Here is a 55,166-nt window from a genome sequence, read left to right on the forward strand (position 1 = left end):
GCGGGACGGGGCGGGCTCGGCGGCAGGAGTCGGGGAGGCGGTCGCCTCGATCCCTCTCGACGCCGGTGCGCCGACGGGATCGTGGGACGGCTTTTGTTGCGGCGGGCGTCCCGTCCTCCCGGGGGTCGCGCGCGTCGCTCCGGCATCGTCCGACGCAGCCCGTCCGGCCACGGCCGGCACCGTGCTCCTCGGAGCGGCGCCGGAACCGCTGGACCGCCCCGCCGGATCGCCGTCCGCTGCACTCGTCCGGTCCGCGGCCTCCGGGTCCGTCTCCGGCCGGTCGGCGCTCGCCGCCGCTCCTCCGCTCGATGTGGGCGCAGCCGCCTCGGCCGTTGCACGCTCGTCCACCCGCGCGGAGGCGTCCTCCGCCGCCACGAGCGCGCCGCCCCCGTTCCCGGACAGCAGAACCGCCGCCCCGACGACTCCCGCGATCGCGAGTGCCGCCGCAGCGGACGCGGCGACGACCACTCCTGTTCCGCTGCCCGCTCTCGACGCTCGGACCGCTCTCGACGCTCGGACCGCTCTCGACGCTCGAACCGCGCTCGACGCCCGGACCGCGCTCGGCAGCGGACCGGAGGCCGCGCCGGAGCCCCCGCCCGCCGCCCAGGCTGCCGCACCGCTCACGCCGGCCGAGAGCGGCAGCAGCACCGACGCGAGGCGGCGCGCAGTGCTCTCGGCCTCCGCCAGCGCCTCCCGGCAGGAGAGGCACCCGTCCAGGTGCCGATCGATGCGGTGCCTGTCCCGGACGGGGGCTCGTCCTCGCGCGTACGTCCCCGCCCGCTCGAGCACCCACTCGCACTCGCCCGTCGCCGAGGCGTCCGCCACGTGCTCCCGGATCCACGCGGAGCGCAGCCCCTCCCGCGCCCGCACCCCGAGCGCTGCGACCGCGTTGGGCCGCAGGCCCATCAGCGGTGCGGCGGCGGCGGGGGACAGGCCCTCCACCTCCGTGTACCAGAGCACCTCCTGCCAGCGCGGCGGCAGCGCCCGGAACGCGCGCGCGCCCAGGTCGCGCTCGAGGGCGGCGAGGGCGTGCGCCTCGGGATCGGGGCCGGCAGAGGGGAGGGCGCGGTCGGCCTCGTCGAACGGCCGCTCGTGCCGGTCCCGCCGGGCCCAGGATCCCGCGACGTTGCGGACGGTGGTGAAGAAGTAGGGGCGGAAGGCGCCCTCGGGTCCGCCGCCGCGCTCGATCGCCCGCAGGACGCGGAGGAACGCCTCCGAGACCAGGTCGTCGGGGTCGGAGCTGCTCGCCCACGCCCGGGCCACGGTGCGCCCGGCCGAGGAGTGGCGGCGCCAGAGCTCGGAGACCGCGTCGGTGCGGCCCTCCCGGACCAGCGCGACGAGCTCCTCGTCGCTGCGGCCGTCGATGCGCTCGGAGCGGCGTCGAGGACTCACGGCGACGCCCTCCCTCCCGGTCCCGCGCCGGGACCGCCCGAGGGATCGTCGCACGATCGCGCGTGCCCGTCCCCGACTGGCGCGACTCCCGCGCCACCCGGCCCGCTTGCTAGAGTGAGCCCGCCGCGACTGGCGTTCGGATGGGTGACCATCAGGGAGCGGCACCTCCTCCGGGGCAGCGCCCCGGACACTTTTCCCGCCGCACGCCTGGGCTGGAACGGATACCGTAGATCGGGTCGCCCGAACGAGCCGTGTCGCGCCGCAGCGACCTGCCGGGCCCCTTCCGTTTCCCAGCCAAGGAGCGTCCGTGTCCTCTTCCCCCGCCAGCCCCGGCGTCGCCGCCTCGTTCGACCAGCCCGTGTCGGTGGTCGACCCCGAGATCGCCGCCGTGCTCCAGCAGGAGCTCGACCGCCAGCGCGGCTACCTCGAGATGATCGCGAGCGAGAACTTCGTGCCGCGCGCGATCCTCGAGTCGCAGGGCTCCGTCCTGACCAACAAGTACGCCGAGGGCTACCCCGGACGCCGCTACTACGGCGGCTGCGAGTACGTCGACATCGCCGAGCAGCTCGCGATCGACCGCGCCAAGGCCCTCTTCGGCGCCGAGTTCGCCAACGTCCAGCCGCACTCCGGAGCCTCCGCCAACGCCGCGGCGCTCGCCGCGCTCGTGCAGCCCGGAGACACCATCCTCGGCCTCGAGCTCGCGCACGGCGGCCACCTGACCCACGGCATGAAGCTGAACTTCTCGGGCAAGCTCTACAACGCGACCGCGTACGGCGTCGACCCGCAGACCTTCCGCATCGACATGGACGCGGTCCGCGAGAAGGCCCTCGAGGTCCGCCCGCAGGTGCTCATCGCCGGCTGGTCCGCCTACCCCCGTCAGCTCGACTTCGAGGCGTTCCGCGCCATCGCCGACGAGGTCGGCGCGAAGCTCTGGGTCGACATGGCCCACTTCGCCGGCCTCGTGGCGGCGGGGCTGCACCCGTCGCCGGTGCCCTACGCCGACGTCGTGACCACCACCGTCCACAAGACGCTGGCCGGCCCGCGCTCGGGGCTCATCCTCGCGAAGCAGGAGTACGCCAAGAAGCTGAACTCGGCCGTCTTCCCCGGCCAGCAGGGCGGCCCGCTCATGCACGTGATCGCCGCGAAGGCGACCGCGTTCAAGCTCGCCGGCGAGCCCGAGTTCGCCGATCGCCAGGCACGCACCATCCGCGGCGCGCAGATCCTCGCCGAGCGCCTCACGGCGGCCGACTCGAAGGCCGAGGGCATCGACGTCCTGACCGGCGGCACGGACGTCCACCTCGTCCTCGCCGACCTGCGCGACTCGCCGTTGGACGGCAAGCAGGCCGAGGACCGCCTCCACGAGGTCGGCATCACGGTCAACCGCAACGCCGTGCCGTTCGACCCCCGCCCGCCGATGGTCACCTCGGGCCTGCGCATCGGCACGCCGGCGCTCGCGACGCGCGGCTTCGGCGACGCGGAGTTCACCGAGGTCGCCGACGTCATCGCCGAGGCGCTCAAGCCCTCGGCCGACCTCGAGGCGCTGCGCGGCCGTGTCGCCCGTCTCACCGACGACTTCCCGCTCTACCCCGGGCTGTAGTCGATCCGCTGCACCACCCGCGCGGCGGAGGACGGGGCACCGCCCACCTCCGCCGCGCCACGACCGAGGAGCCCGAGATGACGGCACAGGTACTCGACGGCGTCGCGACGGCGACGGCGGTCAAGACGGAGATCGCGGAGCGGGTCGCCGCTCTACGCGAGCGGGGCGTCGTGCCCGGGCTCGGCACGCTGCTGGTGGGGGACGATCCCGCCTCCCGCTCGTACGTCGCGGGCAAGCACCGCGACTGCGCGGAGGTCGGGATCGAGTCGATCCGCGTGGACCTCCCCGCGACCGCGTCGGCGGACGACATCCGCGCCGCCATCCGGCAGCTCAACGACTCGGAGGCCGTGACCGGGTACATCATCCAGCTCCCGCTGCCGGAGGGCATCGACGAGAACGCGATGCTCGAGCTCATGGATCCGGACAAGGACGCCGACGGCCTGCACCCCACCAACCTCGGCCGCCTGGTGCTCGGCGTCGAGGGTGAGCTGGACAGCCCGCTGCCCTGCACGCCGAACGGGATCGTCGAGATGCTGCAGCGCCACGGCATCCCGACCTCGGGCCGGCATGTCGTCGTCGTGGGCCGCGGGCTCACCGTCGGCCGTCCGCTCGGGCTCCTGCTCACGCGGAAGGGCCTCGACGCCACCGTGACCCTCACCCACTCCCGCACGGCCGATCTCGCCGCGGAGGTGCGCCGCGCCGACATCGTGGTGGCCGCCGTGGGCGTGCCCGGGCTCATCCGCGCCGACTGGGTGAAGCCCGGCGCCGCCGTGCTCGACGTGGGCATCACGCGGGTCGAGAACCCGGAGACGGGCCGCGCGAAGCTGACGGGCGACGTCGCACCGGAGGTGGCGGAGGTCGCGGGCTGGCTCTCGCCCGTGCCCGGCGGCGTCGGCCCGATGACGCGCGCGATGCTCATCCACAACGTGGTGACGGCGGCCGAGCGCGCCCTGCGCTGACCGGTCCCGCGCCACAGGACCCGCGCCGGACCGCGCTCGGGGGCGACGTCCAGTCGCCTGCCGGTAGCGTGGCCCGGCGCTCTCGCGTCCCCCACCCCGTCGGACACGTCCTCGGAGCGCGCCCCGCCCCACGAGGAGAACCCATGCTCACCGTCACCGCCTACGCCGCCCCCTCCGCGACCGAGCCGCTCGTCCCCACCACCATCGAGCGCCGCGACGTCGGACCGCACGACGTGCTCATCGAGATCGCCTACTCCGGCATCTGCCACTCCGACATCCACACCGTCCGCGGAGACTGGGGTCCGGTGGCGTACCCGCTGACCGTCGGCCACGAGATCGTCGGCGTCGTCGCCGAGGTCGGCTCCGAGGTCACCAAGCACTCCGTCGGCGACCGCGTCGGCGTCGGCTGCATGGTGAACTCCTGCCGCGAGTGCGAGAACTGCCTCGCGGGCGAGGAGCAGTACTGCCTGAAGGGCAACACCGGCACCTACGCCTCCGTCGACCGCGACGGCACCATCACCCAGGGGGGCTACTCCACGCACGTCGTCGTCGTCGAGGACTTCGTGCTCCGCGTCCCGGAGTCGATCCCCTACGAGGCCGCCGCTCCGCTGCTGTGCGCGGGCATCACGACCTACTCGCCGCTCTCGCACTGGGAGGCGGGGCCCGGCAAGCGCGTGGCCGTCGTCGGCCTCGGCGGGCTCGGCCACATGGCCGTCAAGTTCGCGCACGCGATGGGCGCCGAGGTCACCGTGCTCTCGCAGACCCTCAGCAAGAAGGAGGACGGCCTCCGCCTGGGCGCCGACCACTACTACGCGACGCGCGACGAGGCGACCTTCACCGATCTCGCGAACACCTTCGACCTGATCGTCAACACGGTCAGCGCGCCCCTCGACCTCGACGCCTACCTGGGGCTCCTGCGCCGCAACGGCACGATGGTGAACGTGGGCGCTCCGGCCGAGGCGCTGCCGTTGCACGTCTTCACGCTCTTCGGCGCCCGTCGCTCCTTCGCGGGCTCGGGCATCGGCGGCATCCGCGAGACCCAGGAGATGCTCGACTTCTGTGCCGAGAAGGGCATCGCGAGCGAGGTCGAGGTCGTCTCGGCCTCGCAGATCAACGAGGCCTACGAGCGCGTCCTCGCCTCGGACGTCCGCTACCGCTTCGTGATCGACGCCTCCACGTTCGAGAAGTGAGCGCGGCCGGGGCGCTAGCCTCGGCGGCATGAGCGAACGGAGCCACCCGGCCGTCGACCGCGTCCTCGACGACCTCGACCGGGACGGCGTGCACCCGACCGTGCGCTGGCTCGACTCGGCCGCGTCGACGGCCGCACTGGCGGCCGAGGCGCTGGGCGTCGACGTCGGCCAGATCGCCAACTCGCTCGTGTTCCTGCTCGACGGTGCGCCGCTGCTGGTCCTGACCAGCGGCGGCCACCGCGTCGACACCGCCTGGCTGGGCGTGCAGCTGGGCGGATCGATCACCCGGGCGCCGGCCGCGGAGGTGAAGTCCGCGACGGGCCAGACGATCGGCGGGATCGCGCCGGTGGGCCATCCCGCGCCGCTGCGCACCGTGGTCGACACGGCCCTCGCCGCCTACGACGTGGTCTGGGCTGCGGCCGGGCACGCTCACACCGTCTACCCGACGAGCTTCGCCGAGCTGGTCCGGGTCACCGGGGGAGAATCGCGCGCCGTCGTTCCGCCGGATCCGGCGCCGTAGCGGCTGGACGAGGAACGCCCCCTGCGACGCGAGGTCGCAGGGGGGCGTCGACGGGAGCAGAGGTCAGAGCACGCGACCCGCGCCGTCGGCGGCCGTGACCAGGAAGAGCTCCGGAGTCGCGAAGCCCTTCTCGGCGAAGGCGGCGAGGACCGCGGCGCGGACCTCCTCCTCCTTCTCCACCGGCGTGAGGGCGATCGCGGAGCCGCCGAAGCCGCCGCCGGTCATCCGGGCGCCGATCGCTCCGGCGCCGCGCGCCGCCTCGACGGCGGTGTCGAGCTCGGGCACCGAGATCTCGAAGTCGTCGCGGAGTGAGACGTGGCCGGCGTCGAGCAGATCGCCGATCGCCCGGGGACCGTGCTCGCGCAGGGTGCGGACGGTCTCGAGCACGCGGGCGTCCTCGGTCACGACGTGCTTCACGCGCCGGTAGGTGACGTCGTCGAGGAGCTCCTGGGCGCGCGGCAGGTCGTCGACCGTCAGCTCGCGGAGCGACGGCACGCCGAGGGTCGCGGCGCCGAGCTCGCAGGAGGCGCGCCGCTCGGCGTAGCCGCCGGTGGCGTGCGCGTGCTCGACGCGGGTGTCGACGACGAGCAGGACGAGCCCGGCCTCCTCGAACCCGAGGGGGACGACCTCGGTGTCGAGGCTGCGGCAGTCCAGGAACACCGCGGCGTCGCGCTTCCCGAAGAGGGAGGCGGACTCGTCCATGATCCCGGTGGGGGCGCCGACCGCGACGTTCTCGGCGCGACGACCGACGCGGGCCATCGTCGCGCGGTCGAAGCCGAGGTGCCAGAGCTCGTCGAGGGCGACGGCCATCGCGCACATCAGCGCCGCCGAGCTCGAGAGCCCCGCGCCGACCGGCACGTCGGAGTCGACGTACGCGTCGAAGCCCGAGCGGGAGCCCAGGTCGACGCCGTACTCGGTGAGCGCCCAGACCACGCCGAGCGGGTAGGCCGACCAGCCGGTCACGGCACCGGGGCCGAGCTCGTCGAGAGCGACCTCGACCACCTCGGGGGAGAAGGCGCTGCTGATCCGGATCAGGCGGTCCTCCCTCGGAGCGACGGCCATCGCCGTGGCGCGGTCGATCGCGAAGGGGAAGACGAAGCCGTCGTTGTAGTCGGTGTGCTCGCCGATCAGGTTCACGCGGCCGGGGCCGGCCCAGACGCCCGCGGCAGGGCGGCCGAAGGTGCGCTCGAAGGCGGCGGCCGCGCTCTCGGCGACGGCGGTCAGGGAGGCGGGAGCGGCGGTCATCGGTTCTCCTCGGCGATGTCGGCGGCGGTGGTGGCGGGAGTGGCGGCGCCGCCGGGAAGCGAGTCGTCGCTGTGCGCGGCGACCGGCAGCGCCGCGTCGGGGCGCTGTGCGATCCCGGCCTCGAGCACGGCCGCGTCGGCCCGCTCGATCGCCGCGCGCAGGGCCGCGGCGCTCGTCTCGGGGGCGATGTCGCCGATCCAGGCGCCCATCGCGGCCTCGCTCCCCGCGAGGTACTTGAGCTTCGTCTCGGCGCGGCGGGGCGAGGTGATCTGGAGCATCAGGCGCACCTCGTCGCGGCGCTCGTGCACCGGGGCCTGGTGCCAGGCGGCGATGTAGGGCGTCGGGGTGTCGTAGAGGGCGTCGATGCCGCGGAGCAGGCGCTGGTACATCGCAGCCAGCTCGTCGCGCTCCTCCGGGGTGGTCGCCGCCAGGTCCGGGACGTGGCGGTGCGGCAGGAGGTGCACCTCGACCGGCCAGCGCGCGGCGAACGGCACGAACGCGGTGAAGTGCTCGCCGCGGAGGAGGACGCGCTCGCCGGCCTGCTCGAAGGCGAGGACGTCGGCGAACATCGACGGCCCGTAGCTGTCGAGCGAGGCGAGCAGGCGGGTCGTGCGCGGTGTGACGTAGGGGTAGGAGTAGATCTGCCCGTGGGGATGGTGCAGCGTGACGCCGATCGCCTCGCCGCGGTTCTCGAACGGGAAGACCTGCTGCACGCCGGGAAGGGCCGAGAGGGCGCCCACGCGGTCGGCCCAGGCCTCGACCACGGTCCGGGCGCGGGAGGCGCTGAGCGTGGCGAACGAGCCCTCGTGCTCGGGGCTGAAGCAGACGACCTCGCAGCGGCCGACACTGGTCAGCGTCCGGCCGAGCCCGAGAGTGCGCAGGTCCTCCAGGGAGGCGGGCGCGTCCGCGTCCTCGAGGAGCGGGCCGAAGGAGGGGGAGCGGTTCTCGAAGACGGCGACGTCGTAGCGGCTGGGCACCTCCGACGGGTTCGTCGGCGACGCCGGGGCGAGCGGATCGAGCTCGGCCGGCGGCAGGAACACGCGGTTCTGGCGCGACGCGGCGATGGAGACCCACTCGCCGGTCAGCACGTCCTGGCGCATCCGCGCGGTGGCGGGGCGGGGGTCGAGGTGGCGTGCGTCGGCGGCGCGCTCCGGGGGGAGGGTCGTGTCGGCGTCGTCGAAGTAGAGGAGCTCGCGGCCGTCGGCCAGCGTGTGCGGGCGCTTGACGACGCCGGCGGAGAGTGTGATCGCTTCGTTCATGGCAGGAGTCAGACTAGGGCCGCACCTTCGAAAAGGAAAGCTCGTTTTCCCTTTGACAAGTCCACCGGCCCGCGGGCACGATGGGCGGATGAGGACGGACGGCGAGCAGGAGTCCACGTCGGCGATCGAGCGCCGGCTGCGGCTGCGTCTGGCCGCCGAGAGCTCGGGCTTCGTCGGGGTCGCCCCGATGGCCGACATGCTCGGGGTCTCGGTCGTCACGGTCCGCTCCGATCTCGCCCTGCTCGCGAGCGAGGGCGTCCTCCAGCGGGTGCGCGGAGGGGCGATCCCGGCGCCGAGGCCCACCGGCGAGCGCTCGCTCGAGGAGGGCCTGAGCGCCGCCTCCGACGAGAAGGCCGCGATCGGCGAGGAGGCCGCCGCCTCCGTCTCCTCCGGGCAGAGCATCGTGCTCGACGTGGGCACCACACCGCTCGCCATCGCGCACGCGCTCGTGGCGCGGGAGGAGCTGCGCGACGTCACGGTGATCACGAACGGCCTCTCCACGGCGCTGGCGCTCGAGCCGGCCATCCCGCGCTTCACGGTCGTCGTCACCGGAGGCACTCTGCGGCCGCTGCAGCACTCGCTGGTCGAGCCGCTCGCGTCCGAGCTGCTCGAGCGGATCCGCGCCGACATCGCCTTCATCGGCTGCACCGGCGTGCACCCCGAGGCCGGCGTCACCAACGTCAACCTCCCCGAGGCGACCCTGAAGCGCCGGATGCTGCAGGCGGCGACCCGCCGGGTCGTGGTCGCGGACTCCTCGAAGCTCGGAGTGGTCGACCTCGGCCGGGTCGCCGCTCCCGACGAGTTCGACCGTCTGCTCACGGGGGCGGGCGCCGCCGACGGACTCGTCGCCGCTCTGGAGGAGGCGGGGCTCGCGGTCACCCGCTGCCGGGCGCTCGGCGAGCGCGTCAGTCCGTAGGATCGAGGAATGGCCGACTTCACCCCCGCCCCCGCCACCGGGCGCCAGTTCTCGCTCGACCTCACCGCCGAGGGACGCACCCTGCACGCCGTCGTGACGGAGGTGGCCGCAGCGCTGCGCCACCTCTCGGTCGACGGAGTGGAGATCACCGCCTCCTACCCGGAGAGCACCGTCCCGCCGTTCGGCTCGGGCATCGTCCTGATGCCCTGGCCCAACCGCGTGAAGGACGGGCGCTGGCACCACCGCGGCGAGACGCTCCAGCTCGCGATCACCGAGCCGAAGTACCACAACGCCATCCACGGCCTCCTGGTGAGCACCCCGTACCGCCTCGTCGACCAGGGCCCGTCCTTCGTCGAGCTGGCCGCGCCGGTCGTGCCGCAGGCGGGCTACCCGTTCCACCTCGAGACCTCGGTCCGCTACGAGCTGCAGGCCGACGGACTGAAGGTCGTCCACCGCGTCGTCAACGTCGGCGCCGACGAGGCACCCGTCGCCATCGGCACGCACCCCTTCCTCGCCATCGGCGACGTCCCGACCGACGAGCTCGAGATCACCGTCGACGCGGCGGCGCACATCGAGGTCGACGAGCGCCTCAACCCCACCGCGCAGAACCCGGTCGAGGGCACCGAGTGGGACCTCCGCTCCGGCCGCCGCATCGGCGACCTCGAGCTCGACGACGCCTGGGCCGACGTCCGGATGGTCGACGGCGAGAGCGTGCACGGCCTCCGCGCCGCGGACGGCCGCCGAGTGCTCCTCTGGGCCGACGCCTCGCACAACTTCATCCAGGTCTTCATCACCCGGATCTTCCCCGACGGCGACGACGTGAAGACCGCGATCGCCGTGGAGCCGATGACCGCTCCCGCCGAGGCGTTCAACAGCGGGCAGGGCCTGCGCTGGCTCGAGCCGGGCGAGGAGTGGACCGTCGCGTGGGGCATCCGCCACGAGGGGTTCCCCACCGCGTCATGACCACCCTCGCGGCGGTCGGGCGCGACGACGAGGCCAAGCGCGTCGCCCTCGTCCGGATGAAGCGGCTCGCCACGGGCCTGCTCGTGGTGATGGCCGTCGTCTTCGCCGTGTCGTTCGCCCTGCAGGAGCGCTACCCGTGGCTGCAGTGGGTCCGGGCCGCGAGCGAGGGCGGGATGGTCGGCGCGCTCGCCGACTGGTTCGCCGTGACAGCGCTGTTCCGTCGGCCGCTGGGCCTGCCGATCCCGCACACCGCGATCATCCCGACCAAGAAGGACGAGATCGGCGCGAGCCTCGCGCAGTTCGTCGAGGAGAACTTCCTCCGCGGCGCCATCGTGCGCGAGAAGCTCGACTCCTTCGGGATCGCCCGGCGGGCGGGGCTGTGGCTCGCCGAGCCGGAGAACGCGCACCGGGTCGGCGGCGAGAGCGCCGCGGCCGTCCGCTCGGCGATCGCCCTGCTGGACGACTCCGACGTGCAGCGCGTGATCGAGGCGCTGGCGCGGCGCCACCTCCTCGACCCGCAGTGGGGCCCGCCGCTGGGCTCGCTGGTGGGCAGCGTGGTCGAGGCGGGCCACCACCGGCGCCTCGTGGACACGCTGGTGGAGCAGGCGGAGGCGTGGCTGACCGCGAACCCGCAGAGCTTCACCCGCATGGTCAGCGGCCGCCTGCCGAGCTGGCTGCCCTCCGCGGTCAGCCGAGCGGTGGACGAGCGGCTGTACCGCGAGGCGCTCGTCTTCGTCGCCGCGGTGCGCGAGGACCAGGTGCACCCGTTCCGGATCGCGATCGACGGCTACCTCGCCACGCTGGCGCAGGATCTGGGCACCGACCCCGACCTGATCGCCCGGGTCGAGGAGATCAAGAACCGCGCCTTCGACAGCCCGCGCGTCCGCGAGCTCGCCGGGGACGCCTGGGAGGCGACGAAGGCCTCCCTCCTCGGCGCGATGGACGACCCGTCGAGCCCCCTCCGCGGCAGCATCGAGTCGATCGTGGTCGATCTGGGCCGCCGGCTCTCGACCGACGCCGGTCTCGCGGCGACCGTCGACTCCTGGATCGGATCGGTCGCGGCCAACCTGGTCGACCGCTACCGCACCGACATCGCCAGCATCATCGGCGACACCATCCACCGCTGGGACCCGCGCGAGACGTCCGAGAAGCTCGAGCTGCAGGTCGGGAAGGACCTCCAGTTCATCCGGATCAACGGCACCGTCGTGGGCTCCCTGGCCGGGCTGGTCATCTTCACCGTCGCGCACGCGCTGCTCGGCTCGTGAAGCGGGGCGCCCGGGCCCGCTCCGCAAGCCCTCGTCGGCGTCGGTGGTCGGGCGTACGGTCGCACCATGAGCGATGACAACACCACCGATCCCGATGTCAAGACCGAGGGCGACGTCCTCGGCGCCCGTGCCGACGACGGCAGCGACACCAGCGCCAGCAAGGACCCGTCCGACTGGGTCACCGGCGACGAGCCGATGACCGGCCCGCAGCGCAGCTACCTCGACACCCTCGCGCGCGAGGCGGGCGAGACCCTGCCCGCCGACCTCACCAAGGCCCAGGCCTCCGAGCACATCGACCGCCTGCAGTCCTCCACGGGCCGTGGCGACGGCAGCAACGGGCACGACTGATCCCGCCGGGGCGCCCCGGGGCTGAGCATCAGTCCCCGTCGGCGCCCCCGTCCGGGGCGCGCACACCGCGCCCCGACGTCCCTAGGGTTCCGTCATGGCGATCTCCCGCACCACGCGCAACGCCCTCGACCTCATCGACGCGATCCGGATCCCCGGCCGCATCGATCCCCGTCTGGCCCGGCAGGTGACCCTGTCCCTCCGCCAGCTCCTCGAATCCGGAGCCTTCGGCCCGAGCGAGCGGCTCCTCCGCCGCCGCGCGAGGAGGCTCCGCTCCCGCACCCGCGAGGCGGCCGCGTTCCGGCAGACGCGCCCGGCCGGCTGCACCGTCCAGCCCTGAGCCCGCTGAACGGAGTCGCTCCGCTGTGACCGGCGACGGGACAGACACCGTCTGCGCGGTCGTCTAGAGTTCCTGGCATCCGGTCCGCCGGATGCCCGCCGCAGTCTCCCGGCCGGTCGACAACGGAGTCGTCCCGGCGCGGGTCATCCCCCCATTCGCGCGTCGAACGCCCCGCTGGTTCCAGCACCCCGCTCCCTCCTCGAGAAGGGACTCCCGCGATGACGACCCGCGTCTCGCACACCGCGACGACCGTCCGCCTCGTCCGCTGGTACCGGATCGACTCCGACTGGCTCTCGGAGGTCGTCACCGGCCGCCTGCTCGAGCACCAGGACGGCCGCTGGCGCCTGCTCGTCGGCGAGAAGGTCCGCGACTACCCGGACGAGGTGTGGTCGCTCTGCCACGAGTGACGCCGTCGCGGTCTGCCGGGGCCCGGACGGGGCGTCAGAGGTAGAGGTAGTACGTCTTCGCGCAGTCCGTCGAGCAGAACGGATCGCGGCGGCGGGCCGGCCGGACGCGGCACGCCTCGCACAGCCGCGGCCGCCGCAGAAGAGCGCGGAGGAAGGTCAGCACTCCTGCACGGTAGTGGTGCGACCTGTCCGCGCCCTGGCACTGTCCGGAAAGCGCGACCAGGCGAGCGGGTGGTGGGCCCCGTCGGGCTCGAACCGACGACCCGCGGATTAGTGACGGTCTCCCTGCTTGCTCGTCCGTGATCTTATCCAAACCGGGGTGGACCGCCGAAGGCGCTTCTGCCCCTGAAACCACTGGGATCGAGAGCCTCCCGGCGGGGTGCCTGAGGAGCCTCCCGGCGGGGTGCCTGAGGAGCCTACGGCGGGGTGCCTGAGGAGCCGCTCGGCGCGGCTTGGATCAGCTCGGCGGGGCGTCATTGGAGGGGTTGATCCTCGGCCCCACGTAGTCGACTGGCGTCGGCCGAAGGCCGGGCGCGCTCGCGAGGCGTCCGGTCTCCACGACCTCAAAGGTGGCGCTCACCTGTTGATCGATCATCTCGAGAACGTGCATCCCATCGATGAGCTTGCCGCGGCTAGAGACAACGATGACGACAGGCAACCGCATCGGGCTCTCCGCAGTCTCGATCGGTACTGTCGTCCGCATCGCGAACAGAGGGTCGCCGTGCTTCACTGCGCGGTCGGCAGTCAGCTACGTCCACGGCTCCCCGCGGATGTGCTGTTCCCACGGCGCTCCACCCTCGAGTTCCAATCCGAAGGTCACTTGGTGTCCTTCGCGAAGAACGACGGAGGCTTGCCCTAGACCCCTGTGCTTGTCAGCGATGTCCAAGTCGTGAAGATGAACAAAGATGCCCCCTTCGACTGGCTCGCCACACAGCCGCGTCGCTCTGGTTGGCCGCGGGTTTCCAGCCTTAAGAGGTGAGTCGGTCGCTCAGGCACTCGAGCGTGACCACGACGGACACGATCTAGGCACACCTCTACGCGACCGACTACACCTCGCAGGTCGCCCTCTTTGACGCCTTCGAGGCTCGCTAACCAACTAGAGGAAGCGAGCGTCGGCACTCCATCGGCCGACCTCGGCAAGTCGCTCCACGTTCGCATCGAACCGTTTCGTGGCTGACGCGATCTTGCGCTGCTGCTCAAAGTCTAAGGCGCCATCGGCCGTCACAGGGACTGCAATTTCCAGCTCCTTGACTCGCGTGGCGAATAGCTTTGCTTCATACAAGAAGCCGCCAGCGGTTACTGCGCTCTGAAGCGCGATTGACAGGTAGTCCAAGTCAAACAGGTTTGGCTTGATAGGATACACAGCAATCACGTCATCGGTGAGGAGGCATCCGGGCGGTCGGACGAATACCTTGCCAACGGAGGCGCCATTGGCGTTGACGGTTACGGAGGAGCGGTCCTCAATTGGATAAGCGGGAACCTTCTTCTTGTTGCGGCCAACCTTTGTGTGTTCGCTCAGCCAGGTCTTGCTGACTGACCCCTTGGTGATATAAGGGTTCTTGAAGCACGAATATACGATCACCTCGTCGCCATCCTCGTCGGTTGGCGGATGCTCTTGAATCTGCTTCGTCGTGATTCGAGTACCTGATTTGACTTCAAACCACTCGGGGTCCGACAGTGATATTGTTACCGTCTCGCCCGCAGTGAGTTCTTCGAGTTCCAGGCGCACTTCGTCCAGATCACGCGATAGTTCATCTAGCGTTGCGCGTGTGTCCTCAATGAATTCGCTTCGCTTGAGCGGCGCAGTGGACTCCCCAAGATCAACAAGTTCATCGTCGCTCCAGAAGCGCATCACGTCCCAGCGACTATCGATGCCGAAGGCGTTAGCATTGACAATCTTCACGATGGAAGAAGCGTCTGCGGAAGTTGCGTCGCCGTTGTCACGCTCTACGAAGGCTTCGGCGATGTCAGCTAGATCGTTGTCGTCCGGCGTGGGCGTCCGACGCCAGTCGAGGGACTCCCCAATCGAGCGAGCGATACCACAAAAGACGGGCGGGCGACTATCGACCGCGGTGTGCCGGCGTTCGAGTACAAGAATGTAGGTTTTCTGCGCTGTGTTGAAGAATGTGTTTCGCGGCAATTGTATTGACGCTAAGATATTGCAGTCTTCGAGGAGCTGCTGCTTCGGACCTCGCTCGGTCCTGTTCAGAAGGCCTTGGGGAACGATTACGAACGCGCGCCCGCCCGGCTTCAACGCTCCTGTGACATATCGAATGAACAAGGCTTCGACGCCGAGACCCGCGCGGTCGTAGTACTCCTTTAGTATTTTCCCGTTCCGGGGACCTGATACCTGCTTGATGGCGTCCTTGTAGACGGCGCTGCCCCGGGTGACGTACGGAGGGTTGGTGAGGACCACTGATACGGAGTCAATCGGTGGCTGCAGAAGCGACCCGAGCGTCTTACTGTCGTCCATTAAGACAAATGATTCGGCCATGGCTTTGCCCAATGCGGTCATGGTGGTTGACGGGTCGCGAACCATCTCGGCTAGGTGAATCAGCATGTTTGCTTTTGCGAGAATGTGGAGGTCGGCATCAATGTCGACCCCGATAGTCCGAATGCGGCGGCTAGGCTTCCCGTTCTTGATCGAGAGGTTCCCCTCCAGTGCGTCGGGCCACATAAGAGGCTCGAGCAGGAATCCGCCGACCCCTGCCGCCGGGTCGAGCACTACGTCGCCATCGTTCAACTTGTTGAGCTGAGCCATCGATACCATAGGCTTCACAACGTTCCGCGGCGTAAAGAATTGCCCCAGTCTTTGCAGGCGAGCTGACTTCCGAAGGAACGTCTCGTAAAGTCTTAGCTTGAACTCTGGGTCGATTCGTGTCAGTGGCCCGAAGTTGTTGAAGGCTGTGATGACTGCTCTGAAGGTATTGTTGTATGACTCATGAGTTTTACTTCCGCTTTGCAGAAAGACGAAGCCGTTTATGATCGAGGTCTTGGAAACAACTGTTTTGAGTCCAAAGAGAGCCGGAACTGAGGGATCGTCGCAGATTGTATTGTCCGGGAAGATCGACTTGATTTTGGGTCTGATCTGATTGACGTAGTACTCGACTTCGGTCAACCCGTTGTTCGATTTGAAGGTCGCGGAGTCGCCGACGAGCGAGTAGAAGTTCAAGTTCGCTGGTAGCACGGAGTTCGGGAGGTTGTCGCTGAGGAATTTCAGCATGAAGATTTCGACGAATGTCAGCAGGCATTCCTTTGGTTCGGCCTTCGTCGCGTGCCAGATCAGCTGCCACACCTTCTCTGCGAGTGGCGTCGGGTCGATCGGGGTCGTAGCGGTGCCCTGGAGTAGGTCCTCAAGGATGCCTGGCGTGAAGCTGCGGTCGTCGGCAAGCTCGACGATGAACCCTGCTGACGCGCTCATTACCACGTCGACGTAGGAGGTTCGAGTGCTGTCCGTAGTGAATGCCACCGTCGCTCCGACCGCCAGCGCTGACAGGAGAGCCTGCTCCTGCGCGGCGAGCAAACGCTTCTCTGCACCCACGCCGGAGAATTCGTGCGGCTTCTTGTGCTCGCCGATGGCAACGGGGGTGGGCCGCGTGTCGTCGCGTCTCAAGTACACCGTGTCCGGTTTGAGGGAGGCGGGCTTGACGGGAGCCTTGTATACGGTCGCAGTGAACGGGTGGCTAGAGGGAAGCTCAAGCGAAAGCCCCGCCGCTTTGAGTGCTGCCAGCGATGTCGCACCGACATTCAGTAACTCGAACGAACCGAACGTCTCCCCGCGCAGCTTGCCGGTTGCCAGGTACCCACGCTGGTTCAACTCTTCATTCGTCACATCCAAGAAGCTACCAACCCCGACGCTCGGGCTTGGACGCCACGCACTGCGCCGAGGGGTTTCGGAGGGATTCGTTCGTCGACTGGCAGGGCCGCCGGCAAGGACCCTCGCGCCGTAACTGGTGGGCCCCGTCGGGCTCGAACCGACGACCCGCGGATTAAAAGTCCGCTGCTCTGCCAACTGAGCTAGAGGCCCGCGCGCTCCAGGGTAGCGGGCCGCGGACCCCCGCGGAGCAGGCGACGAGCCCCGGGGAGACGGACCCGTTCCGCGCGGGCATACCCGCCCAGCCGCGGGCGTTACCCTCCTCGAACCCCCTACGGAGCGCGAGCGCGAGACCGCTCGCGCGCACGACCGCGGAAGGCGGCCCCATGACAGACGGCTTCCACAAGCCGACCAAGTTCCCCTCCCACGTCTTCGAGGCGTTCCAGGGAGGAGAGGACCCGGCGCAGATCAGCCGTGTCGCCCACGAGACCGCGATCGCGCTGCTGAGCCGCGTCCGGAACGACCCCGACCCGGTGGTCATCGACCGCCTGGTCGAGTACACCGACCACAACGGCATCGACGCGCTCGCCGAGCTTTGGGCGCGCTCCAGCGCGGCGAGCCTGCCGGGCGCCCTCTGGCGGATCTACCTGCTGCGGCTGGTCATCCGGCAGGACCCGGAGAGCACGAGCTTCCTCTACCAGCGCGGAGTCGAGCTGTCCGCCACGATCGACCCGGTGGTCGCCGGAGCCAGCACTCCCACGGGGCCGGCCGAGATCACCGAGCTGGCCGACCGGATCCTCCGCGGCGTCTTCGACGGCGACTTCGCGGTGGCACTGGACCGCGCCGCGGCGTTCTGCCGCGTGAGCGCCTCCGGAGCCGTCTCGGTCGCCGACGACGTGGAGCCGGTGAACCCCGCCCGGGCGAGCGAGCTGACCACCCGCGCCCTGCGCCTCTCGACCACCGCGGCCGAGCTCGTGAGCTGCGCGCGGCTGTGGCGGAGCGACTCCCTGGAGTGACGCGCAACCCGCGTTCACCCACTGCGAACGCCGCTCGCCGCCACCGCGGAGGCCTTTGGTAGACTGGCGGAAGCCGGATCGCAGTAACCCCGGGCTCCACTTATAGCCGCTTCGAGCGGCCTCGCGCCGAGAGGCGTTCCTGCGGTCCGGCCCCTTCTCTGCTCGCATCGCCGCCACGGTGCGCGAGGCGAGGGCCCAGGAGGAGTCGATCCTCGCCCGAGTCCCCACAGACAGGCGCCAGCGGAATGAAGAACAGCAGAGCTCTCCGGATCGGCGCGCGCGTCTGGGCGGGGGCGGGGCTGCTGGTCGTCGCCGCCCTCTACCTCCTCGCCGCGCCGAGCGTCGACGACGCGGAGGGCGCCCAGTTCGCCGCGGGGGTCTCGCTCTCGCAGGGCACGGTGATGCGCGTCCTCGCGGTCCTCGACGTGCTCGCCGGGCTCTGGGTCCTCATCCGCCCGCGCAGCTATCCGGGCACCACCGCTGCGGCTGTGGCCGTGATCTCGCTCTGGCTGGCCCCCCGGCTGGGCGACCCCGCGCTCGTGCCGATCGGCACGTTGGCGCTGGATGTCCGATTCGTGACGCATCCGATCGAGGTGTCGGTCGTCGTTGCAGGCCTGGCCGTGACAGCCTTCTGGATGACGCGGAATCTTTCAGCCCGGGCGCGGGCGAGGCGGGGCTGATGACGGACGACACCACTGCGGAGGCGGCTGTCCTCCTCGAGCGCATCGCCGGGGGAGAGCAGGCCGCGTTCGCCGCGCTCTACGACCAGATGGCCGGCCGGGTCCTCGGCCTGATCATCCGCGTCCTCGTCGACCGCTCCCAGTCCGAGGAGGTGGCCCAGGAGGTCTTCCTCGAGATCTGGCAAACCGCTGGGCGTTTCGCTCCGAATAAAGGAAGCGCGACGACCTGGATCCTCACGATGGCACACCGCAGGGCCATCGACAGGGTCCGCGCGGCTCAAGCCGGCCGTGATCGGGACATGCGCATCGGAATCCGAGACCTCGGACGCGACTACGACCAGGTCTCTGAGCAGGCGGAGGTGTCCCTCGAGCACGAGAAGGTCGCGGCCGCCATGGGCCGCCTGACGGAACTGCAGCGGCAGGCGCTGCAGCTCGCTTACTACGGCGGATACTCGCACAGCGAGATCGCGGGGATCCTGCAGTGCCCCGTGGGAACCGTCAAGACACGCCTGCGTGACGGAATGATCAGACTTCGAGAAGAGATGGGGGTGGCCCTGTGAACGATGAGCGACTCCCCGACGGGATGGACGACCCGCGCGATCTCGCGGCGGGTCACGCACTGGGCATCCTGACGCCCGAGGAGCAGGAGCGCTACGAGCGCTTCCTCTCCGAGCACCCGGAGGCGCGCGGCGAGGCCGACGCGTTCGCCGAGGTGGCGGAGGCGCTGGTCGCCGACGCACCCGCCGTGGAGCCCTCGCCGGGCTTCAAGGCCGACCTGATGGCGCTCATCGCCACCACTCCGCAGCTGCCGCTGGAGGAGCCCGACGAGGACCACGAGGCGCCCGCCGCGCCCCGTCTGGTCCCTGTCGCCTCCGAGGGCGAGCGGAGCGGTCCGACGGCTCGCCGGGACGGTGGCGGCAGCGCCGCGAACCGCGCCCGGAGCCGCTGGTTCGCCCGCCCCGCGGTCTACCTCTCGGCGGCCGCGGCCGCCGCGGTGATCGTGGTCGGCGGAGTGACCCTTCCGCCGCTGCTCTCGTCCGGCCCCGGCCAGACGCAGCAGCAGACGGCTCTGGAGCAGATCCGCAGCGCCCCCGACGCGCAGGAGACGACCGGCACGGTCGCCACCGGCGAGCAGGCGACGCTGGTCTGGTCGAGCTCGCTCGGCCGCTCCGCCCTCGTGGTGGACGACCTGGCGCCGCTGCCGGAGGACAAGACCTACGAGCTCTGGTACATCGGCTCATCCGGTCCGGTCGCCGCAGGGACGTTCGACGGGGGAGAGGGCAGCACCGTGGCCCCGCTCGAGGGGAGCCTGACCGAGGGCGGAGTCGTCGCCGTGACGGTCGAGGACGCCGGCGGCTCGCCGACTCCGACCACCGATCCGATACTGGCGATCGACATCGCCTGACGGCCCGAGCACGAGAAGAGCCGCACTCCGATGACGGAGTGCGGCTCTTCTCGTTCCCGGAGGGAACGCGGTGGAACGAGAGCGAGCCGCGACCCCGGAGGGACGCGGCTCGCTCTCGTCTGCGGCGGATCAGCCGAAGCGGCCCGAGACGTAGTCCTCGGTCGCCTGGACGGACGGCCGCGAGAACATCGTCGCGGTGTCGTCGTACTCGATGAGCTTGCCCGGCTTGCCGGTGCCCGCGATGTTGAAGAACGCGGTGCGGTCCGAGACGCGCGAGGCCTGCTGCATGTTGTGGGTCACGATGACGATCGTGTAGTCGTTCTTGAGCTCCTCGATGAGGTCCTCGATCGCGAGGGTCGAGATCGGGTCGAGGGCGGAGCAGGGCTCGTCCATCAGGAGGACGTCGGGGGAGACGGCGATCGCGCGGGCGATGCACAGACGCTGCTGCTGGCCGCCGGAGAGACCGGAGCCCGGCTTGTCGAGGCGGTCCTTCACCTCGTTCCAGAGGTTCGCGCCCTGGAGCGAGCGCTCGACGAGCGCGTCCGCGTCCGACTTCGAGATGCGGCGGTTGTTGAGCTTCACGCCGGCCAGCACGTTGTCCCGGATGGACATCGTCGGGAACGGGTTGGGGCGCTGGAAGACCATGCCCACCTGCCGGCGGACCTGCACCGGGTCGACGCCCGGGCCGTACAGGTTGTTGCCGTCGATAAGGACCTCGCCCTCGACGTGCGCGCCGGGGATGACCTCGTGCATGCGGTTGAGCGTGCGGAGGAAGGTCGACTTGCCGCAGCCGGACGGGCCGATGAAGGCGGTGACCGTGCGGGGCTCGATGGCGAGCGAGACGCCCTCCACCGCGAGGAACTGGCTGTAGTAGACGTTGAGGTCGTTGACCTCGATGCGCTTGGACATTGCTTCCTTCGGGGATTCCGGCCGGAGCCGAGTGGTGGGTGTCAGCGGCCGAGCTTGGGGGCGAAGATCTTCGCGATCAGGCGGGCGACCAGGTTCAGCGCCATGACGATCAGGATGAGGGCCAGCGCGCCGGTCCAGGCCCGGTTGAGGAACGCCTCGGCGTCGGGGCCCTGGTTCGCGTACTGCGTGTAGACGAAGACCGGGAGGGTCATCATCCGCTCGCTGAAGAGGTCGTAGTTCATCGACGCGGTGAAGCCGGCGACGATGAGCAGCGGGGCGGTCTCGCCGATGACGCGGGCGATCGCGAGGGTGATGCCCGTCGTGATGCCGGCGATGGAGGTCGGCAGCACGATCTTGACGATGGTCAGCCACTTCGGCACGCCCAGGGCGTAGGACGCCTCGCGCAGCTCGTTCGGGACCAGCTTCAGCATCTCCTCCGACGAGCGGACGACCACGGGGATCATCAGCACGGCGAGGGCGATCGAGCCGGCGAAGCCCATCCGGACGCCGGGGCCGAGGAGCAGCGCGAAGAGCGCGTACGCGAACAGGCCCGCGACGATGGAGGGGATGCCCGTCATCACGTCGACGAAGAAGGTGATCGCCCGGGCGAGGTGGCCGCGGCCGTACTCGACGAGGTAGATCGAGGTGAGCAGGCCGATCGGCACCGAGATCAGCGCGGCCATGGCCGTGATCTCGAGCGTGCCGATGATCGCGTGGAGGGCGCCGCCGCCCGCGTCGATGACGTTGCGCATCGACGAGGAGAAGAAGAGCGGATCGAACCGCGCGACTCCGTTGGAGACGACCGTGTAGAGCAGGGAGATCAGCGGGAGCAGCGCGATGATGAACGCGGTCGCGACCAGCGAGGTCACGAGGCGGTCGACAGCCTTGCGGCCGCCCTCGACCAGGCGCGAGACCACGTAGATGGCGACGTCGAAGAGGACGGTGCCCCAGAAGATCGCGCCGACGAGGCTGAAGTCGTTCATCATGCCGGCCGCCTGGAGGATCAGGAAGACGGCGGCGAACACGACCCAGCTGCCGACGAGCAGCATCCAGGGAGTGCCCTTGGGCAGCTTGCCCGCCTGCAGCGAGAAGGGCATCGACGAGGTGGCGGCGGACATCAGTTGGCTCCCGAGAAGGCCTTGCGGCGGTTGACGATGAACCGCGCGACCGAGTTCACGACGAGGGTGATGACGAAGAGGATGAGGCCCGAGGCGACGAGGACGTTGACGCCGACTCCGCTCGCCTCCGGGAACTGCAGCGCGATGTTCGCGGCGATGGTGTTCGAGTTCTGCGAGGTGAGCAGGAGGAAGGAGACGACCGTCGCGGGCGAGAGCACCATCGCGACGGCGAGCGTCTCGCCGAGGGCCCGGCCGAGGCCGAGCATGGCGGCCGAGACGATGCCCGGGGCGCCGAAGGGCAGGACGGCCATGCGGATCATCTCCCAGCGGGTCGCGCCGAGCGCGAGCGCCGCCTCCTCGTGCAGGCGCGGGGCCTGGAGGAAGATCTCGCGGCAGACCGCGGTGATGATCGGGATGACCATGACGGCCAGCACCACCGAGGCGGTGAGGATCGTCTTGCCGGTGCCCGACGCCTGGCCGCCGAAGAGCGGGAACCAGCCGATGTTCACGTTGAGGAAGAGGTAGAAGGGCTGCACCATCGGCGCCAGCACGGTCGCGCCCCAGAGGCCGAAGACCACCGAGGGGACGGCGGCGAGGAGGTCGACCACGTAGCCGAGGGCCATCGCGATGCGGCGCGGCGCGTAGTGCGAGATGAAGAGGGCGATCGCGATCGAGAGCGGCAGGGCGATCACCAGGGCGATCACCGCCGACCAGACCGTGCCGAAGACCAGGGGGCCGACGTAGGCCCAGAAGCTCGTCGCGTCGCCGGGGAGGCTGCCGGCCGGCGCGGTGAACGCGGGGATCGACTGCGCGATGAGGAAGATCGCGACGGCGGCGAGGACGAGGAGGATGAGGGAGCCGGCGGCGACGGTCGAGATCGAGAAGACCCGATCTCCGACACGCACCTTCGCCTTCGGGCGGACGACGGTCTCAGTTGCCATTCCAGGGGACTCTCTTCAGACGAGGGGGTTCGGCGGGGCGCACAGGGAGATGCTAGGGCTCGGAGGGGGCGTCCGGTGGGTCGAGCCCGGCACAGGCGGGGCCCGTCCCGCGGATCGTGCTGCGAGACGGGCCCTGCCGGTGGGACTACTTGATCGACTCGATCGCGGTGGCGACGGTCGAGGCGAGCTCGGAGCTCAGGGGAGCGGAGCCGGCCTGAGCGGCGGCGGCCTCCTGGCCCTCCTCGCTCGCGACGTAGGAGGCGAAGGACTTGACGACCTCGCCCTTGTCGGCGTCCGCGTACTCCTGGCACACGATGAGGTAGCTGACCAGGACCATCGGCCAGGCGTCCGCCTCGGTGCCGGTGCGGTCGATCTTGATCGCGAGGTCGTTGTCCTCGCGGCCCTCGGCGATGGGCGAGGCGGCGACGACCGCCGCGGCTCCGTCGGCCGAGATGGTCGAGAACGCGTCGCCGACCTTCAGCTGCGCCATGTCCATGCCCTGGGCGCCGGACTCGTCGGCGTAGCCGATCGTGTTGGTGCCGTTCTTGACCGCGTCGACGACACCCGAGGTGCCCTTGGCGCCGTCACCGCTCTGGTACGGGAAGGTCTGCGCGGCAGGAGCGTCCCAGACGTCGCTCGCGGTGGCCGCGAGGTAGTCGGTGAAGTTCTGCGTGGTGCCCGAGTCGTCCGAGCGGTGCACGGAGGTGATGTTCGCCGACGGGAGGGTCGCGTCGGGGTTCAGGGCCTTGATCTCCGGGGCGTCCCAGGAGGTGATGGTGCCCTTGAAGATGCCCGCGATGGTGGCCGCGTCGAGCTTGAGCTCGTCGACGCCCTCCACGTTGAAGATGACCGCGATCGGCGAGATGTAGACCGGGAGGTCGATCGCCTTGGTGTCGGGGGCGCAGGCGGCGAAGGTGCCCGCGAGCTCCTCGTCCTTGAGCGCGGAGTCGGAGCCGGCGTAGTCGGCGGCGCCGTCGATGAAGTTGGTGCGGCCGGCGCCGGAGCCCTGCGGGTCGTAGTTGACCGTGACCTCGGGGTTCGCGGTCTGGAACGCGGCGGCCCAGGTGGTCTGCGCGGTGCCCTGAGCGGACGAGCCGATCCCGGTGATGGTGCCGGAGAGCGTGGAGGTGGTGGCGGAGCCGGAGCTGCCGCCTGCGGCCGGTGCCTCGTTGGCAGCGCAGGAGGTCAGCGTGATCGCTGCGACGGCGGCGACGACGGCCGCCTGGCCGAGACGCGAGAATCTCACAAGTATCCCTTTCGGGTAGGAAAGCGTGGAAAACAGAACAGGGCCTGGTGCAGCCCGCGAGCGAGAGTACGGAGGGGTCGTGTCCTGGCACCGACCGCTCGGTGAACGCGCGGTGAACGGGTCCGCCTCGGGGATTGCGGAGCGCCGGGGCGGCGGGGAAGGCGCGGTGCGTCGGGCGCGTCCCGGCGGCGCGACCGGCCCGGTGCGGACGGACCCGTCGAGCCGGTCACGCAGCGCGCCCGGGCGGTCAGGCCAGCGGCGTGTGCGTCTCGATCGCGACGATGCCGGATCCGGGATGACCGGTGGAGAGGTGCACCACGGCGAAGCCCCCGGTCGGGAGCGCTGCCGCCTCGTCGAGGTAGGCGCCGAGAGGGGTCGCCGTGGCGAGGGCGATCTCGCGCAGGATCTCGGGGATCACCGGCCGGTGGCTGCAGAGGACGGCGGTGCGGCGGGCGCGGACCCGCTTGCCGACCAGGGCGCGGACGTCGGCGGTGCCCTGCTCGTGCGCCTCCTGGCTGAGGTCGTCGCGCAGCTTGACCGGCTTCCTGACCAGACCGGACAGCGGGGCGATGGTCGACCGGCAGCGCTTGGCGGTGCTCGAGACGAGGCGGCGCGGGCGCCAGGCGGCCACGGCCTGAGCGGCGGCAGCGGCCTCGACCCGGCCGCGCCCGGTGAGGCGGCGGGTGGAGTCGCGGCCGTCCCAGGAGGAGGCGGGCACCGCCTTCGCGTGCCGCAGGACCACGATCGCGAAGGTCTCGAGCGCACCGCGTGCGGCTATCCGGGCGAACTCGTCGACGATCGTCACGTCGTGCGGATAGGTCAGGTAGCTCCGGGCCCGCTTGAGCGTCACCCACTCGAGCGCCTCGACCTCGTCGTTCGGGAGGAAGTCGGATGCCAGGACGGCCTTCTCGGTCACCTGCGCCGCCCAGTAGTAGACGGCCTTCGGGCGCCCGCTCGGCAGCGTGTACTCGGTGCACCCTAGCGGCACCCCGAGCGCCACCGAGAGCCCGGTCTCCTCGCGGATCTCGCGGACCGCGGTCTCCGGGAGGGACTCGCCCGCGTCGACCTTGCCCTTGGGCAGGCTGACGTCCCGGCGGTGCGGCCGGTGGATCACGAGGATGTGCGGGCGGCCCTCGATGATCCGCCAGCACACCGCTCCTGCTGCGTAGACGGTGCCCGTCACGGGCGTCAGCGGCTGGAGGCCCGGTTGGCGGACCGTGTCGCCGCGCGCTTGCGATGGGTGATGTGCTGCATCAGCTGGTTCTGCAGGTCGGCGAGCGGTGCGCCCTCCTCGTCGAGGTGGTGCCGCGTCCAGTCGCCGTCCGGGCCGAGCCACCAGGAGGCGGTCCGCTCGTCCATCGCCCGCTCGAACATGTCGTCGATCTCGCTGAGGTGCGCCGGCTCGACGATCCGCACCAGAGCCTCGACGCGGCGGTCGAGGTTGCGGTGCATCATGTCGGCGCTGCCGATGAAGACGTCCGGCTCGCCGCCGTTGACGAAGCTGAAGATGCGGGAGTGCTCGAGGTAGCGGCCGAGGATCGAGCGCACGCGGATGGTCTCGGAGAGCCCCTCCTGGCCGGGCTTCAGCCCGCAGATGCCGCGCACCCACACGTCGACCGGCACGCCGGCCTGGCTGGCGCGGTAGAGCGCGTCGATCACGGACTCGTCGACGATCGAGTTGACCTTGATCCGGATGCCCGAGGGCCTTCCCGCGCGGGCGTTCTCGGTCTCGGCGGCGATCCGCTTGAGCAGGCCCTTCCTCAGGTGGCGCGGCGCGACGAGCAGGCGCTTGAACTTCTTCTCGATCGCGTAGCCCGAGAGCTCGTTGAACAGACGCGTGAGGTCCTTGCCGACCTCGGGGTCGGCCGTCAGGAGTCCGAGGTCCTCGTAGATGCGCGAGGTCTTCGGGTTGTAGTTGCCGGTGCCGATGTGGGAGTAGTGGCGGAGCACTCCGCCCTTCTCCTGGCGGATGACGAGCGCGAGCTTGCAGTGGGTCTTCAGCCCGACGAGCCCGTAGACCACGTGCACGCCCGCCTTCTCGAGCTTGCGGGCCCACGAGATGTTCGCCTGCTCGTCGAAGCGCGCCTTGATCTCGACCAGGGCGAGCACCTGCTTGCCCGACTCGGCCGCGTCGATGAGCGCCTCGACGATGGGGGAGTCGCCCGAGGTGCGGTAGAGCGTCTGCTTGATCGCGAGCACGTCCGGATCGGCCGCCGCCTGCTCGAGGAACGACTGCACGCTCGTCGCGAAGGACTCGTAGGGGTGGTGAAGGAGCACGTCGCCGCGGGAGACGGCCTTGAAGACGTCCTGCCGCTGGTTGGGCTCGCTGGGCGAGAGCTGCACCGCCGTCGTCGGGACGTGATTGGGGTACTTCAGGTCCGGGCGGTCGATCTTCTGCAGGCTGAAGAGCCCGCTGAGGTCGAGTGGGGCCGGGAGCTTGTAGACCTCCTGCGTCGTGATGTCGAGCTCGCGGACCAGCAGGCCCAGCGTCTCGTCGTCCATGTCGTCGGTGACCTCGAGGCGGATGGGCGGGCCGAACCGGCGGCGCAGCAGCTCCTTCTCGAGGGCCTTGATCAGGTTCTCGGTCTCGTCCTCGTCGACCTCGACGTCCTCGTTGCGCGTCACCCGGAACACGTGGTGGTCGAGGATCTCCATGCCGGGGAACAGGTCGTCCAGCTGGTTGGCGATCAGGTCCTCGAGCGAGATGAACCGCATCGGCTCGCCCGGCGCCGCGACTCCGGCGATCCGCACGAAGCGGGGGAGCATCTGCGGCACCTTGAGGCGCGCGAACTCGACCTTCTGCGTCTTCGGGTTCCGCACCCGCACCGAGAGGTTGAGCGAGAGGCCGGAGATGTAGGGGAACGGGTGCGCCGGGTCGACCGCGAGCGGCATCAGCACAGGGAACACCTGGGCCGAGAAGTAGTCGTCCAGCACGGTGCGCTCGGCGTCGCTCAGCTCGTCCCAGCGGACGAGGTCGATGCCGCCGTCGCGCAGGGCGGGCTCGACGAGCTCCTTGAACGCTCGGGAGTGGCGCTGCTGCAGCAGGTGCGCCTTCTCCGAGATGTCGGTCAGCACGTCGACCGGCACGCGGCCGATGTTCGTCGGCAGGGCGAGCCCCGTGAGGATGCGGCGCTTGAGGCCGGCGACCCGGACCATGAAGAACTCGTCGAGGTTGGACGAGAAGATCGCCAGGAAGTTCGCCCGCTCGAGCGCCGGAACCAGCGGATCCTCCGCGAGCTCGAGCACGCGCTGGTTGAACGCGAGCCAGCTCAGCTCCCGGTCGAGGTAGCGGTTGTCGGGGAGGAGCGGGTCCGAGTGCTCCTCCTCGTCGTCGAAGTCGTCGTCGAGGTCATCGCTGAGACCGTCTTCGAGAAGCAGGTTGTCGCCGTCCATGCGACCATCCTGGCACCGCGTCCGTCCGCTCCGCGCCGCCGCTCGTGAATGCCGGATGAACGGGGCCGGGGGAGGCCCTGTGGAGGAGTGCCGGCTCAGCGCAGCGGCGCGGCGCGCTGCAGGTACTGCACGTCGACGGAGGCGTCCGTGAACCCGAGCGAGCGGTAGAGCGCCACCGCCGACCGGTTCTCGGCCTCGACGTAGAGGTCGGCCGTGGTGCAGCCGCGCTCGAGCATCCGCGCGAGCCCGGCGTTCAGCAGGGTGCGGCCGAGTCCCCGTCCGGCCGCCTCGGGGGCGACCCCGAGGACGTAGATCTCGCCGGTCGTCGATCCGGGCTCGATCTTGAGCCAGTCGTAGCCGAGGAGCGTGCCGTCGGCGTCGCGGAGCAGGAGGAAGTCGCCCTCGTCGAACCACGGCTCGGCGCGGCGGGCCGCCAGGTCCTCCTCCGTCATCCGCCCCTGCTCGGGGTGCGCGGCGAAGATCCGCGCGTTCAGGGCGATCCACTCGGCCGGAGCGAGGTCGCGGGCGTCCGAGAGGACAACGCCCTCGGGGACGCGGACCTCGGGGGCGGCGAGCGGCTCGAGCTCGAGGTGCAGGAGGGTGCGCACCGGGGCGAAGCCGTGGGAGGCCGCGAGGGCCCGGGCGGCGGGGTGGTCGCCGTGCGCCCAGGCGAGCAGGCCCGTCCGCCCGCTCGCGAGGACCTGCTCCAGGGTCGCGGTGCCGAAGCCGACCCCGCGCCACTCCGGATCGACGACGAACTCCAGCTCGCCCTGCCCGAGGATCGCCGCCGCCACGACCACGTCGGCGCGCAGCCCCACGAGGAGGGTGCGCGAGCCGGCCCGGGCGTCGACGAGGGTCTGATCGCTGAAGGGGGGCTGGTGGTCGAACCAGGCGGCGCGCCCGATCAGGTGCTCGAGGCCGGCCGCCACCGCGGGATCGGCCAGATCCTCAACGGACAGGTTGAGCGACTCGCTCATTGTCCTCTTCGTACACGTTGAAGCGGTATCCGACGTTGCGGACCGTGCCGATCAGCGACTCCAGGTCGCCGAGCTTCGCGCGGAGGCGCCGCACGTGCACGTCGACCGTGCGGGTGCCGCCGAAGTAGTCGTAGCCCCACACCTCGCTCAGCAGCTGCTCGCGGGTGAAGACGCGCGAGGGGTGCGTGGCGAAGAAGCGGAGGAGCTCGAACTCCTTGAAGGTGAGGTCGAGCGGGCGCCCGTGCACCTTGGCGGAGTAGCTTGCCTCGTCGATCACGACGCCCGAGGCCTGGATGCGCGAGGTCGACTGCTCCCGCGCCAGCCGGCCGATCACCAGGCGGATGCGGGCGTCGACCTCGGCGGGGCCGGCCGAGTCGAGGATGACGTCGTTGACGCCCCAGTCGGCCGAGACGGCCGTGAGCCCGCCCTCCGTGAGGATCAGGATGAGGGGGACGTTGATGCCCGTGGTCGTGAGGATCTTGCAGAGCGACTTGGCGCTGGCGAGGTCCTGCCGCGCGTCGACCAGGATCAGATCGCAGCTCGGGGCGTTCACGAGCTGGGCGGGCTCCGCGGGGATCTGCCGGGTCCGGTGGCTGAGGAGCCCCAGTGCGGGGAGCACCTCGGCGCCTCCCGCCGAGGTCAGTATCAACAACTGCGCCACGGATCCTCCAGAACTGGTCTGCCCGCAATACTAGCGGCGGGCCGGGAGGGGCGTCCGCCTGGGGCACAATTGTCGGATGGGCAGGGATCGGGTGGGCATCGGAGTCGTCTGGGCGCTCGCACTCGCGGGCTCCGTGCTGACGCTGGCGATCGCCGCTCCGGAGTCCCGGCAGCTCTGGCTCGCGCTGACGTTCGGCGGCTGCGTGCTCGCGACCTTCGCGGTGCAGCTCGCCGTGGCCCGCGCCGAGGGGTACCTCCTCCGCGCGATGACGAGCATCGTCGGAGCGATGGCCGTGGTCGCGGTCGCGAGCGGGATCGCCCTCCTCCTCCCCGCCTGAGCAGTCGCGCCCTCCCGTCCCGAGCGCCCGGATCCGCACCGCCTGAGCGGCCGCGTCCGCCCCGCCCCGGCGTCGGAGGCGGCGGGTAGGATGAGCGCATGCTTCTCGCCCTGGAACTCTTCTACCTCGGTCTGCTCGGGCTCGCCTCCCTCGCCATCGCGTGGGTCTCCGGCGTGGTCGTCTACAAGCTCTACCGCGGCCAGCGCTAGCCGCCGCCGGAGCCCGAGTGATCTCGCTTCCGTCGGGCCTGCCGCCCGAGCTCGTCCCGCTGTCCTGGCTGCTCGGCGTCTGGGAGGGCTCGGGCGTCATCGACTACACGATCGGCGACGACTCCGTCCAGGCCGAGTTCGGCCATCGCATCAGCTTCAGCTACGACGGCCTCCCGTACCTCAACTACAACTCCTACACGTGGCTGATCGAGGAGGGCGCCGAGGAGGCGCCCCGGCCCCTGGTCACCGAGACGGGCTACTGGCGCCTCAGCCGCGCGCTGACCGACTCCGACGCCGGCCCGGGAATGCTGCCCGGCCGCGGCGCACCCGCCTTCCCCGACGCCGAGTCCGTCGAGACGCTGCGCAACGCCGCCGGCGGGTTCGACATCGAGGTCTCGCTCGTGCACCCGGACGGGGTCAGCGAGCTCTACCTCGGTCAGGTCAAGGGGCCTCGGATCGACCTCGCGACCGACGCGGTGATGCGCACCGCCGCGGCGAAGGACTACGCCGCCGCCACGCGCCTCTACGGCCTGGTCGACGACCACCTGCTCTGGGCGTGGGACATCGCCGCGCTCGGCCAGGGCCTGCGGACCCACTCCTCCGGACGGCTCGCCCGTGTCGACTGACGCGCCCTCCCCCCTCCTGGCCGCCCCGGGCGCCGTCGCGACGACGAGCGCCGCCGAGCCCGGCGTCGCCGCCCACTACGGCGAGCCCTTCCGCGAGCAGCGCGCTCTCGCCGCGGGCACCGCGCTCGTCGACCTCTCCGGCCGCGGCGTCGTGACCGTGACGGGGCCGGACCGCCTCACCTGGATCGACTCGCTCACCAGCCAGGCCGTCTCGCGCCTCGCTCCCGGCGCGTCGGCCGAGACGCTCCTGCTCGACCCGACCGGCCGGATCGAGCACGTCATCCGCCTCGTCGACGACGGCGAGACCGCCTGGCTCCTGCTCGACCGCGACGAGACGGCCGGCCTGGCCGCCTGGCTCGACCGGATGCGCTTCATGCTCCGCGTCGAGGTCGCCGACCGCACCGACGACTTCGCGACCCTCGCCGCCCTCGGCGACGGGCCGGCCCTGACGCTCGCCCTGTCCCTGGCCGAGGAGCCCGTCGTCTGGAGCGACCCGTGGTCGCAGGTCCAGCCGGGCGGCTGGCAGTACGCGCTGACCACAGAGCACCCAGGGGCCTCCTGGGAGCTCCGCGAGGTCCTGGTCCCGCGAGCGGCCCTCGAGGCCCTCGCGGAGACGGCCGTCGGGGTGGGAGTGGCCCTCGCCGGGGTCGACGCCCTCGAGGCGCTGCGCATCGCCGCCTGGCGCCCGCGCCACGCGACCGAGGTCGACGAGCGGTCCATTCCGCACGAGCTCGACCTCCTCCGCTCGAGCGTGCATCTCGCCAAGGGCTGCTACCGGGGCCAGGAGACGGTGGCGAAGGTGCACAACCTCGGGCACCCGCCGCGGCGCCTGGTCCTGCTGCAGCTCGACGGCTCCGACTCGATCCTCCCCGCCCACGGCGACGTCGTCACGGCGCTCAAGGGCGGCGAGCCGGTCGAGGTCGGCACGGTCACCTCCAGCGCCTGGCACTACGAGGACGGACCGGTCGCTCTCGCGGTCGTCAAGCGGAGCGTCCCGGTGGACCTCGAGCTGACCGTGCTGGCCGGCGACTCGCGCGTCGCCGCGGCCCAGGAGGTCGTGGTCCCTCCCGGAGCCGGAGCGGAGGCGGGAGTGCCCCGCCTGCCCCGCCTCGGGGCGACGACCAGGTAGGCCACGCCGTGGTGGCCGCACGTCCCGCCGAGCGGGGCCGGGCGGCCGAGCGGCTGCGCGGTCTCGTCTGGACCCCCGAGCTGAGTCCCGCGCGCGCCCTCGCCCGCGCGGGGGCGTCGCTCCCCGCCGTGCTGCAGATCGTGCTCGCGGCGACCCTCGCCTACTCCGTCGCGCACTTCCTCCTCGGGCACCCCGCGCCGGTGCTGGCGCTGACGGCCACGATCTCGAGCCTCGGCATCGCGCGCGACACCCGCCCCAAGCAGGTGGCCGAGACAGCGACGGGGATGCTCATCGGCATCACGGCCAGCGAAGTCCTGCTCCTGCTGTGGGGGAGCGGCGTCTGGCAGCTCGCCGTCGTCCTCGCGATCGTCTTCACGCTCGGCCGGGCCCTCTCGCCCTCGCCGGGGTTCGCCGTGGCCGCCGGGACCCAGGCGATGCTGGTGATGGTCCTCCCTGCGCCGGACGGAGGCGTCTTCACCCGGAGCGTCGACGGCCTGATCGGCGGGCTCGCGGCGCTGCTCTGCACGGCGATCGTGCCCCGCCCGCCGCTGCGCACGGCGCGGGCCGAGGCGCATCGGCTCCTCACCGCGCTCAGCCGGACGGTGGAGGAGCTGGCCGAGGCGCTCCGCCGGGGCGACTCCTCGGCGTCCACCGCAGCCCTCGAGCGGATCCGCGGGACGCAGCCGGTCATCGACGGCTGGACCGCGGCGCTCGACTCCGCGACCGGCGTCGCCCGGATCTCGCCGTTCGTCCGCCGGCACCGCGGCGAGCTCTCCCGCCAGGCCGTGATGCTGTCCGCGCTGGACCTCGCGACCCGGAATCTGCGCATCGTCGCGCGCCGCACCGACTTCCTCGTCGGGGACGGCGCCCCGCGGCCGGCGCTCGCCGGAGCGGTCGCCGCCCTCGGCCCGGGCATCGCGCTGCTCGGCCGCGCGGTCGCCGATCCTTCGGTGCTCGCCCTGGCGCGTCAGGACCTCGTGCTGCTCGCGACCACGCTCGACCCCCAGCGGCTGATCCCGGAGGCGCGCCTCGCCGAGAAGACGGTGCTCGTCCTGCTCCGCCCGCTCGTCGTCGACCTGCTCACGGCGACCGGCGCCGCTCCCGCCGAGGCTCGGGCCGCCCTGCCCCCGCTCGCCTAGGGCTCAGGAGGTCCGGTGCTCAGGCCCGGCGCTCAGGTCCGGCGCTCAGCAGGAGGGGGCGACCGCCTCCCACGCGACCGTCACCTCGCCCAGGCGCCAGCGCCGCGGCCCGCCGAGGACCGGCCACTCCGGCCGGAGGTCCCGGATCGCCGCGATCCAGCGCTGACCCGGACCGTAGACGGCGAGAGGGGCGTTCAGCGTCCACGCCCGCTCGAGGGCGGAGAGGAAGGCGTGCACGCCCTCGCCGGGCACGTTGCGGTGGATGAGGGCCTTCGGCAGGCGCTCGGCCGCCGTCATCGGCGAGGGGATCGCCGCGAGCCGGAGCGAGAGGGTCAGCGAGCGCGGGCCCTCCCGGCCGACCTCGATCCAGGTGCAGATGCGGCCGATCTCGTCGCAGGTGCCCTCGACCAGGACCCCGTCGGGCTGCAGACGGTCCGTCATCGTCGCCCAGGCTCCCTGAACCACGTCCTCGTCGTACTGGCGGAGCACGTTGAAGGCGCGGATGACGCCTGCCCGCCGCCCCGCGGGCAGGGGCACCTCGAAGCCGCCGCGCTCGAAGCGCACGCGCGCGTCCGCGGGGAACGGCGTGCCGCCCTCCCTCACCCGGGCGAGCTGGCGCCGAGCGGTGTCGACCCGTGCGGGCTCGATCTCGAGGCCGAGCACCTCGACGTCGGGCGCGGCCCGGACGAGCCGGCGGTGCAGCTCGAGCGTGGTGACCGCGCTCGCCCCGAAGCCGAGATCGACGACGAGCGGGGAGGCGGTGCTGCGCAGGACGGGCAGCTCGGCGAGCCGGCGGTCGACCCGGCGGAGGCGGTTCGTGCCCGTCGTTCCGCGGGTGACGGCTCCGATGGGCATGCTCTCCAGCGTATCCGCGGGCGAGGGGGCCGCCTCTAAGCTGGACGCATGTCCGAGACCTACACCCTCATCCTCGTGCGCCACGGCAACAGCGAGTGGAACCAGAAGAACCTGTTCACCGGCTGGGTCGACGTGCGCCTGACCGAGCAGGGAGTCGCGGAGGCCACCCGTGCCGGCGAGCTGCTGACCGAGGCGGGCCTGCACCCCGACATCGTCTACACGTCGCGCCAGACCCGGGCGATCCAGACCGCCAACATCGCCCTCGAGGTCGCCGACCGCCTGTGGATCGACGTCAAGCGCTCCTGGCGCCTCAACGAGCGCCACTACGGCGCCCTGCAGGGCAAGGACAAGGCGCAGACCCTCGCCGAGTACGGCCCCGAGCAGTTCCAGACCTGGCGCCGCTCCTTCGACGTGCCGCCGCCCCCGCTCGACGACGACGACCAGTACTCGCAGGCGCACGACGAGCGCTACGCCGACCTCGGCGACGCCCTGCCCCGCACCGAGTCGCTGAAGCTCGTGATCGAGCGGATGCTCCCGTACTGGGAGTCCGACATCAAGCCGGACCTCGCCTCGGGCAAGACCGTCATGATCACCGCGCACGGCAACTCCCTCCGCGCGCTGGTGAAGACGCTCGACGGCATCTCGGACTCGGACATCGCGGAGCTCAACATCCCGACCGGGATCCCGCTCGTCTACGAGCTGAACGAGGACTTCGAGCCGATCGGGGAGGCGCGCTACCTCGACCCCGAGGCCGCGGCCGCCGGTGCCGCCGCCGTCGCCGCCCAGGGCGCCAAGAAGTAGCACCGCCCCGCACGCGTGAACGGCCCGCCCGAGTCCTCGACTCCGGCGGGCCGTTCACGCAGCCCCGGAGGCGGAGCGCACGGACACGTCCGGCCCGCAGGAGACGATCGTTCCTGCGGGCCGGACGGTGAGACGGGCCGGAGCCCGAGGTGTCGACTAGGAGTAGTCGCCCGAGATCAGGTACTGGACCTTCTTGGCGATCGACACGGCGTGGTCGGCGAAGCGCTCGTGGTAGCGGCTGGCGAGGGTCGCGTCGACGGTGTCCGCTGCCTGGCCCTTCCACGCCTCGCTGAGCACCTTGTCGAAGACGCTGACGTGCAGCTCGTCGATCTTGTCGTCCTCGTCGCGGATCTCCTCGGCGATGCGCGGATCCTGCGAGCGGAGCAGGTCGGTCAGCTTGTGCGCGACGACCACGTCGAGGCGGCCCATCTCGACGAACGTCGGACGCAGGCTCTTGGGGACCACCTTGTCGGGGAAGCGGTAGCGCGAGAGCTGGGCGATGTGCTCGGCGATGTCGCCCATCCGCTCGAGCGACGCGCTGATGCGCAGCGCCGAGACGACGATCCGCAGGTCGCGGGCGACCGGGTTCTGCCGGGCGAGGATGTCGATCGCGAGCTCGTCGAGGCTGATGGCCAGCTCGTCGATGCGCGCGTCGCTCGCGATGACCTCCTCCGCGAGGGTGACGTCGGAGTGGTTGAACGCCTGGGTCGCCTTCTCGATGGCGATCTCGACGAGTCCGGAGATCTCGACGAGTCGTTCCTGGACCTCGGCCAGCTCCTGCTGGAAAACTTCGCGCATCTGTGTTCGACCCTCTCTACGGCGCGCGCGGACGACGGCGCCGGTTCTGCGGCGAGCACCTCGCACGCCGCTGCGACTGCACTCCGTGGGCGCAGGCGCAGTCATGATGACCACGGCAGGTTAACGGACGGTGCCGGGCGTTTGAACAGTACTCGACCCCCGGAGGATCGACGGGCGTCCGGTAGGGGGACGCCCGGTGGATGGTTAGCCTGGGTCCGTGGATTCGGGCTTGATCGTGGTTCTGTCGCTCGTTCTCGGTGTCGCGATCGGGATCCTTCTGACGACCGTGCTCACGCTCGCCGCCCGCCAGGGCCGCATCGCGCAGGACGTGATCTCGGTCGGGCTCCCCGAGGGGATCGAGGCGATCATCGACGCCGTCGGCTCGCCCGCCTTCGTGACCGACCCGTCGCACAACGTGCTGAAGGCGTCCACCCGCGCCGTCGCGCTCGGCCTGGTCTCGCAGGACACGCTGCTCCACCCCGACCTCGCCGCCATCGTCGACCGCGTCCGCCGCTTCGGCGACGACATCGTCCAGGACCTCGAGCTCGCGACCAGCCCGCTCTCCGACGCTGCCGTGACGCTCGTCGTCCACGCGACCCGCCTGGGCTCCCGCTACGTCCTCGTCATCGCCGAGGACCACACCGAGGCGCGCCGGCTCGAGGCCGTCCGCCGGGACTTCGTCGCCAACATCTCCCACGAGCTGAAGACCCCGATCGGCGCCGTCGGCCTGCTCGCCGAGGCCCTCGACTCCGCCGCCGACGACCCCCAGCAGGTGCGCCGCTTCGCGCACCGGCTGACCCAGGAGTCGCACCGCCTCGCGAAGATCACCCGCGAGATCATCGAGCTCTCCCGCCTCCAGGCCGCCGACGTCGCCGGCTCCGCCGAGATCATCCGCGTCGACGACGTCGTCACGGCGGCGCTCGAGACCACCCACGTCATGGCGGAGTCGCACGACGTCACCCTGGTCAAGGGCGGGATGAAGAAGGCCTACGTCGTGGGGCAGGAGAAGATGCTCGTCTCGGCGCTGCACAACCTCCTCGCCAACGCCATCCAGTACTCGCCCGCCGGCTCCCGCGTGGGCATCGGCGTCCGCTCCACCGGCGGCGTCGTCGAGATCGCCGTCACCGACCAGGGCATCGGGATCCCGGAGGAGGACCTCGACCGGGTGTTCGAGCGGTTCTACCGCGTCGACCAGGCCCGCTCCCGCCACACCGGCGGCACCGGCCTCGGCCTCAGCATCGTCAAGCACGCCGTGCAGAACCACGGCGGCGACGTCCGCGTCTGGTCCAAGCCCGGCCGCGGCTCCACCTTCACCATCCGGCTCCCCGAAGCCGACCCCGCCCGGACGCCCTTCGCGGCGACCGCCCCGATAGGAGAACACGCGTGACCAGCATCCTGCTCGTCGAGGACGAGAGCGCCCTCAGCGAGCCCCTCAGCTACCTGCTCGAACGCGAGGGCTACGACGTCACCGTCGCCGAGGACGGCAACCGCGCCGTCGCCGCCTTCGACGAGGGCGACTACGACCTGATCCTCCTCGACCTCATGCTGCCCGGCATGCCCGGCACCGAGGTCTGCCGCGAGATCCGCACCCGCTCCTCCGTCCCGATCATCATGGTCACCGCCAAGGACTCCGAAGTGGACATCGTCGTCGGCCTGGAGCTCGGCGCGGACGACTACGTCACCAAGCCCTACTCCACCCGCGAACTGCTCGCCCGCATCCGCGCCGTCCTCCGACGCCGCACCGAGGAGCCCGGCGAGGAGCGGATCGTCGTCGCGGGCCCCGTCCGCATGGACATCGAACGCCACACGGTCGAAGTCGACGGCGTCGAGACCCCGATGCCCCTCAAGGAGTTCGAGCTCCTCGAGATGCTCCTCCGCAACGCGGGCCGCGTCCTCACCCGCGGCCAGCTCATCGACCGCGTCTGGGGCAGCGACTACTTCGGCGACACGAAGACCCTCGACGTCCACGTCAAGCGCATCCGCTCGAAGATCGAGAAGACGCCGAAGGAGCCGGTGCTCCTGGTTACTGTCCGCGGCCTCGGCTACCGCTTCGACGCTTGATCGCGGGCCCTGGCGGGGCGATCTGCGGCGTTGTCGTCGGTTGCGATACCGCTGGTATCGCGCCCTCCTCCGCCTTGCAGCTCACCCCGCCAGGACCCGCGATCAACCCTGTACTGGAGGGGTGAGGGGTGGGGCCGTCGCTGCGCGACGAGCCGGATGGGGTAGGGCCGTCGCTGTGCGACGAGCCGTCGAGGGTGGGGCCGTCGCTGCGCGACGAGCCGTCGAGGGTGGGGCCGTCGCTTCGCGACGAGCCGGGCGGGGGCGTCGCTCAGGGCGTGGTGCTCGAGTGGTCGGCGGAGTCGGTGTATCGAGACGCGCGCAGCCGGACGTCGCGCGAATGGTGGTCGAGTGGCCGACGGAGTCGGCGGATCGTGACCTGCGGGGACGACGAAGGGCCGCCCACCGGGGTGGACGGCCCTTGAGGGCGGAGGGGGCTACTCCGCGGTGGGAGCGTCGACGCCGGGCTCGGCGGTCGGAGTGGGGAGCGCGGTCCGGGCGGGGTCGGCCGTCGGGGTGACGGTCGGCGTCGCGGAGGGAGCGGGAGTCAGCGTCGAGTAGGCCTCGAGGGCGTTCGTCAGGACGGGGACGAGGAGCTCCTTGCCCTGCTCGGAGCCGTACTGGAAGTAGACGGGGAGCAGGCCGCCGGGAATGGTGTCGATGTCGTCCATCTGGACGGCCTCGGTGCTGTCGGGGCGGACCTCGGTACGGCCGGGGACGGCGTCGACGGTGTCGCTGGTGCGGCCCGCGGAGCCCTCGTACTGCACCTCGACGCTCAGCGCCTCATCGGTGGAGTTCACGAGCGTCACGATCAGGGTGCCGGCCTCGCCGTCGTCCGAGACGATCATCGCGTTGCGGATGGCGAGATCGCCGATCGTCGCGCCGACTCCGTCGCTCGGGTCGTAGATCTTGCGCGTCGCCTGCGGGGCGACGAGGTTGCAGCCGGCGGTAGCGAGGGCGACGCCGACCGCGAGAACGACGGATGCAGCGATACGCGCCTTCACAGGAACCTCCAGATCGTCGGCCCCGCTCGCCCCGGACAGGGCGACTTCACTGTGCACGAGCCGACACCAGGCTAGCGTAGCGAGCACCGCGGCTCCGCCCGTCCGGACTCCCGTCCCGCTCGGCGCGCATGGTAATCTGTCCGCCGCTGAAAGGACGTCGCATGCAGTTCGAGGTCGGAGAGACGGTCGTCTACCCCCATCACGGAGCCGCCACGATCGCCGAGGTGAAGACCCGGACGATCAAGGGCCAGGAGAAGACGTACCTGAAGCTCCGCGTCGCGCAGGGCGACCTCGTCATCGAGGTGCCCGCCGACAACGTCGACCTGGTCGGCGTCCGCGACGTCATCGGCCGCGAGGGCGTCGAGCGCGTGTTCGAGGTCCTGCGCGCCGAGGTCGTCGAGGAGCCGACCAACTGGTCGCGCCGCTACAAGGCCAACCTCGAGAAGCTCGGGTCCGGCGACGTCGTCAAGGTCTCCGAGGTCGTCCGCGACCTCACCCGCCGCGACCGCGACCGCGGCCTCTCGGCGGGGGAGAAGAGCATGCTCGCCAAGGCCCGCCAGATCCTCGTCTCCGAGCTCGCCCTGGCCGAGAAGACCGACGAGGACGCCGCCTCCGTGCTCCTCGACGAGGTCCTCGCATCCTGAACGGTCCGGCCGGCGCGCCGACCGCGGCCGTCGTCGTCGTCGCCGCCGGCAGCGGCACGAGGCTCGGCGGCGAGCGCCCCAAGGCCTACGTCGACTGCGCGGGAAGGACGATCCTGGAGCGCAGCCTGCGCACGGTGCTGCTGCTCGCGGAGCCGGTCCAGATCGTCGTCGTGGCTCCCGCCGCCCTCCTCGAGGAGACGGCCGCTCTCGCGCACGCCGCCGGCGCCCCGGACGGCTCCGTCAGCGTCGTCGCCGGAGGCGCCAGCCGCCAGGAGTCGGTCGCTCGGGGGCTCCGGGCGCTCGGCCCGGCCGTCGAGACGGTGCTCGTGCACGACGCCGCCCGCGCCCTCACGCCCGTCGACCAGTTCGAGCGGGTGATCGCGGCGGTCCGGGAGACGCGCGGTGGAGTGATCCCGGGTCTGCCGGTCACCGACACGATCAAGCGCATCCGCGCCGACGGCGGGATCCTCGGCACGGTGGACCGCTCCGAGCTCGCCGCGGTGCAGACGCCGCAGGGCTTCCCGCGCGCGCTCCTCGACGAGGCCTACGCCTCGGCGGAGGAGGACTTCACCGACGACGCGGCGCTCCTCGCCTCGCGCGGCGGCCCCTCGATCGTCGTCGCCGGCGATCCGCTCGCCTTCAAGATCACCACCCCCTGGGACCTGGCCCGCGCCGAGCAGGTGCTCGCACCGCCGCCCGTCGTCGTCGTGCCGCGCGTCGGCATCGGCACGGACGTGCACGCCTTCGACGACGCGTCGCCGCTCTGGCTCGCCGGGCTGCACTGGCCGGGGGAGCGGGGCCTGTCCGGGCACAGCGACGGCGACCCGGTCGCCCACGCGATCTGCGACGCGCTCCTGGCGGCGGCGGGTCTCGGCGACATCGGCTCCCGCTTCGGCACGGCCGACCCGCGCTTCGCGGACGCCCACGGCGAGGTCTTCCTCCGCGCGACCCGCGAGCTGGTGGAGGCCGCCGGCTTCGCCATCGGCAACGTCTCGGTGCAGCTCATCGGCAACCGCCCGAAGTTCTCGCCGCGGCGCGAAGAGGCGCAGAGGCTGCTCTCGGAGCTGCTCGGCGCACCGGTCAGCGTCGCCGCCACCACCTCGGACGCGCTGGGCTTCACCGGCCGGGGCGAAGGGGTCGCCGCGACCGCGACGGCACTCGTCCTCCCCACCCCCGCTGTCGCCCGGTAGTCCCCGGGCGGAGCCGCCGACCCGGCCGGGAGCGGTCCGCCCGGTAAACTCGCCCGCGTGACTCTGCGACTGCATGACTCGAAGGCCCAGGCCCTCGTCGATTTCGTCCCCCTCCGCGAGAACGAGGTCGGGATGTACGTCTGCGGACCCACCGTGCAGTCCTCGCCCCACATCGGGCACCTGCGCTCCGCCCTCGCCTACGACCAGCTGCGCCGCTGGCTGGCGTACCGCGGCTTCCAGGTCACCCTGGTGCGCAACGTCACCGACATCGACGACAAGATCCTCGCCCTCGCCGAGGACGCGCGGCGTCGGGCGCCCGAGGGCGCGCCGGTCGAGCAGTGGTGGGCCCTCGCCTACCGCGTCGAGCTCGAGTTCACCGCCGCGTACACGGCCCTCGGCATCCTCCCGCCGACCTACGAGCCGCGCGCGACCGCGAGCATCGCCGAGATGATCACCCTCATCCGGACCCTGATCGAGCGCGGTCACGCCTACCCGGCGCCCGACGACTCCGGCGACGTCTACTTCGACACGCGGTCCTGGCCGGACTACGGCTCGCTCACCCACCAGCGCCTCGAGAGCATGGAGGCGGCGACCGACGCCGACCCGCGCGGCAAGCGCGACCCGCACGACTTCGCTCTCTGGAAGGGCGCCAAGCCGGAGGAGCCCGAGTCGGCCGCCTGGGCCTCGCCGTGGGGCGCCGGGCGCCCCGGCTGGCACATCGAGTGCTCCGCGATGTCGACGAAGTACCTCGGCACCCAGTTCGACATCCACGGCGGCGGGCTCGACCTGCGCTTCCCCCACCACGAGAACGAGCTCGCCCAGTCCAGCGCCGCCGGCCACGCCTTCGCCAGCTACTGGCTGCACAACGGCCTCGTGTCCGTCACCGGCCAGAAGATGAGCAAGTCGCTCGGCAACTCGGTGTTCGCCTCCGAGCTGCTCGAAGCGGCCCGCCCGCTCGTCGTCCGCTACTACCTCGGCTCGGCCCACTACCGCTCCACCCTCGAGTTCCACGACGGAGCCCTCGAGGAGGCCGAAGCGGCGCTGGAGCGGATCGAGGGCTTCCTCGAGCGCTCCCGCCGCCGCCTCGACGGCACGCGGTTCGCCGCGCTCGGCGAGCCGGTGGTCCCGGAGGAGTTCGCCGAGGCGATGGACGACGACCTGTCCGTCCCGCAGGCCATCGGCGTCCTGCACGAGACCGTGCGCGCCGGCAACGCCGCCCTCGACGCCGAGGACCTCGGCTCCGTCTCGGCCCTGCGCACCCAGGTGCTCGCGATGGCGGCCGTGCTCGGCATCGACCCGGAGGCGCCCGAGTGGGCGCGCTCCGACGACGAACCCTCGTACCGCGCGCTCAGCGTGCTGGTCGACCGCCTGGTCGCCGAACGCCAGACCGCGCGCGAGCAGCGCGACTGGGCGAGCGCCGACCGCATCCGAACCGATCTCGCCGCGGCGGGAATCACGATCGAAGACACCCAGACGGGTGCGCATTGGAGTCTCGATGGCGAATAAGCCCGGCCGCCCCGGAGCGGTCCGAAAGAAGAGCAAGGGCAAGGCCGTCGGTTCCGGCGGTCAGGGCCGTCAGGCCCTCGAGGGCAAGAAGCCCACGCCCAAGGCCGAGGACCGGCCCTACCACCCCGCAGGCAAGGCGAAGCTCGCGCGCGAGCGCTTCGTCGCCGCCGGCGGAAAGGGCCGTCCCGGCGGAGCCCTCTCCGCGGCCGCCCGCGGACAGGGGCGCCCCGCCCCGTCGCGCAAGCCCAAGAGCGGCGACGACTTCGAGATGGTGACGGGCCGGAACTCGGTCCTCGAGGCGCTGCGCGCCAGCATCCCGGCCACCACCCTCTACCTGGCGACCCGCATCGAGATGGACGACCGGGTCAAGGAGGCGCTCAAGATCGCCACCGCCCGCGGCCTTCCCGTGCTCGAGGTCATGCGCCCGGAGCTCGACCGCCTCGCCGGCCCCGACTCCGTGCACCAGGGCCTCGTGCTGAAGGTGCCGCCCTACGAGTACGCCCACCCGAGCGACCTGCTCGAGCGCAGCGTCTCCCGCGGAGCGGTCCCCCTCCTCGTCGCCCTCGACGGCATCACCGACCCGCGCAACCTCGGAGCGATCATCCGCTCCGTCGCCGCGTTCGGCGGACAGGGCGTCATCGTCCCGCAGCGCCGCTCCGTGGGCCTCAACTCCGCCGCCTGGAAGACCTCCGCCGGAGCCGCCGCACGCATCCCCGTCGCGATGGCGTCCAACCTCACCGCCATGATCAAGGACTTCAAGCGCGCGGGCGTCTTCGTCATCGGACTCGACGGCGACGGCGACGTGATGCTCCCCGGCCTCGAACTCGCCGACCGGCCGCTCCTCGTCGTCGTCGGCAGCGAGGGCAAGGGCCTCTCCCGCCTCGTCACCGAGCAGTGCGACGCCGTCGTCTCCATCCCGATCAGCTCCGCCACCGAATCCCTCAACGCCGGGATCGCGGCGTCGGTCGCGCTCTACGAGATCTCCAAACTCCGCTCCGCCTCCGAGTAGCGCGGGCACCGGCACGGCGATCTGCGGCGTTGTCGTCGGGCGCGATACCGCCGGTATCGCTTCCTCCTCCGCCTTGCAGCTCACCGCGCCGGCACCCGCGCTCCAGGTCTGGATGTCAGGGGCGCCGCCTTCGGCGAGCGGACAGGGGCGCCGCCTGCGGCGAGCGGACCGAGGGCGCCGCCTGCGGCGAGCGAGCCGGGGGAATGCGAAGAGGGCCCGTGCTGACAGCGCGGGCCCTCTTGCGGTGGTGGGGGGTCAGACGTTCTTCGTCCAGTCGACGTCGGCGTCCTCGTCGGTGAGCTCGGCGTCGCCGGACTCGTCGAGGACGAGGTTCGGGAGGGTCAGCGCCTCGGTGGGAGGAGCGATGACCGTCGCCTCGTCGCGGCGGTGACGCAGGATGTCGTTCACGTAGGCGGTGACCGCCTCCGCCAGGGGGACGTCGCGCGCCTGCTGCTGCGACATGAACCATCGGTGCTCGAGCAGCTGGTGGAACATCTCGGCCGGCTCCAGGCGGCCCTTGAGATCGCGGGGGATCGAGCGGATGACCGGCTCGAACACCTGCGCCAGCCACTCGTGCGCCACCATCTCCTCGTCCAGGCCCTGCTTGTCGTAGGTCGCCGTGTACGAGTCGAGGTCGTTGAGCAGGCGCCGCGCCTGGTTCTCCTGCGCGTCCAGCCCGGTGAGACGGAGCAGTCGCCGCTGGTGGTGGCCGGCGTCGACCACCTTCGGCTGGATCCGCACCGTCGACCCGGCCTCGTCGGTCTTGATCGCGAGCTCCTCGATGTCGAAGCCCAGCTCGTTCAGCCGGTTCACGCGGTCGTTGATCCTCCAGCGCTCCGAGGTCGCGAACGACTCGGCACCGGTCAGCTCCTTCCAGAGGCTGCGGTACGCCGCGACGATGCCGTCGGAGACCGTGATCGGATCGAGGTCGTCGTCGACGCGACCGCCGGCCTCGAGGTCGAGCAGCTCGCCGGCGATGTTGACGCGGGCGATCTCCAGATCGTTCTCGCGCTGACCGTTCGAGAGGCCGCCCGAGTAGAGCTGCCCGGTCTCCGCATCGACCAGGTAGGCGGCGAAGGCGCCGGCATCGCGCCGGAAGAGAGTGTTCGAGAGCGAGACGTCGCCCCAGAAGAAGCCGATCACGTGCAGGCGGACCAGGAGGAGCGCCAGCGCGTCGACCAGACGGGTCGCCGTGTCCGGCCGCAGTGTCTGCGAGAAGAGCGCCCGATAGGGGAGCGAGAACTTGAGGTGACGGGTGACGAGCACGGCGGGCAGGGCCTCGCCCTCGTCGTCGGTGCGGTTCGTGATCACCGCGCCCGGAACCACGCACGGCACGTCGAGGCGCTGCAGCGTCTTCAGCATCTCGTACTCGCGCCGCGACATCTCGGCGGTCGTCTCCTTGACGGCGACGACGTGACCGGAGAGGTGGGCGAAGCGGACCGTGTGCCGCGAGATGCCCTTCGGCAGGGCGGCGATGTACTCGTCGGGCCAGTCGTCGAGCCGCAGGTTCCACGGCAGGTCGAGCAGGGCCGGGTCGACGGTGGCCGAGGTGATGTTCAGGGAGCCGGACATGGTGCGCCGTTCGTGTCGCGTGTCGGACGGTGGGGGAGCCGCAGACGACGCTGCCGCCGCCCTGGAGGGGACGGCGGCAGCGTGCGGTGCAGGAGGAGGCTCAGGAGAGGCGCTCGCCCGACTCCGCGTCGAAGATGTGCACGCGGTGATTCGCGGTCACGTACACGCGGTCGCCCGCGGTCGGGTGCACGCGGCCGTCGACGCGCGCGACGATGTCGGTGCGGCGGCCCTCGACCTCGGTGTGGCCGTAGAGGTAGCCGTCCGAGCCGAGCTCCTCGATGAGGTCGACCTCGATCGGCAGTCCGCCGGGCTGGGTCGAGACGGTGACGTCCTCGGGGCGCACGCCGAGCGTGACGACCTTCTGGCTCGTCTTCGCGAGCGCCTCGCGGGCGATCGGGAGGACGGTGTCGCCGAACTTGACGCCGCCGTCGGTGACGTCCGCGTGGAACAGGTTCATCGCGGGCGAGCCGATGAAGCCGGCCACGAAGACGTTGTTCGGGTTCTCGTACAGGTCGCGGGGCGAGCCGACCTGCTGGAGGAGGCCGTCCTTGAGGACCGCGATGCGGTCGCCCATGGTGAGCGCCTCGGTCTGGTCGTGGGTGACGTAGACCGTGGTGATGCCCAGGCGGCGCTGCAGCGTGCCGATCTGGGTGCGGGTGGACACGCGGAGCTTGGCGTCGAGGTTCGACAGCGGCTCGTCCATGAGGAACACCTGGGGCTTGCGGACGATGGCGCGGCCCATCGCGACGCGCTGGCGCTGGCCACCGGAGAGCGCCTTCGGCTTGCGGTTCAGGTAGGGCTCGAGGTCGAGCATCTTCGCGGCCTCGAGGACCCGCGCGGCGCGCTCGTCCTTGTTGACGCCGGCGATCTTGAGCGCGAAACCCATGTTCTCGGCGACCGACATGTGCGGGTACAGCGCGTAGTTCTGGAAGACCATCGCGATGTCGCGGTCCTTCGGCGGAACGTCCGTGACGTTGCGGTCGCCGATGAGGATGCGGCCCTCGTTGACCTCCTCGAGGCCGGCGAGCATGCGCAGGGAGGTGGACTTGCCGCAGCCGGAGGGGCCGACGAGGACGAGGAACTCGCCGTCGCCCACCTCGAGGTTGAGCTTGTCGACGGAGGCGCGAGTGGCCCCGGGGTAGACGCGGGACGCGTGGTCGAAAGTTACGGACGCCATTGTTCTTGCTCCTTCACCGGCAGGTACGTGCCGGACGATCCGAGTGAATGGAAGTGATGGTCATCATCGCGTGGGCGACTCCGACCAACCGTCACAGTATGCCACGGGGCCGACAGTCGTCGGTCGGGCACCGCGTATCCGTCGTTTGGAGGTTTCCCAGGGCTCGCGCGTAGGATTCCGGCGAGTCGCGCCCGGCGACCCCCTTCTTCCCCTCTCTCATTCGGAGCGTTCTTGTCATGACCACCGGCGGAGCCAACGACCGTCTCTCGAAGAACCAGCGACGAGAGGCCGCCCGAGAGAAGGCGCGCCGCCTGCGCGAGCAGCAGAAGCGCCGCGACCGCGTGAGCCGCTTCGCCCTGCAGGGCGGGCTCGCCGCCGTCGTGATCGCGGTCGTCGTGATCGTGGTCTTCGCCGTCACCTCGAGCATCCGCCCCGCGGGCCCGGGCCCGGCGAACATGGCGAGCGACGGTGTCGTCATCGGCGAGAACATGGTCGCGCAGACGAGCGGTGCCGTCGCCGCCGACGGGACGCCCACCCCCAGCGCGCTCGACACCTCGGCCGGCACGGTCGACATCCGGGTCTATCTCGACTACCTCTGCCCCTACTGCGGCCAGTTCGAGAAGACCAACGGCGACCAGATCAAGGAGTGGGTGACCAGCGGTGCCGCGACGGTCGAGATCCACCCGATCGCCATCCTCACGACCCGCTCCAACGGCACCAAGTACTCGGAGCGCTCGGCCAACGCCGCCGCGTGCGTCGCGGACCGCTCGCCCGACTCCTTCTTCGACTTCAACTCCCTGCTGTTCGCCAACCAGCCGGCGGAGGGGACAGACGGACTCTCGGACGACCAGTTGAAGGACTACGCCTCGCAGGCGGGCGTCGAGGACACGGCGGCCGTGAACACCTGCATCGACGACCAGAGCTTCGTGAGCTGGGTCCGCGCCGCGACCGAGCGCGCCACATCGGGTCCGCTGCCCGGCACGGACGTGCCCGCTGTCACGGGCACCCCGACCGTCCTGGTCAACGGCGAGGCGTACTCGGGCTCGCTGACCGACCCGGACGCCTTCAGCTCCTTCGTGCTCTCGGCCGCCGCCGACTCCTACTCGTCGGCGACTCCCGCGCCCACCTCCTCCGAGACCCCGGCGCCGAGTGACACGCCCGCCTCGACCGAGGCCCCCACGTCGACCGAGACCCCCGCTCCCGGCGACGCCCCGGTCTCCACCGAGGCTCCGGCCTCCTCCGAGCCCACTCCGGCCGCCGCGGGCTGAGCCCCGGACGCGCAGGAGCCCCGCGCATGCAGAAGGCCCCGACCGCACACAGCGGTCGGGGCCTTCTTCTCTCCTGAGCCGACGACGGGACTTGAACCCGTAACCGCCCGATTACAAGTCGGGTGCGCTACCAATTGCGCCACGTCGGCAGGTGCGCTCGCGCGCCCGGCCACCCTATCGCGGGCCCGGATCCGGCCGGATCCGGGCCCGCCGCGTCTCACGGCTCGAGGATGCTGAGGTGCCGCTCGGCGGGAGCGGGACGCTTGGGGCCGCCGATCTTCCCGTCGGGACGGCCGACGTAGAGCCAGCCGAGCAGCTCCTCGCCCTTCTCGAGGCGATGCGCCTTCCGCACGGCCTTGTCGCGCGTGTAGGAGCCGGTGCGCCAGAAGACGCCCCAGCCCGCCTCGTCGAGCAGCAGGCTCAGGAGGTGGGCGACGCCCGAGGCGACGGCCTCCTGCTCCCAGGCCGGCACCTTCGACTTCTTGACGCTGACCACGACGGCCAGCAGCAGGGAGGCGCGGTGCGTCTTCTCGATGTACTTCCGCGGGTCCTTCTTCGCCCCCGAGGCGACCGCGAAGCTGCGGCCGACCCGGTCGCGGGCGGCGCCACGGATCTCGATGACCCGCCACGGGCGCAGCGAGCTGTGATCGGCGAGACGCGACGCCGCCGAGACGAACGCCGCGATCTCGTCGTGCCCCGGAGCCTCCGGCGTCACCTTCGAGCGCGATCGGCGCGCGAGGACGGCCTCGAGCACGGGGGAGGAGGACACGGTCACTCGCCCTCGGCCTGGAAGTTCAGGGCGATCGAGTTCATGCAGTAGCGGTCGCCGGTGGGCGTGCCGAAGCCGTCGGGGAAGACGTGTCCCAGGTGGGATCCGCAGTTCGCGCAGCGGACCTCGGTGCGGACCATGCCGAGGGTGCTGTCCTCGATCAGCTGGACCGCGTCCGGGTTCACGGACTCGTAGAAGCTCGGCCAGCCGCAGCCGGAATCGAACTTGGTGCCGCTCTTGAAGAGCTCGGCGCTGCAGGCGGCACAGGTGTAGAGGCCGGAGCGGTGCTCGTCGAGCAGCTCACCGGTCCACGGGCGCTCGGTGGCCGCTTCGCGCAGGACCGCGTACTGGTCGCGGTCGAGCTCCTCGCGCCACTCGGCGTCGGACTTGTTCACGGAATACGACGACATGGGTCTCCCTCGGAATCCTCGTCAGTGTACGGGGGCGGTCGCGCCCCTCCACCTGGTCCAACCCCCGGGACGACGGCTCCATTCCGCCTCCGCGGGCTCTGGAGGAGACTCCCCGCCGGCACGCCGCGACGCGGTCACGAGCCGTTCGGAGCGCCTCCCCGGCGGTGGCGTCGCGCCTGCCTACCCTGGGGGGATGAGCAGGACGACGGACCCGAGACCGGGCACCGGTCTGTCCGAGCGCGAGCTGCGGGTGCTCGCCTTCGAGCGCGAGTGGACGGCCCGCTCCGGGGACAAGGACGACGCGATCCGCTCCCAGTTCGGACTGTCGGCCGCCCGCTACTATCAGGTGCTCAGCGCGGTGCTCGCCTCTCCGGCCGCCCTCGCGCACGACCCGATGCTCGTCACGCGGCTGCAGCGCATCCGCGACCAGCGCGCCGGCGCCCGCGCCTCGCGACGCCTCGGGCGCCTCGAGTAGACAAGCTGCTCGAGTCCACCAACGGAAGGCCGGCCGTACCCCCGATGTCGAACACGCACCCGAGAGACCGCTTCGACGAGGTCCCGGCGACGGAGGCGCGCGTCGGCGCCCACCGCCGGCCGCCGGCCCCTCACGCCCGCGCGGTCGCCCTCGCCTGGGCCGCGCTCGCCACCGGAGTCATCGTCCTGCTCGGCTTCATCGGGCTGCTGGTCATCGACGACCGGGTGCAGTTCACGGACGTGTTCACTCCGCCCACCGCGACCGCCGAGGCGACTCCGACCGCCGCCGCGACGCTCGATCCCGAGCTCGCCGTCGCCGTCCTCAACGGCACCGCCACCGTCGGACTCGCCGCCAGCGCCGGCGACGCCCTGACGACGGCCGGCTGGAGCGTCCCGACCGTCGCGAACGCGAACACCGAGGACATCGCCGCCACGACCGTCTACTTCAGCGACCCGGCGCTCGAGGGAGCGGCCCTCGGTCTCGTCGACTCGCTCGGAACGGGGACCGTCCTGTTCTCGCAGGACTTCGTCGAGACGGGCTCCGTCGTCGTGGTCCTGGGGGCCGATTACGCGTCCGAGCAGGGCTGATCGGGGCCCTCTGTTACGGGCACGTTTCCTCCGTGTTGAATCCCGGGCAACTCTTCCCCGCGAGGCCCTTTCCAGCCCCTCCCGGGGCCGATAGCCGGATTAGTATTCCTGACCAGGCACCAGCACATCGCTCGTGCCGCGGGCATCACAGCACTGGGGAGTACAGAGATGGCGAACGGAACCGTCAAGTGGTTCAACGCTGAGAAGGGCTACGGCTTCATCACGGTCGACGGCGGCGGACAGGACGTCTTCGTCCACTACTCCGCGATCGACATGTCGGGGTACAAGGTCCTCGAGGAGGGGCAGCAGGTCGCGTTCGAGGTCGGCACGGGGTCGAAGGGCCCCCAGGCCGAATCGGTCCGCCCGGCCTGACCGCCGAGCCTCCCGGGAGCCGTCGTCCGCCTCGTGCGGGCGGCGGCTCCTCCGTGTCGGAGCGCGTGCCGGTCGCTTGCACTCGTCCACCGCGAGTGCCAGAATCGACCTTGGCACTCGCTCCGGTCGAGTGCCAGCACAGACATTTCACGACGTCCGGGAGGGACGAGAAACACACATGGCCAAGATCATTGCTTTTGACGAAGAAGCCCGCCGCGGCCTCGAGCGTGGACTCAACACTCTGGCCGACGCGGTCAAGGTGACCCTCGGCCCGCGCGGCCGCAACGTCGTCCTCGAGAAGAAGTGGGGCGCTCCCACCATCACGAACGACGGCGTCTCCATCGCCAAGGAGATCGAACTCGACGAGCCGTACGAGAAGATCGGCGCCGAGCTCGTCAAGGAGGTCGCCAAGAAGACCGACGACGTCGCCGGCGACGGAACCACCACCGCGACCGTCCTCGCTCAGGCGCTCGTCCGCGAGGGCCTGCGCAACGTCGCGGCCGGCGCCGACCCGATCAGCCTCAAGAAGGGCATCGAGAAGGCCGTCAAGGCCGTCACCGCCGAGCTCATCGCCGGCGCGAAGGCGATCGAGACCAAGGAGGAGATCGCGGCGACCGCCTCCATCTCCGCCGCGGACCCCGAGATCGGCGCAATCATCGCCGAGGCGATCGACAAGGTCGGCAAGGAGGGCGTCGTCACCGTCGAGGAGTCGAACACCTTCGGCACCGAGCTCGAGCTCACCGAGGGCATGCGCTTCGACAAGGGCTACCTGTCGCAGTACTTCGTGACCGACCCCGACCGCCAGGAGGCGGTGTTCGAGGACCCCTACATCCTCATCGTCAACTCCAAGGTCTCGAACATCAAGGACCTGCTCCCGGTCGTCGACAAGGTGATCCAGGCGGGCAAGCAGCTGCTGATCATCGCCGAGGACGTCGACGGCGAGGCGCTGGCGACCCTGGTCGTCAACAAGATCCGCGGCATCTTCAAGTCGGTCGCCGTCAAGGCCCCCGGCTTCGGCGACCGTCGCAAGGCGCAGCTCCAGGACATCGCGATCCTCACCGGCGGCCAGGTCATCTCCGAGGAGGTCGGCCTCAAGCTCGAGAACGTCACCCTCGACCTGCTCGGCTCGGCCCGCAAGGTCGTCATCACCAAGGACGAGACCACGATCGTCGAGGGTGCCGGCGATGCCGAGGCCATCGCCGGCCGCGTCGCGCAGATCCGCGGCGAGATCGAGAACACCGACAGCGACTACGACCGCGAGAAGCTCCAGGAGCGCCTCGCGAAGCTCGCCGGCGGCGTCGCGGTCATCAAGGCCGGAGCGGCGACCGAGGTCGAGCTCAAGGAGCGCAAGCACCGCATCGAGGACGCCGTCCGCAACGCGAAGGCCGCCGTCGAGGAGGGCATCGTCGCCGGTGGTGGCGTCGCCCTCATCCAGGCCGGCAAGCTCGCCTTCGAGAAGCTCGAGCTCGTCGGAGACGAGGCGACCGGCGCGAACATCGTCAAGGTCGCCATCGACGCCCCGCTCAAGCAGATCGCCCTCAACGCGGGCATGGAGCCCGGCGTCGTCGCTGCGAAGGTCCGCGAGCTGCCCACCGGACACGGCCTCAACGCCGCGACCGGTGAGTACGTCGACCTCATCGCCGCGGGCATCATCGACCCGGTCAAGGTCACGCGCTCCGCTCTGCAGAACGCGGCGTCGATCGCCGGTCTCTTCCTCACCACGGAGGCCGTCGTCGCCGACAAGCCCGAGAAGAACCCGGTCGCCGCGGGCGGCGACCCCACCGGAGGCATGGACTTCTAGTCCAGGCCCCCCATCACGCAGAAGGCGGTTCCCCTCCGGGGGAGCCGCCTTCGGCGTTTCCGGAGGCATCTGAGCGAGCAGCGGGGGACCGAACCGGCAGGTGGTCCTGGATCCGCCCCGCGACCACAACGGCGGTCCTCCTCCGGTGGCACCGCCCTCCGCGCCGCCTCGGTCTCCTCAGCGGACACCGGCACCGGAAGCGCGTGGAAGGCGCCGGTGCGGGTCGCGACGTCCGGGTCAAGGCGGAGAAGTCTTCGGCCGAACGGATGCGGACGGCGATCCCGCAGGATCCGGTGACGCGGCATCCGTCGAGCGTCGGGTCTCATCTCCAGCGGTCCGGGCGGGCTCGCCGCCCGGTGGTCCCCAAGAGGAGAGAGTGAGCTGCGCGCGGCCGTGAGCGCCGGGTGCGCGAGGTCACGGTCGCCCCGGGCGGATCGATCCGTGCCGCTCGCGGACGTCGACGGGAGAGCCCGGATCGAAGGGGCCCCCGAGGAGGGACGGACCGCGGTGCGGATCAGACCGAGGCGGGGGAGGTCTCGCCGTTCTGGCCGACCGTGAGCAGCGGCAGCGCGACGCGGAAGGTCGCGCCTCCGCCCGGCGTCTCGACGACGTCCACGCGGCCCTTGTGCGCGGCGACGATCGAGGACACGATCGCCAGTCCGAGGCCGCTGCCACCGGTCTCGCGGGTCCGCGACGTGTCCGCGCGCCAGAAGCGCTGGAAGATCTTCTCGCGGATCTGCGGCGGGATGCCCTCGCCGTGGTCGATGACCTCCAGCAGGGCGAGGCGGCGGGAGCGGTCGACGGCGACGCCGATCTCGATCGGAGTGTCCTCGGGCGTGTAGCGGACGGCGTTGCCGATCAGGTTCGTCAGGACCTGGCGGATCTTGTTCTCCTCCGCCATCACCATCGCCGGCACGCCCGGCTCCTCGGGGGCGGTGGCGGTGCCGGCGGCGATCTCCTCGGCGTTGACCCGTCGCGGACGCCGGCGGAATCGGGCGAGCCTCGCTCCTGCAGCGGCGATCGGGCCGGTGAGCCCGGGGTTCGTCAGCTCCATGGTCTGCGTGGCGGAGGCGCCGGCCTCGTCGGGCTCGAGCGCGGGCGTCTCCACGGGGGTGTCGTCGCGGGTCTCGACGCCGAAGTCGCGGTCGGGCCAGGAGGCCATCGCGTCCATCGCGGCGTCGCGGGCGAGCGGCATCAGATCGACGGGCGCGAGTGCGAGAGGCTTCGTCTCGTCGAGGCGGGCGAGCTCGAGGAGGTCCTCGACCAGGCCGCCCATCCGGATCGCCTCCTTCTCGATGCGCTCCATCGCCTGGCCGACGGCCTCGGGCGTCTGCAGAGCGCCCATCCGGTACAGCTCGGCGTAGCCGCGGACCGAGACCAGCGGCGTGCGCAGCTCGTGGCTGGCGTCGCCGACGAAGCGGCGCATCTGGTCGATCGTGCGGGCGCGGTCGCGGAAGGCGGAGTCGATCCGCCCGAGCATCGCGTTCAGGGAGCGGTTGAGGCGCCCGACCTCGGTGTTGGGCGTCGTGCCGTCCAGACGCTGGCTGAAGTCGCCGTCCGCGATGGCGGCAGCGGTCTGCTCGACCTCGCGCAGCGGGGCGAAGGTGGTGGTGACCAGCAGGCGGGTGAGGAGTGCGCCGATCACGACGATCGCGACTCCGAAGCCCAGGAAGATCGTGAGGTACGTCGTCATGATGACGTCGACGCTGCGGGTCGACACCGCGAGCAGGAGCGTCTGGTACTCGGTGCCCCTCGTGAACACCGTCGACATGACGTGGTACTCGACCTTGCCGTTGGAGCTCCAGATCTCCATCGGCTTGTCGCCGCCCTGCAGCGCCTGCTCGAGGGTGAAGGTCTGCGGGAAGGCGGGGTCGGCCGCGCCGGACGCGTTCGTGTTGTCGAGCGTGCCGTACTGGTCGTAGACGGCGCCGAAATCGGCCTTGGACTCGTCGATCGCGGCGAGGTCGTTGACGGAGAGGTCGCTCGCCGTCCGTTGGACCTGGTCGGCCAGCTGTGCGTCGAGCTGGGCGACGAGCTGCGGCTTCAGCATCGTCATCGTCCCGATCCCCGAGACGAGGAGTCCCAGCGTGAGCAGGAGGACCGTGACCGCGGTGATCTTGGTGCGCAACGAGATGGAGTTCCACCGCTCGGCCAGACCCTGATGCATGGCGGTGGAACTCCCTCGGGATCGGCGGGCGCCGCGCCTCCGGCGGGAGGTGGCGCCGAGGTGGCGGAGGCTAGGCCTTCGCGACCTTCAGCATGTATCCGAATCCTCGCTTGGTCTGGATGAGCGATTCCTCCGAATGCGTGTCGAGCTTACGTCGCAGGTACGAGATGTAGGACTCGACGATGCCCGCATCGCCGTTGAAGTCGTACTCCCAGACGTGGTCGAGGATCTGCGCCTTGCTGAGCACCCGGTTCGGGTTGAGCATCAGGTAGCGGAGCAGCTTGAACTCGGTGGGGCTGAGCTCCACCGGCTCGTCGCCGACGAGGACCTCGTGCGTGTCCTGGTCCATCGTCAGCTCGCCGGCCCGGATGACCGCGTCCTCCTCGGCGTGCATGGTGCGACGGAGGATCGCCTTGATGCGCGCGACGATCTCGTCGAGGCTGAACGGCTTCGTGACGTAGTCGTCACCGCCGACGGTGAGGCCCGTGATCTTGTCCTCGGTGTCGTCCTTCGCCGTGAGGAAGAGGATGGGGGAGGTGTACCCGGCCGAGCGGAGGCGCTTGGTCACGCCGAACCCGTTCATGTCGGGGAGCATCACGTCGAGGATGATCAGGTCCGGCTCCTCCTCGAGGACTGCCGAGATGGCCTGGGCCCCGTTGCCGACCGCGCGCACGGCGAAGCCGGCGAAGCGGAGGCTCGTGGTGAGCAGGTCTCTGATGTTGGGCTCGTCGTCGACGATGAGAATGCGGGGTCCGTCCATGCAGGACAGTATCTGGCCGTCGGCTGTACGGAGTCTGGGAGTCGGTTGTCCGGGCGCTCGGTGCAGGCTCGGCGGCGGGGAACGCCGGATCGGAGGCGGTGCGGCAGGAGGAGAGCGCGTCCGATCAGGGCTGCGCGCGGCGGCGCCGGACACCCACGATGAGCATCGCGATCATCATGAGGAACGCGATGGGCAGGCCCACCAGCGGCACAGCGAAGACGAACTGCCAGAACGGGCCGGCGTACTCGCGGATCCCGAGCGCGGGGGCGACCAGGATCGCGAGGAACGCGAGGACCGTCACGACGATGATCGCGATGAACATGTAGGCGAGCGTGCGCTCCGCGCGTCCGACGCCCGCCGGCTCCTGTGGCTTCACCCGTCAAGGATAGGGCGGCCCCGGTCGACTAAACTGATGGCTGCTTCATTTCCAGGAGGGGTCTGCATGCCTACCGGCAAGGTCAAGTTCTACGACGAGGAGAAGGGCTTCGGCTTCATCAGCACTGATGACGGCCAGGAGGTCTTCCTGCACGCTTCCGCGCTGCCCTCCGGGACCGCGGTCAAGGCCGGCACCCGCCTCGAGTTCGGCATCGCCGACGGCAAGCGCGGGGCGCAGGCGCTCTCGGCGCGCGTCCTCGACGCCCCGCCGAGCCTGGTGAAGCTCAACCGGAAGTCCGCGGACGACATGTCCGTGATCGTGGAGGACACGGTCAAGCTGCTCGACGGGATCGGCGCCGGGCTCAAGCGCGGCCGCTACCCCGACAAGGCGCACGGGCGCACGATCGCGGCGCTCCTGCGCCGGGTTGCGGACGAGCTGGATGCCTGACGCCGACGGCACGACCGACGAGCAGGGCCCGGTCGAGGAGACCGTCGCCGCTCCGACCCCGGAGGACGCTCGCGTGGAGCAGTCCTCGGGAGAGGGCGACTCCGGCGAGCCGGACACGACTCCTGCCGATTCTGACTCCTCCGCTGAGGACACGCGCGGAGGCGACGAGGAGATCGCCGCTGACGAGGCGGCTCCTGTCGACGAGGCTCCCTCCGGCGAGGGTGTGAGCGACGCCGCCCTCCCGGTGACCGAGGCTCCTGGCGAGGACTCCGCCTCTGCGGAGGAGACTCCTCCGGCCGACGATGTCGCCGCTGAGGCGGGGGCTCCCGGCGCGGACACGGCTTCTGCTGCAGTGCCGGCTCCTGCTGAGGACGCGGCCACTGCTGACAACTCGACTCCTGCTGACGACGCGGGAACACCTGAGGACTCGGCTCCTGCTCGGGACGTGGCTCCTGCTGACGACTCGGCTCCTGCTGAGGATGCGACTTCTGCTGAGGATTCCGCCCTCGTCATGGACGAACCTTCCGAGGCCGATGGCGCACCGGCGGCGGACGCGACGTCAGCCGACGACGACGCTTCCACGGGGGAGGCGGACGAGGCCGCCGCGGACGAGGCTCCCGAGCCCGTCTACGAGGCGGACGCCGTGCTTGCCGGGTCTTTCGATGTCGCGCGCGCCGCGCTCGCCGAGATCGCCCCCGAGGGGACGATCGGCGAGCTGGTCACGACTCTGGCGCAGGGCGAGCACGTCGTGTCGCTGCAGTTCGCGAACCTCATGCGCGGGTACCCGGGTTGGCTGTGGACGGCGACGCTGTCCCGGATCGACGAGACCGAGGACGTGAACGTCCTGGAGGTCGAGCTGCTGCCGGGCGAGGGCGCGGTCCTCGCTCCGGACTGGGTGCCGTGGTCCGTGCGTCTCGCCGACTACCAGACCGCGCAGGACGCGCTCGGCGAGGAGGTCGAGGACGCGGACGACGACGAGCTCGAGGACGCCGAGGAAGACGACCTCGACGACGAGTCGGACGACGACTCCGACGAGGACGAGGACGCGGGCGACGACGACGACTCGGATGACGACGACGACTCGGAGGACGATTCCGACGACGACGACTCGGACGACGAGGA

Annotated in this window: 56 protein-coding genes and 2 tRNA genes (1 of these 58 running past the window's edge); 32 read left to right on the forward strand and 26 right to left on the reverse strand. The window is 71.0% G+C overall.

The window, feature by feature from the left end; translation table 11 throughout:
* Positions 1–1,392: sigma-70 family RNA polymerase sigma factor (locus C5D36_RS09880; RefSeq protein ID WP_104295727.1), on the reverse strand; the 1,392-nt coding region annotated here is incomplete at its 3' end.
* Positions 1,393–1,699: 307 nt separating this feature from the next.
* On the opposite strand from C5D36_RS09880, the gene glyA reads away from it, so the two are divergent.
* From glyA to C5D36_RS09900, 4 genes are all read left to right on the forward strand, one after another.
* Positions 1,700–2,989, forward strand: a complete 1,290-nt coding sequence (glyA, locus tag C5D36_RS09885) for a serine hydroxymethyltransferase (protein ID WP_104295728.1) — start codon at positions 1,700–1,702, stop codon at positions 2,987–2,989.
* A 77-nt stretch (positions 2,990–3,066) separates the two neighbouring features.
* A complete protein-coding gene (locus C5D36_RS09890) occupies positions 3,067–3,948 on the forward strand; it encodes a bifunctional methylenetetrahydrofolate dehydrogenase/methenyltetrahydrofolate cyclohydrolase (RefSeq protein ID WP_104295729.1) in 882 nt (293 codons plus the stop codon).
* A 143-nt stretch (positions 3,949–4,091) separates the two neighbouring features.
* Positions 4,092–5,138 (forward strand): NAD(P)-dependent alcohol dehydrogenase, encoded by a 1,047-nt coding sequence (locus C5D36_RS09895; RefSeq protein ID WP_104233905.1) that lies wholly within the window; start codon positions 4,092–4,094, stop codon positions 5,136–5,138.
* A gap of 28 nt (positions 5,139–5,166) precedes the next feature.
* Positions 5,167–5,658: a YbaK/EbsC family protein gene (locus C5D36_RS09900; protein WP_104295730.1), complete on the forward strand. Its 492-nt coding sequence runs from the start codon at positions 5,167–5,169 to the stop codon at positions 5,656–5,658.
* Between the two features lie 63 nt (positions 5,659–5,721).
* Here C5D36_RS09900 and galK read toward each other — a convergent pair whose 3' ends face one another.
* On the reverse strand, positions 5,722–6,903 hold the full coding sequence (gene galK, locus C5D36_RS09905; RefSeq protein WP_104233903.1) for a galactokinase: 1,182 nt from the start codon (positions 6,901–6,903) through the stop codon (positions 5,722–5,724).
* On the reverse strand, positions 6,900–8,162 hold the full coding sequence (gene galT / locus C5D36_RS09910) for a galactose-1-phosphate uridylyltransferase (protein ID WP_104256412.1): 1,263 nt from the start codon (positions 8,160–8,162) through the stop codon (positions 6,900–6,902). Before galT ends, galK begins: the two co-directional genes overlap by 4 nt.
* 88 nt (positions 8,163–8,250) lie before the next feature.
* Here galT and C5D36_RS09915 point away from each other — a divergent pair, with 88 nt between their 5' ends.
* The 6 genes from C5D36_RS09915 to C5D36_RS09940 all read left to right on the forward strand — a co-directional run bounded on the left by C5D36_RS09915 (position 8,251) and on the right by C5D36_RS09940 (position 12,398).
* Positions 8,251–9,078 (forward strand): DeoR/GlpR family DNA-binding transcription regulator, encoded by an 828-nt coding sequence (locus C5D36_RS09915; protein ID WP_104288068.1) that lies wholly within the window; start codon positions 8,251–8,253, stop codon positions 9,076–9,078.
* Between the two features lie 9 nt (positions 9,079–9,087).
* The gene (locus C5D36_RS09920) at positions 9,088–10,041 is read left to right on the forward strand and encodes an aldose 1-epimerase family protein (RefSeq protein WP_104295731.1); all 954 of its coding nucleotides are present in this window, start codon (positions 9,088–9,090) and stop codon (positions 10,039–10,041) included.
* Entirely contained in the window at positions 10,038–11,306 is a 1,269-nt protein-coding gene (locus C5D36_RS09925) for a DUF445 domain-containing protein (RefSeq protein WP_104224715.1), read from the forward strand. Before C5D36_RS09920 ends, C5D36_RS09925 begins: the two co-directional genes overlap by 4 nt.
* Positions 11,307–11,372: 66 nt before the next feature.
* Positions 11,373–11,654, forward strand: a complete 282-nt coding sequence (locus tag C5D36_RS09930) for a DUF3072 domain-containing protein (RefSeq protein WP_104224714.1) — start codon at positions 11,373–11,375, stop codon at positions 11,652–11,654.
* Positions 11,655–11,748: 94 nt separating this feature from the next.
* Complete coding sequence (locus C5D36_RS09935) at positions 11,749–11,991, forward strand: hypothetical protein (RefSeq protein WP_104256416.1); 243 nt, start codon at positions 11,749–11,751, stop codon at positions 11,989–11,991.
* Positions 11,992–12,209: 218 nt separating this feature from the next.
* A complete protein-coding gene (locus C5D36_RS09940; RefSeq protein ID WP_104224712.1) occupies positions 12,210–12,398 on the forward strand; it encodes a hypothetical protein in 189 nt (62 codons plus the stop codon).
* A gap of 34 nt (positions 12,399–12,432) precedes the next feature.
* On the opposite strand, the gene C5D36_RS17170 is transcribed toward C5D36_RS09940, so the two are convergent.
* The 4 genes from C5D36_RS17170 to C5D36_RS09955 all read right to left on the reverse strand — a co-directional run bounded on the left by C5D36_RS17170 (position 12,433) and on the right by C5D36_RS09955 (position 16,425).
* Positions 12,433–12,561 carry a hypothetical protein gene (locus tag C5D36_RS17170; RefSeq protein ID WP_258062912.1) on the reverse strand — a complete coding sequence of 43 codons (129 nt, stop codon included), beginning with the start codon at positions 12,559–12,561 and terminating at the stop codon, positions 12,433–12,435.
* A gap of 294 nt (positions 12,562–12,855) precedes the next feature.
* A complete protein-coding gene (locus C5D36_RS09945) occupies positions 12,856–13,128 on the reverse strand; it encodes a hypothetical protein (RefSeq protein ID WP_104295732.1) in 273 nt (90 codons plus the stop codon).
* Positions 13,129–13,494: 366 nt separating this feature from the next.
* Positions 13,495–16,230 (reverse strand): N-6 DNA methylase, encoded by a 2,736-nt coding sequence (locus C5D36_RS09950; protein ID WP_146083728.1) that lies wholly within the window; start codon positions 16,228–16,230, stop codon positions 13,495–13,497.
* A 119-nt stretch (positions 16,231–16,349) separates the two neighbouring features.
* Positions 16,350–16,425: transfer RNA gene (locus tag C5D36_RS09955), tRNA-Lys, on the reverse strand.
* A gap of 173 nt (positions 16,426–16,598) precedes the next feature.
* Between C5D36_RS09955 and C5D36_RS09960 the strand changes: the two genes are divergently transcribed.
* The 4 genes from C5D36_RS09960 (at position 16,599) to C5D36_RS09975 (ending at position 19,313) form a co-directional block, all read left to right on the forward strand.
* Positions 16,599–17,228 (forward strand): DNA-directed RNA polymerase subunit beta, encoded by a 630-nt coding sequence (locus tag C5D36_RS09960; RefSeq protein WP_104227273.1) that lies wholly within the window; start codon positions 16,599–16,601, stop codon positions 17,226–17,228.
* Positions 17,229–17,473: 245 nt separating this feature from the next.
* Entirely contained in the window at positions 17,474–17,908 is a 435-nt protein-coding gene (locus tag C5D36_RS09965) for a hypothetical protein (protein WP_104295734.1), read from the forward strand.
* On the forward strand, positions 17,908–18,468 hold the full coding sequence (gene sigK / locus C5D36_RS09970) for an ECF RNA polymerase sigma factor SigK (RefSeq protein WP_104224709.1): 561 nt from the start codon (positions 17,908–17,910) through the stop codon (positions 18,466–18,468). The genes C5D36_RS09965 and sigK overlap by 1 nt, the downstream gene beginning before the upstream one ends.
* Positions 18,465–19,313 carry an anti-sigma factor domain-containing protein gene (locus C5D36_RS09975; protein WP_146083729.1) on the forward strand — a complete coding sequence of 283 codons (849 nt, stop codon included), beginning with the start codon at positions 18,465–18,467 and terminating at the stop codon, positions 19,311–19,313. The genes sigK and C5D36_RS09975 overlap by 4 nt, the downstream gene beginning before the upstream one ends.
* A 129-nt stretch (positions 19,314–19,442) precedes the next feature.
* Here C5D36_RS09975 and pstB read toward each other — a convergent pair whose 3' ends face one another.
* The 8 genes from pstB to C5D36_RS10015 form a co-directional block, all read right to left on the reverse strand.
* Positions 19,443–20,222, reverse strand: coding sequence for a phosphate ABC transporter ATP-binding protein PstB (gene pstB / locus C5D36_RS09980; protein WP_104224707.1), 780 nt, complete (start codon positions 20,220–20,222; stop codon positions 19,443–19,445).
* Positions 20,223–20,263: 41 nt separating this feature from the next.
* On the reverse strand, positions 20,264–21,340 hold the full coding sequence (gene pstA, locus C5D36_RS09985) for a phosphate ABC transporter permease PstA (protein ID WP_104224706.1): 1,077 nt from the start codon (positions 21,338–21,340) through the stop codon (positions 20,264–20,266).
* On the reverse strand, positions 21,340–22,281 hold the full coding sequence (pstC, locus tag C5D36_RS09990) for a phosphate ABC transporter permease subunit PstC (protein WP_104227270.1): 942 nt from the start codon (positions 22,279–22,281) through the stop codon (positions 21,340–21,342). Before pstC ends, pstA begins: the two co-directional genes overlap by 1 nt.
* A 145-nt stretch (positions 22,282–22,426) precedes the next feature.
* Entirely contained in the window at positions 22,427–23,527 is a 1,101-nt protein-coding gene (gene pstS / locus C5D36_RS09995; RefSeq protein WP_104233897.1) for a phosphate ABC transporter substrate-binding protein PstS, read from the reverse strand.
* Between the two features lie 247 nt (positions 23,528–23,774).
* Positions 23,775–24,710: an NUDIX domain-containing protein gene (locus C5D36_RS10000; protein ID WP_104224703.1), complete on the reverse strand. Its 936-nt coding sequence runs from the start codon at positions 24,708–24,710 to the stop codon at positions 23,775–23,777.
* A gap of 5 nt (positions 24,711–24,715) precedes the next feature.
* On the reverse strand, positions 24,716–26,920 hold the full coding sequence (locus C5D36_RS10005; RefSeq protein ID WP_104224702.1) for an RNA degradosome polyphosphate kinase: 2,205 nt from the start codon (positions 26,918–26,920) through the stop codon (positions 24,716–24,718).
* Between the two features lie 95 nt (positions 26,921–27,015).
* Positions 27,016–27,897, reverse strand: coding sequence for a mycothiol synthase (gene mshD / locus C5D36_RS10010; protein WP_104249369.1), 882 nt, complete (start codon positions 27,895–27,897; stop codon positions 27,016–27,018).
* The gene (locus C5D36_RS10015) at positions 27,869–28,558 is read right to left on the reverse strand and encodes a winged helix-turn-helix domain-containing protein (protein ID WP_104295735.1); all 690 of its coding nucleotides are present in this window, start codon (positions 28,556–28,558) and stop codon (positions 27,869–27,871) included. Before C5D36_RS10015 ends, mshD begins: the two co-directional genes overlap by 29 nt.
* A 76-nt stretch (positions 28,559–28,634) precedes the next feature.
* On the opposite strand from C5D36_RS10015, the gene C5D36_RS10020 reads away from it, so the two are divergent.
* From C5D36_RS10020 to C5D36_RS10035, 4 genes are all read left to right on the forward strand, one after another.
* Positions 28,635–28,895, forward strand: coding sequence for a hypothetical protein (locus C5D36_RS10020; protein ID WP_146076503.1), 261 nt, complete (start codon positions 28,635–28,637; stop codon positions 28,893–28,895).
* Between the two features lie 226 nt (positions 28,896–29,121).
* Positions 29,122–29,730 carry an FABP family protein gene (locus C5D36_RS10025; RefSeq protein ID WP_104224698.1) on the forward strand — a complete coding sequence of 203 codons (609 nt, stop codon included), beginning with the start codon at positions 29,122–29,124 and terminating at the stop codon, positions 29,728–29,730.
* On the forward strand, positions 29,720–30,859 hold the full coding sequence (locus C5D36_RS10030) for a folate-binding protein YgfZ (RefSeq protein ID WP_104295736.1): 1,140 nt from the start codon (positions 29,720–29,722) through the stop codon (positions 30,857–30,859). Before C5D36_RS10025 ends, C5D36_RS10030 begins: the two co-directional genes overlap by 11 nt.
* Positions 30,860–30,867: 8 nt before the next feature.
* Complete coding sequence (locus tag C5D36_RS10035; protein WP_104295737.1) at positions 30,868–31,998, forward strand: aromatic acid exporter family protein; 1,131 nt, start codon at positions 30,868–30,870, stop codon at positions 31,996–31,998.
* Between the two features lie 45 nt (positions 31,999–32,043).
* Here the strand turns inward: C5D36_RS10035 and C5D36_RS10040 are convergent, their stop codons facing one another.
* Complete coding sequence (locus C5D36_RS10040) at positions 32,044–32,853, reverse strand: class I SAM-dependent methyltransferase (RefSeq protein WP_104295738.1); 810 nt, start codon at positions 32,851–32,853, stop codon at positions 32,044–32,046.
* A gap of 48 nt (positions 32,854–32,901) precedes the next feature.
* On the opposite strand from C5D36_RS10040, the gene C5D36_RS10045 reads away from it, so the two are divergent.
* Positions 32,902–33,654, forward strand: a complete 753-nt coding sequence (locus tag C5D36_RS10045; protein WP_104224694.1) for a phosphoglyceromutase — start codon at positions 32,902–32,904, stop codon at positions 33,652–33,654.
* Positions 33,655–33,810: 156 nt separating this feature from the next.
* Here C5D36_RS10045 and phoU read toward each other — a convergent pair whose 3' ends face one another.
* Positions 33,811–34,452: a phosphate signaling complex protein PhoU gene (gene phoU, locus C5D36_RS10050; protein WP_104224693.1), complete on the reverse strand. Its 642-nt coding sequence runs from the start codon at positions 34,450–34,452 to the stop codon at positions 33,811–33,813.
* Positions 34,453–34,669: 217 nt separating this feature from the next.
* Between phoU and C5D36_RS10055 the strand changes: the two genes are divergently transcribed.
* Positions 34,670–35,839: a cell wall metabolism sensor histidine kinase WalK gene (locus C5D36_RS10055; RefSeq protein WP_104224692.1), complete on the forward strand. Its 1,170-nt coding sequence runs from the start codon at positions 34,670–34,672 to the stop codon at positions 35,837–35,839.
* Positions 35,836–36,513, forward strand: coding sequence for a response regulator transcription factor (locus C5D36_RS10060; RefSeq protein ID WP_104227263.1), 678 nt, complete (start codon positions 35,836–35,838; stop codon positions 36,511–36,513). Before C5D36_RS10055 ends, C5D36_RS10060 begins: the two co-directional genes overlap by 4 nt.
* 434 nt (positions 36,514–36,947) lie before the next feature.
* On the opposite strand, the gene C5D36_RS10070 is transcribed toward C5D36_RS10060, so the two are convergent.
* Entirely contained in the window at positions 36,948–37,514 is a 567-nt protein-coding gene (locus C5D36_RS10070; RefSeq protein ID WP_104224588.1) for a hypothetical protein, read from the reverse strand.
* Between the two features lie 161 nt (positions 37,515–37,675).
* On the opposite strand from C5D36_RS10070, the gene C5D36_RS10075 reads away from it, so the two are divergent.
* The 4 genes from C5D36_RS10075 to rlmB are packed head-to-tail and all read left to right on the forward strand — an operon-like array spanning position 37,676 to position 41,863.
* Positions 37,676–38,158: a CarD family transcriptional regulator gene (locus tag C5D36_RS10075; RefSeq protein ID WP_104224589.1), complete on the forward strand. Its 483-nt coding sequence runs from the start codon at positions 37,676–37,678 to the stop codon at positions 38,156–38,158.
* Entirely contained in the window at positions 38,152–39,348 is a 1,197-nt protein-coding gene (gene ispD, locus C5D36_RS10080; protein ID WP_104295766.1) for a 2-C-methyl-D-erythritol 4-phosphate cytidylyltransferase, read from the forward strand. The genes C5D36_RS10075 and ispD overlap by 7 nt, the downstream gene beginning before the upstream one ends.
* 57 nt (positions 39,349–39,405) lie before the next feature.
* Positions 39,406–40,854 carry a cysteine--tRNA ligase gene (gene cysS / locus C5D36_RS10085; protein ID WP_104295740.1) on the forward strand — a complete coding sequence of 483 codons (1,449 nt, stop codon included), beginning with the start codon at positions 39,406–39,408 and terminating at the stop codon, positions 40,852–40,854.
* Positions 40,844–41,863, forward strand: a complete 1,020-nt coding sequence (gene rlmB, locus C5D36_RS10090) for a 23S rRNA (guanosine(2251)-2'-O)-methyltransferase RlmB (protein ID WP_104224591.1) — start codon at positions 40,844–40,846, stop codon at positions 41,861–41,863. Before cysS ends, rlmB begins: the two co-directional genes overlap by 11 nt.
* Before the next feature lie 255 nt (positions 41,864–42,118).
* Here the strand turns inward: rlmB and C5D36_RS10095 are convergent, their stop codons facing one another.
* On the reverse strand, positions 42,119–43,435 hold the full coding sequence (locus C5D36_RS10095) for a DUF4032 domain-containing protein (RefSeq protein WP_104226481.1): 1,317 nt from the start codon (positions 43,433–43,435) through the stop codon (positions 42,119–42,121).
* Between the two features lie 100 nt (positions 43,436–43,535).
* Positions 43,536–44,612 carry an ABC transporter ATP-binding protein gene (locus tag C5D36_RS10100; RefSeq protein WP_104224593.1) on the reverse strand — a complete coding sequence of 359 codons (1,077 nt, stop codon included), beginning with the start codon at positions 44,610–44,612 and terminating at the stop codon, positions 43,536–43,538.
* Positions 44,613–44,848: 236 nt separating this feature from the next.
* Between C5D36_RS10100 and C5D36_RS10105 the strand changes: the two genes are divergently transcribed.
* Positions 44,849–45,880, forward strand: coding sequence for a thioredoxin domain-containing protein (locus tag C5D36_RS10105; protein ID WP_104295741.1), 1,032 nt, complete (start codon positions 44,849–44,851; stop codon positions 45,878–45,880).
* Positions 45,881–45,956: 76 nt separating this feature from the next.
* Here C5D36_RS10105 and C5D36_RS10110 read toward each other — a convergent pair.
* From C5D36_RS10110 to msrB, 3 genes are all read right to left on the reverse strand, one after another.
* Positions 45,957–46,029, reverse strand: a tRNA-Thr gene (locus C5D36_RS10110).
* Between the two features lie 68 nt (positions 46,030–46,097).
* Complete coding sequence (locus tag C5D36_RS10115) at positions 46,098–46,655, reverse strand: nitroreductase family protein (protein WP_104226480.1); 558 nt, start codon at positions 46,653–46,655, stop codon at positions 46,098–46,100.
* Positions 46,652–47,059, reverse strand: a complete 408-nt coding sequence (gene msrB / locus C5D36_RS10120) for a peptide-methionine (R)-S-oxide reductase MsrB (RefSeq protein WP_104224596.1) — start codon at positions 47,057–47,059, stop codon at positions 46,652–46,654. The genes C5D36_RS10115 and msrB overlap by 4 nt, the downstream gene beginning before the upstream one ends.
* 193 nt (positions 47,060–47,252) lie before the next feature.
* Between msrB and C5D36_RS10125 the strand changes: the two genes are divergently transcribed.
* The 4 genes from C5D36_RS10125 (at position 47,253) to groL (ending at position 50,294) form a co-directional block, all read left to right on the forward strand.
* The gene (locus C5D36_RS10125) at positions 47,253–47,534 is read left to right on the forward strand and encodes a DUF3263 domain-containing protein (RefSeq protein ID WP_104224597.1); all 282 of its coding nucleotides are present in this window, start codon (positions 47,253–47,255) and stop codon (positions 47,532–47,534) included.
* A 44-nt stretch (positions 47,535–47,578) separates the two neighbouring features.
* Positions 47,579–48,121, forward strand: a complete 543-nt coding sequence (locus C5D36_RS10130) for a LytR C-terminal domain-containing protein (RefSeq protein WP_104295742.1) — start codon at positions 47,579–47,581, stop codon at positions 48,119–48,121.
* Positions 48,122–48,289: 168 nt separating this feature from the next.
* Positions 48,290–48,493, forward strand: a complete 204-nt coding sequence (locus C5D36_RS10135) for a cold-shock protein (RefSeq protein WP_104224599.1) — start codon at positions 48,290–48,292, stop codon at positions 48,491–48,493.
* 178 nt (positions 48,494–48,671) lie between these two features.
* Positions 48,672–50,294, forward strand: a complete 1,623-nt coding sequence (gene groL, locus C5D36_RS10140) for a chaperonin GroEL (RefSeq protein WP_104224600.1) — start codon at positions 48,672–48,674, stop codon at positions 50,292–50,294.
* A 514-nt stretch (positions 50,295–50,808) separates the two neighbouring features.
* On the opposite strand, the gene C5D36_RS10145 is transcribed toward groL, so the two are convergent.
* The 3 genes from C5D36_RS10145 to C5D36_RS10155 form a co-directional block, all read right to left on the reverse strand.
* Complete coding sequence (locus tag C5D36_RS10145) at positions 50,809–52,461, reverse strand: HAMP domain-containing sensor histidine kinase (protein ID WP_104224601.1); 1,653 nt, start codon at positions 52,459–52,461, stop codon at positions 50,809–50,811.
* A gap of 70 nt (positions 52,462–52,531) precedes the next feature.
* On the reverse strand, positions 52,532–53,221 hold the full coding sequence (locus tag C5D36_RS10150) for a response regulator transcription factor (protein WP_055787731.1): 690 nt from the start codon (positions 53,219–53,221) through the stop codon (positions 52,532–52,534).
* Between the two features lie 124 nt (positions 53,222–53,345).
* Positions 53,346–53,597 carry a hypothetical protein gene (locus tag C5D36_RS10155; protein ID WP_258061220.1) on the reverse strand — a complete coding sequence of 84 codons (252 nt, stop codon included), beginning with the start codon at positions 53,595–53,597 and terminating at the stop codon, positions 53,346–53,348.
* Between the two features lie 66 nt (positions 53,598–53,663).
* Here C5D36_RS10155 and C5D36_RS10160 point away from each other — a divergent pair, with 66 nt between their 5' ends.
* Both C5D36_RS10160 and C5D36_RS17175 read left to right on the forward strand, forming a co-directional pair.
* Positions 53,664–54,044, forward strand: a complete 381-nt coding sequence (locus C5D36_RS10160) for a cold-shock protein (protein WP_104224602.1) — start codon at positions 53,664–53,666, stop codon at positions 54,042–54,044.
* Positions 54,037–55,166, forward strand: the 5' portion of a protein-coding gene (locus C5D36_RS17175) for a DUF3027 domain-containing protein (protein WP_258062913.1). 97 nt of this gene lie beyond the right edge of the window; 1,130 of the gene's 1,227 nt are visible here — the first part of the coding sequence; its start codon is at positions 54,037–54,039; its stop codon lies off the right edge, out of view. Before C5D36_RS10160 ends, C5D36_RS17175 begins: the two co-directional genes overlap by 8 nt.

Source organism: Rathayibacter sp. AY1C6 (genome assembly GCF_002931535.1).
GTDB lineage: Bacteria > Actinomycetota > Actinomycetes > Actinomycetales > Microbacteriaceae > Rathayibacter.

Excerpts from the sequence above, each read along its gene's own strand:
- C5D36_RS09890 (WP_104295729.1), top strand. The coding sequence starts at position 3,067 with ATGACGGCACAGGTACTCGACGGCGTCGCGACGGCGACGGCGGTCAAG.
- C5D36_RS09895 (WP_104233905.1), top strand. The coding sequence starts at position 4,092 with ATGCTCACCGTCACCGCCTACGCCGCCCCCTCCGCGACCGAGCCGCTC.
- C5D36_RS09900 (WP_104295730.1), top strand. The coding sequence starts at position 5,167 with ATGAGCGAACGGAGCCACCCGGCCGTCGACCGCGTCCTCGACGACCTC.
- galK (WP_104233903.1), bottom strand. The coding sequence starts at position 6,903 with ATGACCGCCGCTCCCGCCTCCCTGACCGCCGTCGCCGAGAGCGCGGCC.
- galT (WP_104256412.1), bottom strand. The coding sequence starts at position 8,162 with ATGAACGAAGCGATCACACTCTCCGCCGGCGTCGTCAAGCGCCCGCAC.
- C5D36_RS09915 (WP_104288068.1), top strand. The coding sequence starts at position 8,251 with ATGAGGACGGACGGCGAGCAGGAGTCCACGTCGGCGATCGAGCGCCGG.
- C5D36_RS09920 (WP_104295731.1), top strand. The coding sequence starts at position 9,088 with ATGGCCGACTTCACCCCCGCCCCCGCCACCGGGCGCCAGTTCTCGCTC.
- C5D36_RS09925 (WP_104224715.1), top strand. The coding sequence starts at position 10,038 with ATGACCACCCTCGCGGCGGTCGGGCGCGACGACGAGGCCAAGCGCGTC.
- C5D36_RS09930 (WP_104224714.1), top strand. The coding sequence starts at position 11,373 with ATGAGCGATGACAACACCACCGATCCCGATGTCAAGACCGAGGGCGAC.
- C5D36_RS09935 (WP_104256416.1), top strand. The coding sequence starts at position 11,749 with ATGGCGATCTCCCGCACCACGCGCAACGCCCTCGACCTCATCGACGCG.
- C5D36_RS09940 (WP_104224712.1), top strand. The coding sequence starts at position 12,210 with ATGACGACCCGCGTCTCGCACACCGCGACGACCGTCCGCCTCGTCCGC.
- C5D36_RS09960 (WP_104227273.1), top strand. The coding sequence starts at position 16,599 with ATGACAGACGGCTTCCACAAGCCGACCAAGTTCCCCTCCCACGTCTTC.
- C5D36_RS09965 (WP_104295734.1), top strand. The coding sequence starts at position 17,474 with ATGAAGAACAGCAGAGCTCTCCGGATCGGCGCGCGCGTCTGGGCGGGG.
- sigK (WP_104224709.1), top strand. The coding sequence starts at position 17,908 with ATGACGGACGACACCACTGCGGAGGCGGCTGTCCTCCTCGAGCGCATC.
- pstB (WP_104224707.1), bottom strand. The coding sequence starts at position 20,222 with ATGTCCAAGCGCATCGAGGTCAACGACCTCAACGTCTACTACAGCCAG.
- pstA (WP_104224706.1), bottom strand. The coding sequence starts at position 21,340 with ATGTCCGCCGCCACCTCGTCGATGCCCTTCTCGCTGCAGGCGGGCAAG.
- pstC (WP_104227270.1), bottom strand. The coding sequence starts at position 22,281 with ATGGCAACTGAGACCGTCGTCCGCCCGAAGGCGAAGGTGCGTGTCGGA.
- C5D36_RS10005 (WP_104224702.1), bottom strand. The coding sequence starts at position 26,920 with ATGGACGGCGACAACCTGCTTCTCGAAGACGGTCTCAGCGATGACCTC.
- mshD (WP_104249369.1), bottom strand. The coding sequence starts at position 27,897 with ATGAGCGAGTCGCTCAACCTGTCCGTTGAGGATCTGGCCGATCCCGCG.
- C5D36_RS10020 (WP_146076503.1), top strand. The coding sequence starts at position 28,635 with ATGGGCAGGGATCGGGTGGGCATCGGAGTCGTCTGGGCGCTCGCACTC.
- C5D36_RS10040 (WP_104295738.1), bottom strand. The coding sequence starts at position 32,853 with ATGCCCATCGGAGCCGTCACCCGCGGAACGACGGGCACGAACCGCCTC.
- C5D36_RS10045 (WP_104224694.1), top strand. The coding sequence starts at position 32,902 with ATGTCCGAGACCTACACCCTCATCCTCGTGCGCCACGGCAACAGCGAG.
- phoU (WP_104224693.1), bottom strand. The coding sequence starts at position 34,452 with ATGCGCGAAGTTTTCCAGCAGGAGCTGGCCGAGGTCCAGGAACGACTC.
- C5D36_RS10075 (WP_104224589.1), top strand. The coding sequence starts at position 37,676 with ATGCAGTTCGAGGTCGGAGAGACGGTCGTCTACCCCCATCACGGAGCC.
- rlmB (WP_104224591.1), top strand. The coding sequence starts at position 40,844 with ATGGCGAATAAGCCCGGCCGCCCCGGAGCGGTCCGAAAGAAGAGCAAG.
- C5D36_RS10095 (WP_104226481.1), bottom strand. The coding sequence starts at position 43,435 with ATGTCCGGCTCCCTGAACATCACCTCGGCCACCGTCGACCCGGCCCTG.
- C5D36_RS10100 (WP_104224593.1), bottom strand. The coding sequence starts at position 44,612 with ATGGCGTCCGTAACTTTCGACCACGCGTCCCGCGTCTACCCCGGGGCC.
- C5D36_RS10105 (WP_104295741.1), top strand. The coding sequence starts at position 44,849 with ATGACCACCGGCGGAGCCAACGACCGTCTCTCGAAGAACCAGCGACGA.
- msrB (WP_104224596.1), bottom strand. The coding sequence starts at position 47,059 with ATGTCGTCGTATTCCGTGAACAAGTCCGACGCCGAGTGGCGCGAGGAG.
- C5D36_RS10125 (WP_104224597.1), top strand. The coding sequence starts at position 47,253 with ATGAGCAGGACGACGGACCCGAGACCGGGCACCGGTCTGTCCGAGCGC.
- C5D36_RS10130 (WP_104295742.1), top strand. The coding sequence starts at position 47,579 with ATGTCGAACACGCACCCGAGAGACCGCTTCGACGAGGTCCCGGCGACG.
- C5D36_RS10135 (WP_104224599.1), top strand. The coding sequence starts at position 48,290 with ATGGCGAACGGAACCGTCAAGTGGTTCAACGCTGAGAAGGGCTACGGC.
- groL (WP_104224600.1), top strand. The coding sequence starts at position 48,672 with ATGGCCAAGATCATTGCTTTTGACGAAGAAGCCCGCCGCGGCCTCGAG.
- C5D36_RS10145 (WP_104224601.1), bottom strand. The coding sequence starts at position 52,461 with ATGCATCAGGGTCTGGCCGAGCGGTGGAACTCCATCTCGTTGCGCACC.
- C5D36_RS10150 (WP_055787731.1), bottom strand. The coding sequence starts at position 53,221 with ATGGACGGACCCCGCATTCTCATCGTCGACGACGAGCCCAACATCAGA.
- C5D36_RS10160 (WP_104224602.1), top strand. The coding sequence starts at position 53,664 with ATGCCTACCGGCAAGGTCAAGTTCTACGACGAGGAGAAGGGCTTCGGC.